A 57,671-nucleotide genomic window follows, 5' to 3' on the forward strand; every position below is an offset into this window, starting at 1 on the left:
CAACCTTTTTTATCCGCATTTGTTCATAAACTATTGATCCCATTGTGTTCTATTCGTTTTTGAGGAACGACTAATTAGTATACCGAAAAAATTAAAACAATTTGTAGTGCCATGAAAGTTGATACATGCACCAGGTAGTTATATTGTATTTAAATGCCTTAATTGGCAGATGCAAGATTGGTATTGTCCAAAACTTACTTTTTTAAGATGGTGAAAGGTTTGCTCTCAGAAATGTAAGCCAATTTCTGCAATTAGTTAACAGACTTTACCACTCCTCCGATTTTTTTAAAAAAATAGAGCTTTTGATTTTCCTGATAGTTGATAATTCCTAGGTTTTTTTGATCTCTTACTGGCTGAATTTTAAACGTATTAAACAATGTAAAGTGGTTGTCGGACAAATGATTGATGGCATCTGCACCATATTGTTGCCAAACTTTAATGAAATGAAAAACGGTTTCATAGCCCTTCAGCATCATATCACTGGGATAGCTGTTTAGTTGTTGTTTGTATTTATCGGCAATACTATTATAAAGTGCAGTAGTTCGGTTACAGTAAAATGGGGTAGTATATACAATACTGGCATTGTTAAACATGGGTTGGTCTAAGCCCGGCATGGCATCCCAGGTGGGCATTCCTACAACCAGCGATGGATAATTTTTTGCATCGCTGGCTGCTTTAATTAATTGTAATGCAAAACCATCATTTAATGAACCACAAATTAAAATATTTTGTCGTGTACTATCCATATAAGGTGTAATCTGCTTAACCGAAAATGTGTCGGGTAATTGTACCGTTAAATATTTTAATGGAATACTATACGTAATATGACTCATTTGGGTAAATATGGACTGAATAATTTCAGCGGGCCTCCCTTTTCGTGTAAATAATATAATTTTATCAAATGCATGATTGCGTTGCAGGTATTTGTAAATTTCTCTGCAATGTGTTTGTATCGTAGAGTTTAATATGATAAAGAAGGAATTGTTGATAATACCTGCGTTGTTTGGATAAGTTGCTGATATTAGCGGAATTTGATGTAATAGAGCAAAATTGGCTAATTTTTTTAAATCATCTCTGTCATTACTTGAAGTAATGATAAAATTAACATCCTGTATATCATTACTGTTCAATATACTATCTATAGGTTGGCGTTGGCTTTTGGTATCATATACAGATACAACAGCCTGTACACCTTGTTTTTGCAGAGAATCTATGGCCGCTATTGCGCCGTTATAGAATTCTAAACCCGGTAGTATTTGTTTGGGCAAATTAGCATTACCTAACTGATAGGTATTGCAATTGAAGGCAGAATCGATATATAATGGTGAGAAGATGGCAACTTTTATAGGTATTACCTGTGCATAACATGTAGTAAATACCATCAGCAGACTCACTAAAGCCAATCGGAGTTTTAATTTCATGAAAGTAATTTAATGTTCAAAACCTTGGTATTGATGAAACAAAAATCATTCCCATTCAATGGTAGCAGGTGGTTTGCTACTAATATCGTATACCACCCGGTTAATTCCTTTTACCTGATTAATGATTGCATTGGAAACATTGGCTAAAAACTCATAAGGTAAATGTGCCCAATCTGCCGTCATTCCATCTACACTGGTTACTGCTCTCAATGCAACCGTAAATTCATAAGTGCGTTCATCACCCATCACACCCACACTTTTTACGGGTAATAATATAGCACCGGCCTGCCAAATACTATGATACAAATTGGCAGTTCGAAGTGAATCAATAAAAATAGCATCGGTTTCCTGTAATAATTTTACTTTTTCTTCTGTTACTTCTCCTAAAATACGGATGGCCAAACCGGGTCCGGGAAAAGGATGCCTGCTAATCAATTCAGTTGGTATACCTAATTCAATACCTACTTTTCTTACTTCATCTTTAAATAAAAAACGTAATGGCTCTACCAATTCCAATTTCATGTAATCCGGCAATCCACCTACGTTATGATGGGATTTAATGGTTTGCGATGGGCCATGCACACTTACACTTTCTATTACGTCAGGATAAATGGTACCCTGACCAAGCATACTGATATCGTTCATATGCTTTGCTTCGCGATCAAATATTTCAATAAATGTATTGCCGATAATTTTTCTTTTTTCTTCCGGATCCGTTTTTCCTGCCAGTTTGGTATAAAAATGTTCTTTGGCATCAATGCCTTTAACGTTAAGTTGCAATAAGCGATAAGTATCGAGCACCTGTTCATATTCATTTTTTCTTAATACACCATTGTCAACAAATAAGCAATATAAATTGGCTCCAATGGCTTTGCTGATTAAAGTGGCAGCAACAGTACTGTCTACACCACCACTTAAGGCCATAATTACTTTTTTATCACCAATTTTTTCTTTCAGCGCTGCAACTGTTTCATAAATAAAATTGGCCGGTGTCCAGTTTTGGCTGCAGCCACAAATATTCACCAAAAAATTCTTGATAATAGTTTTCCCTTCTGTAGAGTGGTATACTTCCGGATGAAATTGCAGCCCATACAAACCTTTATGTGAAGTACTGTGGTGTTTAAAAGCTGCAACCGGAATACTTTCTGTTGTTGCTAAAATTTCAAAATTACCGGGTAGTTGTTGAATGGAGTCGCTATGGCTCATCCACACCTGCGATTGTGGGGGTACATTTTCGAAAAGCGCATCGTTTTTTTGTAATAATAACGTAGCCCGTCCATATTCTCTTTTATTGCTTTTATTTACAATGCCGCCATACGTTTTTGCAGTTAATTGCGCACCATAACAAATTCCTAAAACAGGTAAGGCTTCATTATAGCTTGCAATAGGTACAATAGGTGCATTTGTATCGTTCACGCTAAAAGGTGAACCACTTAAAATAACACCTTTAATACCATCGGTTAATGAAAACGGTTGGTGATAGGGTATAATTTCGCAATAAACATTGGCTTCTCTTACCGCCCTTGCTATGAGTTGGGTGTACTGGCTCCCAAAATCGAGAATGATGATCTTTTCTGTCATTCGGCGAAGGTAACCTAAAATTGAGTTTTTCAAAATGGCATACACCTGTTTTATTACTGAATGTTACTCATCTGGTTTATTTTCCTTTCTTCCTGCTGTAGCTCCGTTTTTATTTTTTTTGTTGGTTTACCCTGTTATTTAACTTTACTTTAATGCTCCGGCAGTATTGCAAACAATTATTGCGATTGGTTAGGTTTAAAAATATTGTTCAACTTTTATTACTATTACATGTATCTAAAATCATTGGCGGTTATCATTGGTAGCCTTGTATTATTTTCTTCCTGCAATTTCTGGTTCGATCAGAAAATTACGGGAAACGGAATTGTGACTACCCAACAGCGTACCATTCCATCCGTAAAAACCATTAAATCGATGGGCGATTTTAATGTAACCGTTACACAGGATTTACCCGTTGGATTAACCATTCAGGCCGATGAAAATGTGTTGCCTTATATTACTACCCGTGTAAATGGAGATGGTACTTTAGAAATATGTGTTAAAAATCATTATCGTATTGATACCAGGAAAAGAGTTCAAATAAAAGTAAAGGTTGAAAATTTGGAAGGGGTGTATATAGCGGGTTCCGGCAATATTACCGGTATTGGAAAATTTAGCGGCGGCAATGAATTGCATGCCGAAATTGCAGGTAGCGGTAATATTAATTTATCGGTAAATACACCAAAAGTAATTTCAAAAATTGCTGGGACCGGAAATATTAGCTTAAATGGCGAAACCAAAGATGAAAATATATCCATTGCAGGAAATGGAGATGTGAAATGTGCGAACCTGAAAGCAGAAAATGTAAAAATTAAAATAGCCGGTAGCGGCAATGTACACGTATTTGCAGATAACCAGCTCGATATTTCCATTGCAGGCAGTGGTACTGTTTATTATGCAGGAAAAGCTGCCCTGTCACAATACATTGCTGGAAGTGGAAACATCAAAAAACTAGAATAATATTATTTTCAACCATACTTATTAAAATTAATATAAATACAATTCTATGGAAAATAAACGTGTTAGCGGCTATGTCCAAACCAACCTCTACAATTAACCTACATGAGATATTTGTTAATCGCTGCATTTTTACCCATCAGTACAATTGTCCAAGCTCAAAAATTTGGAGAAAAAGAAGCGATTATCAATAAATGGACAAAAGCAACAGTAAATGTGCTTTGCTACACAAAAACAGAAAGAGATAATTTATTGTTGCTTGACAGCTTCTTAACGATTGGACAAATCGATTCTAATAACCATTCTTATTATGTAAATCAAATTATACTTTCTGCCAGTTGTGGTACAGCGATTTGGTTTACCTATCAAAAACATAATTTCCTACTCTCAGCTAGGCATGTATTTGAAGATACAACTATTGGACAGGGCAGTTGCTTCAACGAAATACATATTGTCGAAAATGACACTCTTCATTCAATAGACTTAAATAGTTTTGAGTTAAGACCTCACAGAACTATTATAGGCGAAATCGGTAGTCCATCAGAGATAGTATTTGTAAATAATACTAAGCTGTTTACATTTTCTTCAAAAGAGAATGATATGGCTGTTGTTAATCTTGACTCGTCATATTATTCTTATGGACTATTCAAATTTTTAAAAATAAGTGGTTACGAGCCAGTAGACATAAAAGATATTGACACGCTTTTTCATGTTAAAAATCAAGAACCAGTTATTGCGATAGGATACCCAAATGAATCAATTACCAAAGTAAAAAATCAAAAAGAGTTACCAACAAAATTTGCCTTATTTACAAGTCCAATTTTTACTATACCGATTGTAACAAATGGTACAGTATTCGATAACGGTGCTACAACAGATAGCTTTGAAGTTAACATCTTTACTTATCATGGGTTTTCTGGAGGTCCAATTATTAATAACAAAGGAAAATTAATTGGTATTACACATGGTTACACAATCCCTAAAAAAAATAATTTGAAAGGTAACTATTATGAATATCATGGAGAATTTAAGAAAACCACTTTATTAATGCCATTGCTTCACAACCTTTTAAGACAAATTCAGTCTCAGCAAATGCAATTAGAACATTTTTAAATTTAAAGAGACAAAACACAGCCGCTAACAAAAGTATCCATTGTACCTAATACAACCCTGAGGATAGATAATATGGTAGTTGATTAATTTTCTTTTGAAAGAGAAAGATTGATAAAGATTATCAACCTTTCCCCTTCGCAAGTTTTTTTCCTATTTCAAATTTAATAATTTTTTTAAGTCAACATACTTCAGCATCCATTGAGTTATCAACCGCAATTTTCCAGCCAATTTTATTTCTGTTTTGAAAGTAAAAAAGGAAAATTTTCAGGATTATACTCTAAAAATTACACAATAAGCATGATTTGTGATGTGGTGGAAAAGTTTTTTCATTACTTTGCTGTGTTAATACATCAATTCTAATGGAAAAAAACTACAGAATACTTTTAGCAGAAGATGAACCCAAGTTGGGGCAGGTTATTCAGGAAGAGTTAACAAGACTCGATTATCGGGTTGATTTGGCCTATGATGGCCTGGTAGCCGAAAAGCTTTTTGCCGAACATAACTATGCCTTGATATTGTTAGATATCAATCTGCCCTACAAAAACGGTTTTGCCCTTTGCAAACAATTTAGGGAAACCAATAACAAAGTACCCATCATTATGTTAACAGCATTAGGCGAAATTCAGGATAAGATGGATGCATTTAACTTAGGCGCCGATGATTATATTGTAAAACCATTTCATTTTGATGAATTAAATGCCCGAATTAAAGTTGCTCTGAAACATGCTGAAACTACGGAAGAAGTATTTGAAAATATTGAAGTGGGCGATTTAACCATAGATTTTTCTACTAAAATGGTTACCCGTGCCGGAACTGAAATACCATTAACTGCCAAAGAATTTTCTTTATTGGCTTTGCTGGCACGCAACAGAGGAAAAGTTATTTCCAAGCAACAAATTCTGGAAAAAGTGTGGGATCTGAGTTTTGATACCGGAACCAATACAATAGAGGTGTATATTAGTTTCCTTCGCAACAAAATTGATAAGCCCTTTAATGATAAACTGATTCATACCAAGCCGGGATTTGGTTATTACATCAAATAAAAATCCGGTTGCCTTATGAGTTTAAGACTTCGCTTTGCCCTACTTTTTACCATTTTTGTAGCGATTGTTTTACTCATTTCATCCGTTACCATTTACATACTTTACTTTAATTATCGACAAGCCGACTTTTATGAGCTGGTGAAAAGTGAAGGGTTAGAATTCTACGATTTTGTAACCAAAATAGCTACTCCAAAAAATAAAATTTCCTCTAAAAATGTGCAAATGCTGCACGAAACTATTCTTTGGGATGAAACTTTGCTGCTTATTGATTCTACCGGAAAAGTTATCGATAAAATTCCTGATACACTTTCATATTCAATTAAACCGGCCTTTTTAAACCACATCAAAAAAATAGGCGAACATCGATACTTAGATAACCAACGGCAGTATGTTGCCATGTACATACCCCAAACGCACCATTATATCATTGCATCGGGGGTTGATGTGGTAGGTATGAATAAATTAGCCGATTTACGTATTATTTTAACAATGGTATTTTTAGGCGGACTGCTGATTACCGCTTTATTTTCATTCTTTTTCGTAAATGGCACTTTAAAACCCCTGCGTTTGCTAAGTACACAAATGAAGTATACTACAGAACAAAATTTAAACAAACGCCTTCCTGAACGAAAAACACATGATGAACTTTGGCAAATTGCCCAAAATTTTAATGAAATGCTTAGCAGGCTGAACAAAGCCTTCGAAAACCAAAAAAGCTTTGTACACCATGCATCACATGAACTGCGTACACCCATGGCCAGCATGCTGTCTCAAACTGAATCGGCTCTAAATAAAAAATTAACAGAGCAGGAATATGTGCTGGTATTGCAATCATTAAAAGAGGATGAGCTGAATCTTATTGAATTGACCAATGCTTTGCTCTTGTTATCACAATACGAGAAAATGAACGAAAGTACCCAATGGCCCAAAATAAGAATAGATGAACTGATTTATGAAACCATGGCCAATGTACAAAAAATGATTCCGGATGACACAGTGCTTTTTCAATTTTCTTCATTACCGGATGATGAAGAAGACATTATGGTGCAGGGCAATGATGCACTGTTAAAAGTGGCGATGATAAATCTAATAAAAAATGGAATCAACTATTCAAATGACAGAAAAGTGCTGATAACCATTGTTCCGGAAAAATCAGTAATGAAAATTCAATTTGAAAATAGTGGTACTGTATTAACCGAGGCTGAAAGTAACAATATGATGGTTCCATTTTTCAGAGGTGCCAATGTACAAAAAGTGAAAGGTTATGGACTAGGTTTGTCTATTGTTCAGCGAATTTTACAATTACATCAGGGAAGTTTGTTGTATACTGCTGTTAACAATTCTATTAATCGGTTTACCATTGTACTGCCCAAAGCTTAAATAGTATAGCCCCCTGTTTATCAGGAGGCTATATATGTTATTTAAATATTTACATCAAATATAGAAACAAGACAAAGAGTACTATACTATGCAGTAGCCGTTGTTTTTTTCTTTGATAACTTACTTTTTAAATTAGCCGCTTTATTTTTATGGATAATTCCCCTTTTCGCTAACTTATCAATCATTGAAATTACATCGGATAATTTACCTGTATAATCAGCTTCTTCGTTGGTAGCTTTTAAAGCACGGATGGCATTACGTGTGGTTTTACCGTAATACTTATTTCTTTCTCTGCGTTTGGCGGCTTGCCTGGTATCTTTTTTTGTAGCTTTATGATTTGCCATTGTATCCTTTTTTAAGGACGGCAAAGTTAAGGGCATTCGGGGAAAATTAAAAATTTAAATCAAAAAAATAATTTTTTGCACCAAAATGCAATGGGTATTATTAAATTATCTGTAAATCTATTCATTTATTCAGCTGATTTCTTAATGCAATGTACGATATTTGCACACCATTAAATTGCAAGCACAATCTCGCACAAAATGAAGGATTTTTCATACATCACCAACTCGCATCCGGCATATATAGAAAGTTTATATCAGGAATTTGTAAAAAACCCTGACAATATAGATCCGGACCTTAGAAAATTTTTTGAAGGATTTGATTTCGCCATTAGTAACTCAACCGGGTTACCTGCAATTGCAGTAACCACCAACTTACCCAGTAATATTGACTGGATGAAGGAAGTGAATGTGTACCGCATGATTCTGGGCTATAGAAACAAAGGGCATCTCATTGCCAATACCAACCCTATCAGACCAAGAAAAGACAGAGGCGCTAATTTAGAACTGGCGCATTACCATTTATCCAATGCCGATTTAGACCAAACCTTTCAGGTGGGAAATTTAATTGGTTTAGGCGCATCTACTTTACGAAATATTTTACAACACCTGCAGTTGTGTTATGCCAACCATGTGGGTATTGAATTTAAATACATCAGCGATCAGAAAAAAGTAGACTGGTTAACCAAGGCCATTGAAAAAGAATTTTTTGAACCGCTGCCATTGGCCAAAAAACAACGCATTCTTGAAAAACTGAATCAGGGTGTAATTTTTGAAAAGTTTTTACACACCAAATATGTTGGACAAAAACGATTTTCATTAGAAGGCGGTGAAACTACCATTGCAGCTTTGGATGCCATCATCAATACAGCCGCCAATCATGATGTTCATGAAGTGGTAATTGGCATGGCCCATCGCGGCAGACTGAATGTACTGGCCAATATTATGGGTAAAACCTATGAGCAAATTTTCAGCGAATTTGAAGGAACCGCCAAAGTAGACCAAACCATGGGCAGTGGCGATGTAAAATATCACCTGGGTTTTGGCAGTGAGGTAAAAACCTTAGATGATAAAACTATTCATTTAAAATTAATGCCCAACCCATCCCATCTGGAGGCAGTAGACCCTGTTGTAGTAGGTTTTTCCAGAGCCAAAGCAGATGTGTTGTATAAAAGTAATTATGACAAAATTTTACCCATATTAATACATGGCGATGCTTCAGTAGCAGGGCAGGGTATTATTTATGAAGTATTGCAAATGTGCAACCTGAAAGGTTATTATACAGGTGGCACTCTTCATTTTGTGATCAATAACCAAATTGGGTTTACGACCGATTTTGATGATGCTCGGAGTGCCGATTATGCCACCTCCGTTGCAGCAATGGTGCAGGCGCCGGTATTGCATGTGAATGGAGATGATGCCGAAGCCGTGGTAAAATGTGTTGAAATAGCCACCCGGTATCGTCAAGAATTTAATTCCGATATTTTTATTGATATGGTATGCTATCGCCGGCATGGACACAATGAAGGCGATGACCCCAAATACACCCAGCCTCAATTGTACAAATTGATCGATCAGCATCCTAATCCGCGGGAAGTGTATGTGCAATATCTAATGCAACACGGTGAACCCGATGCGCAGCAGTTAGCCAAAGAAATGGAGAAAAAGTTCTGGGACGATTTACAGGAAAGATTGGATGAAGTAAAACAAAAGCCATTACCATACACCTACCAATTACCTGAATTGGCCTGGAAAAGTTTACGAAAGGCTACACCTGATGATTTTATACAATCGCCTGAAACAGGAATTCCCGAGGCAGAAGTACGCAGGCTTTTTAAAGGCATTATGACTTGGCCTGATGATTTTAAGCCATTGAAAAAAATAGAAAAGCTATTACAGGAAAAAATTAAATTATTAGAAACCGAAGATAAAATTGACTGGGCTACAGCCGAATTATTGGCCTATGCAAGTATTATTGTAGAAAATAAAATTGTGCGGATGAGTGGGCAGGATGTGAAGCGGGGCACCTTTTCGCACCGACATGCCGTTCTTAGGGATGAAGAAACCAACCGGGGCTATAACCGATTAAAACATTTACAAGCGCATCAGGAAAAATTCCGCATTTACAATTCTTTATTAAGTGAATATGGTGTACTGGGCTTTGAATACGGTTATGCATTGGCGAATCCGGATGCATTGGTAATATGGGAAGCACAGTTTGGAGATTTTAGCAACGGTGCACAAACCATGATTGATCAGTTTATAGCCGGTGGCGAACAAAAATGGAATAGAATGAATGGGTTGGTGATGTTACTGCCACATGGATATGAAGGGCAGGGCCCCGAACACAGCAGTGCCAGAATGGAACGGTTTTTACAAATGTGTGCCGAATTAAATATGATTATTACCAACGTTACATCGGCTGCTAATTTTTTCCATCTATTACGCAGGCAAATTGCATTCCCATTTAGAAAGCCGTTGATAAATTTTTCACCCAAAGCTTATTTGCGTTATCCCGGAACGTATTCTCATATTTCTGAATTTACAGCAGGAGGCTTTAAAGAAGTAATTGACGACACATTAGTGTCACAACCCGATAGCGTTAAGAAAGTTTTATTTTGTTCAGGTAAATTGTATTTTGAACTGGCTGAACGGCAGAAAAAAGACAATGCAACACATATTGCCATTATTCGGTTAGAGCAGATATATCCATTGCCACACCGGCAATTAGAGGCTTTGTATAAAAAATACGGCAAAGCAACATGGTTTTGGGTACAGGAAGAACCCCTCAACATGGGTGCAGCTTCATTTTTGAAAATGAATTTAACACAATTGAATTTTGGAATTATCAGCAGGCATGCCAGTGCAGCTACTGCTACGGGTTATTCAAAAATTCATACACAGGAACAGGCGGAAATTATTGATACTGCATTTGCTATTTGATGCACAGGATTACAATTGTACAAGTGTGCGACGCAACAGATGCTGCACATGGTGATAAAGCTGATAACAAAAACATATTAAGTATATTTTATGATAGATATTAAAGTACCTACCGTTGGAGAATCAATCAGTGAAGTAACTTTACTGAAATGGCTGAAAAAAGATGGCGCTTATGTTGAACGCGATGAGGTGATTGCTGAATTAGAAAGCGAAAAAGCAACCTTTGAAGTAAATGCAGAAAAAGCCGGCATTTTAAAAACTCTGGCCAATGAAGGCGATACCATTTTAATTGGTGCAGTATTGGCACAAATAGATGAAACAGCTGAAAAGCCTGCTGCCATTGCTGAAACTGAGAAAAAAGAATCAGTGAGCACAGAAACACCGAAAGCCCCTGCTGCACCGGCGCAGTTACCGGTAACAGCTATTCCGAATAACGTAAAGGCTACTCCCGTTGCCAGCGCAATCATTGCCGATAAAAATATGAATCCAACCCATATTAAACCTTCCGGTTTTGGAGGCAAAATTGTTAAAAATGATGTATTGGAAGCTTTATCCAACCCCGGCAAAAAAGCATTTGCGGGTGCAGAATTATTTTCACGTGTGGTGCGAAAAGAAAAAATGAGTAACCTGCGTAAAACCATTAGTCGCCGATTGGTTGAAGCGAAAAATACAACGGCTATGCTAACTACTTTTAATGAAGTAGATATGAGCCGTATTATGGATGTGCGTAAACAATACAAAGATAAGTTCAAAGAAAACCACGGTGTAAACCTTGGATTTATGAGCTTTTTTGCCAAAGCCTGTGCCATTGCGTTAAGTGAATGGCCTGCCGTAAATGCTTTTATTGATGGCGATGAATTGGTGTATCACGATTATGCCGATATTAGCATTGCAGTAAGTACACCACGCGGATTAACAGTACCGGTTATCAGGAATGTTGAAAGCCTGAGTATGGCTGAAATTGAGAAAAAAGTAGTTGAATTGGCAGGTAAGGCACGTGATAGCAAATTAACTGCAGAAGAATTACAGGGTGGCACATTTACCATTACCAACGGTGGTGTATTTGGCAGCTTAATGAGTACACCCATCATCAATATTCCCCAAAGTGCCATTCTGGGTATGCATAAAATTCAGGAGCGGCCCATGGCTATTGATGGAAAGGTTGAAATACGCCCCATGATGTATTTGGCCTTAAGCTACGATCATCGCGTAATTGATGGCCGGGAAAGCGTAAGTTTTTTAGTGAGGATAAAAGAATTATTGGAAAACCCTGAACTGCTGTTGTTTGGAAAAGATCCCGTAAAAACATTGTTAGAGTTATAAAAAAGAAGTTCTTTAATAAGTAAAAGGAAGTCTCAAAAGTAAAATGAAGCGTTTGAGAATGGCTTAAATGAAAACTTTCTCCACCCCCCCCACCGAATAAAAAGAGGCTGACTCGGACTTTTGAGACAGCCTCTTTTGTTTTTTTAATAGCTTTATTATGTTTGATGAATGTTACATGTTCGTTTATGCTTATAAAAAATTATGCGCTACCAATCTTATTTCAATACTGCTTTATTCATTATTCAGCAATACAAAGGTGAAATGCCTTTGGCACATTTTATCAAACAATATTTTGCCCAACATAAAAAACATGGTAGTAAAGACAGGAAAATAATTACCAATGCCTGTTATGCTTACTTTAGGTTGGGTAAGGCTTTATCTGAAGTAGCTGTAGATATAAGATTGAAAGCTGCTTTATACTTATTATTGGAAGAACCCGGTGTATGGGAGATAGTTTTTGAACCGTTATGGTTAAAGGATTGGCCTGCTGAATGGCAACAAAGGTGGTATGTATTGCAGCAAAGATTTTCTGGTTTAAAATATGAGGATATTTTTCCTTTTAAAAATGAGGTGAGTGAACAATTGGATATAGTAGCTTTTACTCAATCTTTTTTTACTCAGCCTGATGTATTTATTCGTATTCGTCCGGGTGAGAAAGAAAATATAGTGAATCGATTCAATGAGGCCGGTATTCCGTTTCAACAATTAAGCCATCAAACCATTGCTGTAAAAGCAGGCACTAAAATAGATCACCTTTTTAATATAGATGCAGCACTGGTTATACAGGATTTTAGTTCGCAACGCATCGCTGAATTTTTGCAGTTGATTCAGTGGAATAATACAATACCATTGGTATGGGATTGCTGCGCAGCCAGTGGAGGCAAATCTATTCTGGCTAAAGATATATGGGGTAACATACAATTAACTGTGAGTGATGTTAGGGAAAGTATTTTGCACAATCTATCAAAACGATTTCAGACGGCTAACATAAGCAATTACACAGCCATAGTGGCAGATTTATCACAGCCACTACCCAAATCATTATTGCAACGCTATTTTGATGTGGTTATTGCCGATGTGCCTTGCACAGGAAGCGGCACTTGGAGCCGCACACCTGAACAATTGTTCTTTTTTTCTGCTGCACAGATAAACACTTATAGTTGGTTGCAAAGGGCAATTGTGCAACAGGCAATTCCTCAAATAAAACCGGATGGTTACTTCATATATATTACCTGTTCTGTTTTTAAACAGGAAAATCAGGAAATGGTGGCATACATTATTAATGCTTATGGTTTGGTATTGATAAAGGAAGAACTTTTAATGGGGTATCACCAAAAAGCCGATACGATGTTTGCTGCATTATTTCAAAAGCCCAAACAGACTTAGCTCATAAAAAATGGTGTTATACCAAATTGCTACGCATAATGGTACCACCACCAATTACATCATTGCCTTCATAAAACACAGCACTTTGTCCTGGTGCAATACCCTTCACGTGTTCCAAAAATTGTACTTCTATTCCATTTTCATGCATTTGTAATCTGCTGAAAGCGCCTTTATCTTTGTACCTGATTTTAGTGGTTGCTTCCATGCCATTAGTTATGCCTGCATATTTAATATAATTTAAACGGGTAACTACCATGTTGTTTTGTTCCAGATCTTTTTCATCGCCCAATACCACAGTGTTCGTTTCGGGGTGAATGGCTGTTACAAAAGCAGGTTTACCCAAAGCAATATCCAATCCTTTTCTTTGGCCAATGGTATAAAAAGGGTAGCCCTTGTGTTGTCCTAATTTTTTTCCGGTTTTATCTACAAACCATCCGCCATTTACCCGCTCTTCCAGGCCGGCTACTTTATTTTTTAAAAAACCGCGGTAGTCATTATCCGGCACAAAACAAATTTCATAGCTCTCGCTTTTTTTGGCCAGTTCAGGATATCCAAAATCATGCGCCATTTGTCTGATCTCGGTTTTCTGATATCCACCTAATGGCAAAATAGTTCTGCTAAGTAAATCCTGTTGCAGCCCCCATAAAACATAGCTTTGATCTTTGGTTTCGTCTTTTCCTTTACAAATTACATAACGGTTATTGGTATGTTGATATATAGAAGCATAATGCCCTGTAGCAATAAAATCGCAATTCAATGCATCGGCACGCTTTAGCAGGGCTCTCCATTTTATATGTGTATTACACATAACACAAGGGTTAGGGGTACGGCCGGCAATATATTCTTCAACAAAGTTTTCAATTACAAAATCTCCAAATTCATCACGTATATCCAATATAAAATGAGGAAATCCATGTTGAACGGCAGCCTGTCGTGCATCATTAAATGAGTCTAAATTACAGCAACCGGTTTCTTTACTGCTGCTGCCGCTACTGGCATAATCCCAGGTTTTCATGGTAATGCCTACTACTTCATAACCTTGTTCATGTAGCATTAATGCGGTTACAGTACTATCCACTCCACCACTCATTGCCACCAATACTTTTCCGTTTCTGCTCATTATTTTTTTTGATTTTTAACGTGCAAAGATACATTTTACAGATTATTTATTGCCGTTAGGAGGGATTGTAATTTGCGATGAAAGGAATTTTTAGCTGTTTTTATGTTGTAAATACTACAAAAGCCTATGCCCTGTATAATTTTATTTGTTTTTTATTTCAACAGACATGTAATACCCTTTTTTTGTTTAAATCCGGGAATAGCCTGTTTTATTAAAAGTTGATAGCTTTTAAAATGTATTTACCCGAAGGGCCACTGTATTCAAAATGGCAAAATTGAAGCACATCTCTGCCTAAAATACCCTGGTACGGCGTTTGTTGAAAATTGCCTTCTACAATATCTAAGGGAAGCCCCTTTTGTAAAAAAATAGGCAGATAAAGCACACATCGGTATTTCTTTAATTGCACTAAGCCACCGGCTCCTTCTACCTGCGCTAATGCTGTGTATTCGGGTAGTTGCAGTAATTGATTAAATTTTTATCTAATCCCGAAATACTGGCTCCTGTATCAATCAACAATCTGGCTTTTTTGTACAATGAAGGATGTTGTTTGTTTTTATTATATAAGAATGTATGCTCATTTGTATGAATTTCTGCCAAAATAATGGGCCCGTTTTCATTTAGTTCTTCTATAATAAATTGTTGTTGCTGCATTGGGATGTTTTATAACCAAAAGCTACTAATTTATTCGAAATCACCATATGTGTTTTTTGTTTATCTTTTTTTGAAAATTCCCTACACAAATTTTTAAAAGAACTGTTTTTGGCTTTGTTTTTTTTACTAATTTTCCATTTTACGCTTTTATTTTATTCAATGCCCAAAATTTAGAGATATGATTAAACTTCAGGTGATTGGAAATCTTGGTAAAGATGCCGTAGTAAACAATGTAAATGGCCGTAATGTCATTAATTTTTCAGTGGCACATACCGAGCGTTATAAAGATGCACAAGGCGCCCAGAAAGAACGAACAACCTGGGTAGAGTGTGCTTATTGGACCGACAGGACAGCTATTGCCCCTTATTTAAAAAAAGGCACCCAGGTGTATGTGGAAGGCCAGCCCGATGTTAGAACTTATGCAACACAAGATGGCAGACAGGGTGCTTCTTTATCGCTGCGTATTGCCAGTGTTCAGTTATTGGGCAGCAGGCAGGAAGGTGGTACGGGTGGAAATAATCCTTCCGGGAATGCATCGGGTGGTGCTTATCAGTCAACTCATACATCTGTAGAGCAAGCCTCTGATGCTCCGGATACCGGTGATGATTTGCCATTCTAAAATACAATATAATTTTTGTTTCAGCCGGGTACCTCAATGCCCGGCTTTTTCATATCGCTTTTAAATGCGGTATGCATACTATTTTAAAACATATTACCGTATTGCTAACAATTATTACTGAATGGTTTTAATAAATTGCAACTTTTTCATCCTTATTTATCGCTATGTTGTACTCCTATTCTACACTTTTTAAATTTACCAAAAACACATTCTTACAAATGGGCTGCTCTGAAACAGATGCACAAACTGCTACTACTGTTTTGCTTTCAGCCGATGTAAGGGGTATTGACAGTCATGGTGTTGCCCGCCTAAGTGGTTATGTGCGTTTATGGGAAGCAGGCCGTATCAATACAAAACCCCATATTAAAATAATACATGAAACTCCTTCAACGGCAGTGGTAGATGGTGATGCCGGATTGGGCCTGATAGTTGCTCCTTTTGCCATGAATATTGCCATACAAAAGGCCCAACAATGTGGCACCGGTTGGGTAAGTGTACAAAATAGTAACCACTTCGGTATTGCCGGTTATCATGCCATGATGGCTTTACAGCAAGATATGATTGGTATTGCCATGACCAACGCCAGTGCGTTGGTAGCACCTACATTTTCTGTTGAAAAAATGATAGGTACTAACCCAATAGCAGTGGCCATACCGGCCGGGCAACAGCCACCCTTTGTGGCTGATTTTGCCACTACAACCGCATCGAATGGGAAATTGGAAATTTTGCAACGGAAAAATGAAGCTGCACCGTTAGGATGGGTGCAAAATGAAACAGGAATGCCTACTCAGGATGCCGCCATTTTAAAAAAAGGTGGTGCCATGCTGCCATTGGGCAGTGATAGGGAACATGGCAGCCACAAAGGTTATGCTTTGGGAAGTATAGTAGATATTTTTTCAGCAGTTTTAAGTGGTGCGGCTTATGGTCCATGGGTGCCCCCATTTCCTGCCTATGTACCCATGCCTGAAGATATGCCGGGAAAAGGCCTGGGGCATTTTTTAGGAGCAATGCGTATTGATGCATTTAGACCAGTCAATGAATTTAAACAGCACATGGATCATTGGATTGAACGTTTTCGCAATGCTAAAACCGTAAATGGACAGGATAAAGTTTTAATTCCCGGCGATCCGGAACGGGAAATGGAAAAAATAAGGATGGAAACAGGCATACCATTATTGGCACCTGTTGTGAACGATTTAAAAATGATTGCAGAAAAATTTGAACTGGTTTGGTAGAGGTAAAAAGTGAAATTTTCTTTCTAACACAAACATGGCAGCGAATTTGTATGGCAGTTACAACTGTGTTGAAATATTATTGTATGAAGATAAAGCTGAACAAAATTTGGATGATATTGCTAACGATAATCATGACTTTTTCATTTATGTCATGGATATCTTCCCGCAGTCAATCAAAGTTGCCCGGCCCAATTGTAACAGATAGTTTGGCCGTACAAAAAAGAGTATTATCGTATTTAAATCAACAAAAGTGGAATGAATTGTTCCCGCATCGGTATGGCATTCAGTCGGCAAATTCAAAAAATGGTTTATCTGATTTTTATTCATTTGATGCTTTTTTGAATGCCGTAAAATTTTTCCCCGAATTTTTAGATGTAAAAGATAAAGTATTACAAAAACGAGAACTGGCTGCATTTTTAGCCAATATGGCTTATGAAACAGGTGGGGGATGGCCCGATTCCCCAGATGGATATTTTAAATGGGGACTACATTTTGTGGAAGAACAGGGTTGTACAAAAGGATGCCCACAGTATACCGATACTTCTAAAAAAGACTGGATGCCGGTAGTCGACAAGTCTTACCATGGCCGGGGTCCTTTACAACTCAGCTGGAATTATAATTACGGACAATTCAGTCAATTTTTTTACGGCAATAAAGATAGTTTGTTACTACATCCTGAAATAGTGGCTGAGAATTCATTGGTTTCATTTGCTTCTGCATTATGGTTTTGGATGCATGCGCAAAAGCCCAAACCTTCCTGCCATGCAATTATGGCTGGCAGCTGGAAGCCCAATGGTTATGATAGTGTACGCAATATTTTGCCGGGTTTTGGTGCTGTTGTCAACATCATTAACGGAGGTATAGAATGCGGTACCGGCAAACCCGATGGCACTTATAGCCGTGTAGGATACTATCAGTATTTTTGTAATTATTTTAAAGTAAGTACGGGGACAGATAGCAGTTGTATAGAACAAAAGCCATTCAACAGTATAAATTAACCTATCGGGTAAAAGTATACGCCCAGTAAATCAATACAAACTGCAACAAAGTTCTAATAAATGCCAGTTGTTTGGTGATGGTAAATTTTCCCATTTTAAAAGGAGCCAGTTGTTGCATGTGAATGTGTACCGGGAAAAAACTAGTAAGCATAGCCATAATAATCCATGCAGCCCAATAACGCGTTTCATCAAAATATAATGCTATGCCCAGTGTAATTTCTGCAATACCAGCCGCGATATTCAAGAATTTTTTAGCAGGAAAATAAAATGGCATTATTTTGATATATATTCTAGGCTGGAGAAAATGATTGATGCCCGCAGCCACATATAGTACTGTCATTGACCAAAGTGAAACTGTATTGAAATTGGCTTGCATCTGCTTCAGGATTTTTGTGTATAATTATAATAAAACCTACAAACGTTTGTTCTTAAAAAAGAATAGTAGTATATCAGTTACGGCTATTACTTTTGCAAACAATTTAGTGAAAAGTGATGAAACACTTTAATGCTTTAATTCATTTAAAATAAAATATTTCATACAGTTAAAATTTGATAGGCATATATGAAAGTAATGAAATTCGGAGGCACCAGTGTAGGAAAACCGGAAAGAATGCATCAGGTAGCCCAACTGATTACAAAAGACAATGAACCGGTAATTATAGTACTGAGTGCACTCAGTGGCACTACTAATGCCTTAGTTGAAATTAGTAACCATTTGGCAGAAAGTAACAAAGATGAGGCACGTGTATGTATTCAAAAATTAGAAGCGCATTATCAATCATTCATTCTTTCACTTTTAAAACAACCCGAATTTTTAGCAAAAGCCAAGGCAATTGTAGCTGAGCATTTTGAATTTCTGAATATCATTACACGGATATCATTTAGTGAGGCATTAAATAAAGATATTTTAGCACAAGGTGAATTGATGAGTACACGGTTGTTTTCAGTGTATTTGGAAGAACAAGATATTGATCATGTATTATTACCTGCATTAGAGTTTATGCGGATAGATGCTAATGAAGAACCCAATTTACCTGTAATTAAAACCAGGATAGAGGCTTTACTGAAACAAAATTCCGATAAAAAATTATTTATTACCCAGGGGTATATTTGTAGAAATGCTCGTGGCGAGGTAGATAATTTGAAAAGAGGTGGAAGCGATTATACTGCATCACTGATTGCAGCAGCAGTGAATGCCAGTGTTTGTGAAATATGGACAGATATTGACGGTATGCACAATAATGACCCCCGTGTTGTAAATAAAACCATTGCTATTGAGCAATTAAGTTTCGATGAAGCAGCTGAGCTGGCCTACTTTGGTGCAAAAATTTTGCATCCTACCTGTATTTGGCCTGCACAACAGCAAAATGTTCCGGTTAAGTTACTGAATACCATGGAACCCACTGCAAAAGGCACTACCATTATGCATGAAGCGGGCAGTGTTGGGGTAAAAGCCATTGCAGCAAAAGATGGTATTTTTGCCATAAAAATTCGAAGCAGCCGCATGTTACTGGCTTATGGTTTTTTACGTAAAGTATTTGAGGTGTTTGAAAAGTACAAAACTTCTATTGATATGATTACCACTTCTGAAGTGGCTGTTTCTGTTACAATTGATAATCCTGTTTTTTTAAATGAAATCATCCGTGAATTAGAACCATTTGGTGTTGTTGAAACCGATACAGAACAAACCATTATTTCCATTGTAGGTAATCAGATTGCCGAAACCAAAGAAGTGCTGATGAAGTTGTTTGATGCCATACATGATATCCCTGTACGGATGGTAAGTTATGGTGGTAGTCCGCACAATATTTCGCTTCTGGTACCTTCTGCCTATAAAAAAGAAACCCTTCAATTATTGAACAAGGGTTTATTTGGCCTGGAATAATTACATATAAACATATATAAAGACTGCAATTTTTTCAAGCTGCAGTCTTTTTTAGTTTTAGATTTTGTTGTGATGCTTAAATAATCAGTAAAGCATCACCATAGCTGAAGAAACGATATTTATCTTTTATTGCTTTTTTATAAGCCTCCATGGTTAAGTCATAACCCGCAAATGCACAAGTCATAATTAACAAACTAGTTTTGGGTAAATGAAAATTGGTTACCAAACTGTCTGCCACACTAAATTCATAGGGAGGATGTATAAAATGATTGGTCCAACCTTCACTGGGCTTTAATAGTTTTTGTGCAGTAAAACTACTTTCCATAGCACGCATGGTAGTGGTACCAATTGAGCAGATGCGATGGCCGGTTTGTTTGGCCGTATTCACAATGCGGCAGGCTTCTTCTGTAATTTGATAATATTCTGCATCCATTTTGTGTTTACTTAAATCTTCTACTTCAATGGGCCTAAAAGTACCTAAGCCGGTATGCAGTGTAACCTCCGCAAAACGGATACCTTGAATTTCGCAGCGTTTAATTAACTCTTTACTAAAATGCAGACCTGCAGTGGGGGCTGCTACAGCACCTTCATATTTTGCATAAACGGTTTGGTAGCGCTCTTTATCTTCTTCATCGGGTTTGCGTTTAATGTATTTGGGTAAGGGTGTTTCACCGAGTGTTTCCAGCATTTCTTTAAAACTGGCGTCATCTCCTTCCCACAAAAAACGAATGGTACGGCCACGGCTGGTGGTGTTATCAATTACTTCTGCCACCAATTCTTCATTATCACCAAAATATAATTTATTACCTACTCTTATTTTGCGGGCCGGGTCTACAATAACATCCCATAAACGGTTGGGTTTATTGAGTTCTCTTAAAAGGAAAACTTCAATTTTGGCACCTGTTTTTTCTTTTCTACCATACATTCTTGCCGGAAAAACCTTGGTGTTATTGACAACAAATACATCTTTGTCGTCGAAATATTCCAATATATCCCTAAAATGTTTGTTTTCCATGTTGCCGGTTTTACGGTCAACCACCATCATTCGGCTGTCTTCTCTTCTTTTTGTGGGATTTTGGGCAATGAGGTTTAAAGGTAAATCGAATCGAAATTGAGATAGTTTCATGTGTCTAATCTTTTTTTTGAAATGATAGCCACATTCAGTTTGCCGCCGCCTTACGGGGCGACTCGCTTCATGTTACGGCATGAATTTTTTTGAAGGGTGCAAAGTTAAGCTTATTCGCTGTACTTACAAAGTAAATCATGCAAATATATTACAGCATGGCATTGATTAGGGTTTGGGTATAAGCGCTTGTTGGATGATGGAAAATTTGTTCTGTAGTACCTATTTCTTCTATTCTGCCTTTATTCATTACCATTATTCTGTCGCTGATATATTTTACAACACCCATGTCGTGCGAAATAAATATGCCTGTAAAATTGAATTCATTTTTTAAATCATTGATTAAATTTAAAATCTGTGCCTGCACACTTACATCTAAAGCAGCTACACTCTCATCGAAAATAATGAGGCTTGGATGTACTGCCAAAGCTCGTGCAATCACCACTCTTTGTCTTTGACCGCCACTGAGTTCTTTAGGATAACGGCTATAATAATTGGGATTGAGTTTTACTTTCTCCAGCAAAGCCAACACATGTTCTTTCTTTTCAGATGGCGTTGCAAACAACCCGTGTACTTTCATTGGTTCGACAATGGTTTCTCCAATGGTTTGGCGGCTGTTTAATGAGGTATAAGGGTCCTGAAAAACCATTTGTATTTCTTTGCGCCAGTGCTTGTTTTTAGAAGATAGGGCAGATAAATTCATTCCATTAAAATAAATGGAACCATTTTCAACAGGTATAATTTGCATGATGGCTTTTGCCAATGTGCTTTTGCCACATCCACTTTCACCTGCCACACCCAAAATTTCACCTGTATACACTTCAAAATGAATATTGTGCAATATGTTTTGGAAGGCAATTGGGGTGCCTGCCATATTTCTTTTAATAGGAAAACGAATATTCAGCTGTTGTACCCGCAAAATTGGGGTTTTACTGATAGGTGCAATTGTTGATGTATATTTTAAAGCCGGTGAATGGTATGTTTTTGCAATGATACTCCCGTCTATTAATTCTTCCATTAAATCCTGAACCAGCGGTAAATGTTGCCCATGAAGGTACATGGATGGGCGGCAGGCTAACAAGGCTTTTGTATAAGGATGCGAAGGATGACTAAAAATAATATCACTGGTATTGCTTTCAACAATTTTTCCTTTATACATCACCATTACTTTTTGTGCGTATTTTTTCACTACCCCTAAATCGTGGCTAATGAACAGGAGTGCCATTTGATGGGTTATTTGTAGTTGCTGTAATAAATCGAGCAAAATTTTTTGAACGGTAGCATCCAGAGCTGTGATAGGTTCATCGCAGATCAACAGGTCGGGCTGGCAACTCATGGCCATAGCAATCATCACTCTTTGTTTTTGGCCGCCACTTAGTTCATGTGGGTATTTATAAAATAAACGTTCCGGATCGGGTAATTGGACCTGTTGAAATAAGGCCAGCGCTTTTTGTTTAGCTGCTTTTTTTCCCATTGACAAATGAGCTTTTATAGCTTCTGTTACCTGCCTGCCACAAGTCATGATGGGATTCAGCGATGACATGGGTTCTTGAAAAATCATGGCGATTTTTTGACCTCTGATGTTGCGTATTTGTTGCATTCCGGTAGTAAGCAAATCAATCGTTTCTTCCTTGTTATTGTAAACAATACTTCCGTTTTTGTAAAAAGCAGGAGGGCTTGCAATTAAACGTAGTACTGACAGGGCGGTAACAGATTTGCCACTACCGCTTTCTCCCACAATGGCCACCCATTCGCCCCGCGATATTGTGAACTGAATGTTTTCAATAGCAGTGGTAATGTTTTTATTTTGAACAAAATCAACTGATAGTTGATTGATTTCTAACAAAGGTTTAGACATAGTGCTAATTAAACCATTTTTCTGCATAGAATCTCTAATAATTTCAAACATTGTTTAAATGTTGTTTAACAATTGCATCACTGGTTAATCTTTGCGTAAATTTTATAACATGTATGCATTTCATGGCATACAATGCCCTAATTTTGCGAAACTAAAGTTTTGGTACAGCCTATTTTTGTTATGATAAAATCAGCCTGGTGGAAGATATTGAGTTTCTTGTTATTAATGTACACCTGTTTTATGGGGTTTTTAGTAAGAGTGCCTACGCCACCCGGTGTTCCTTTACAACAAAGCATCCGTAATTTATTTTTTCATGTGCCCATGTGGTTTGGGATGAATATTTTATTCCTGGTATCCTTTATATATGCCATAAAATATTTACGTAATCCGCTTAAAAAGTATGATACCTATTCATTAGAATATGCCCGTACCGGAATAGTTTTTGGCATTCTGGGCTTAGTTACAGGTGCCATTTGGGCCAAATACCAATGGGGTGCTGCCTGGAGTGGCGATGCCAAACAAAATGGGGCCGCTATTGCTTTACTCATTTATTTGGCTTATTTTGTTTTAAGAGGTTCGTTGAATGATGATGAGAAAAAAGCCAGGGTAGGTGGTGTTTATAATATATTTGCATTTTTTATGTTATACCCCTCTATCTGGATATTACCCAGATTAGTAGAAAGTTTGCATCCGGGTGGATTGGGTAGTGACGGCAACCCGGCATTGAATGGGAATGATTTAGACGCTTCCATGCGTTTGGTGTTTTGGCCCGCTGTTATTGGCTGGTCACTTTTAGGTGTTTGGATAACCACCTTGCGTATTCGGTTACAATTTATTAAAGAAAAAGCCATAGCATAATGATAAAAAAAATAAAATTTTGGATGATGGCAGTATGCTTATTCTTATTGAATAATGTACTGGTGGCACAAACCAATACACCAGATGATGGTAGCATCATGAAAAGTAATGGAAAAATTTATGTAGTAATGGCAGTGGTAGTGGTAATTGTGCTGGGCTTATTCATTTATCTGATTGCATTAGACCGTCAAATCAGGCGCATTGAAAAAAAGTAGAACATCCTATTTCTACCACTTCATTATTAAAAATACACACAATTTTATCTTCACTAGCATAAACGATTTACTACGATACATAATATTTAAAAACGATTGATTATGTCAAATGAACAGTACAGCTTTTTTCATAACGTAGAACGCAGTTTTGATAAAGCAGCAGAATTTACCAAATGGGATAAAGGTTTGTTAGAACAAATCAAAGCCTGTAACAGCGTGTATAGAATGCGTTTTCCTGTTAAAATGGATGACGGCAGGATAGAAGTAATTGAAGCCTATCGGGTACAACACAGTCAGCACAAATCACCCTGTAAAGGGGGTATTCGCTTCAGTGAAGCAGTTGATCAGGACGAGGTAATGGCTTTGGCCAGTTTAATGACTTATAAATGCGCCATTGTAAATGTGCCTTTTGGTGGGGCCAAAGGTGGAATTAAAATTAATCCCAGAAATTACAGCACTTATGAGTTAGAAAAAATTACCCGCCGTTATACCAGTGAATTGGTAAAGAAAAATTTTATTGGTCCCGGCATAGATGTTCCGGCACCTGATTATGGAACAGGAGAAAGAGAGATGGCCTGGATTGTAGATACCTATGCTTCATTAAAACCCGGCGAAATTGATGCTGCCGGTTGTGTTACCGGAAAACCCGTATCGCAGGGTGGGGTTCGGGGCAGAAAAGAAGCCACCGGATTGGGGGTATTTTATGGTGTTCGCGAAGTATGCAATATGGCCGGCAGAATGAAAAAATTAGGTCTTACTCCCGGTGTTGAAGGAAAGCGAGTAGTAGTGCAGGGTTTGGGTAATGTGGGCTATCACTCTGCAAAATTTTTCAGAGAGCATGGTTCAATCGTTATTGCCATTGCTGAATATGAAGGTGCTATATTTAACCCCAACGGTTTGAATGAGGAAGCGGTATTTCAGCATCGAAAATCAACCGGTTCAATTTTAAATTTTCCCGGTGCAACAAATATTGTAAAAAGTACTGATGCATTGGAGTTAGAATGTGATATTTTGATACCTGCAGCATTGGAGAATGTAATTAATGGCAATAATGCAGACCGCATCAAAGCAAAAATTATTGGAGAAGCTGCCAACGGTCCATTAACACCTGAAGCCGATGCTATTTTAAACAAAAAAGGCACTTTAATTGTGCCCGATATGTACTTAAATGCCGGTGGAGTAACAGTGTCTTATTTTGAATGGCTTAAAAACCTTTCACATGTGCGTTATGGCCGTTTGGAAAAAAGGTTTACTGAAAATATGAATAGCCATATTTTAACGCAAATGGAAGGACTAACCGGGAAAAAAGTTTCTGATGCTGAAAGAAAATTCATTATGCATGGGGCTGAAGAAGTAGATTTAGTGCATAGCGGATTGGAAGAAACCATGATTACTGCTACACAGGAAATTATTGAGATTTGGGATAAAAATTCTGAAATTCCTGATATGCGTACTGCAGCATATGTTTGTGCTATTAATAAAGTAGCTATTTCATATAATGAATTGGGAATTTTCCCATAATCTGCTTCATGTACAATGCTGAATAATATTGCCGTTGCTTTTGCAACGGCTTTTTTTCGGTGTACAAAAATTGATGATACCAAATGAATTCATTAATTTAACTGTTGATTCATTGATGATATGAGAAACCTTATTGCTATATTCCTGCTCATTCCTGTTTGCATTGAAGCACAACCGCCCAAATGGATCAATAATATTTTAAGTAATGAGGTGATTAAAATTCCCGTTTATCAGATAGATGCAGTCAGTACTTCTGTTTTGTATTTACCCATGCCTTTTGCCAAATCTGATTTTGTTGATACTGCCGGTGTCTTTCATTTACAACATGCAGATATTTTATCGGTTGATTTGGTATTTACTGATTATCCTGCAGTCAAAACATTAACATCACTCAATGGTGCCCGGTTCAAATCATTGCTACAACTTATTCCCTTTATTCATGATCAATCTTTTACACAATGGAGAATGATTCGCCAAACCAATGGAAAGGATGCCATCACTTCAGAACAATTGATGCACGGATTCGTAATTCATTATCGTTCCTTTCCTACACTTGCCTCGATTCAAAAAGAATTAACCCTGGTAAAACAAACAGCAACTGCACTCCGGCAATTATCATATCATCCGGTTCTGCAAACTGCTTCCAATGCACCTGAACCGGCTAAAAAAATCAGGTATTGGGATGTAATTTATGGTTCATCAGCATCCACCGCATCTGTATTCTATATCAAAAATAGGCCGGTATTGCAAATTGCTGATACTGTTTTTACTTCAATTGTACCATCCGATTCAATTGTGCAAATGCCTTTTAAGGCTGCCATGCAAAAAAGAATGCTTACCCGGCAACAACAACAAAAGTTTCAAAAAGCAACACAATTGTATTGTTTATTAGGTGCACCACGTGAATGGCCGGATGATCAACCGCATCAATCAGTTGTAATCGCCAAGCCATTACCGTTACCAGACATAACATTATTACATAACCTGCGGCAACAAACATTCAAACAGGCATTATTGGTGGTAGATGTTACGGCCAGTATGTCGTTGTATACGGTACAACTGTTACATTGGTTGCAACAAACAGATACGCTGCATTCCATTAAACAGTTTTCCTGTTTTAATGATGGAGATGATATGCCTACAGAGCAAAAGGTAATGGGGCATACCGGCGGTATTTATATAACGCCATACACCAATATTAAAAATGCTGCTGCATTGATGGAAACTGCCATGCAAAAGGGTTCCGGGGGTGATACGCCCGAAAATGTTTGTGAGGCGCTCATTCAATCTATAGCGCGTTGTGCAGATTGTAAAGAAGTTGTTTTAATAGCTGATAACTGGGCGCCGGTAAGAGATATTGAACTGGTACAAGAAATAAAAAAGCCGGTACACATTATGATTTGCGGTGGTACAATTGGCGTGCATCCTGATTATGTAACCATTGCCTATAAAACCGGTGGAAGTTTGCATTTCACTGATAAAACAATTTCAGATTTTAGTGCGTTGCAAAATGGGGGGGAGCTGCTGATCCGTTCTTTGCCATTCCGGATAGATAAAAATGGCCGGGTTATGGTTAGTATCCACAGCCGTCATGAATGATATTCGGGTAAATCGTCAAGGGCTTTTCCATTCATGGTATCCCAACAAAAACTTTGGTTCCCATTTGTTATTACCAGATAATCGGTTTTTAATATTTGTTGGTATGATAAAATCTGGTCAATAATAGAAGTGGATAAGGATACCTTCATCTCCTTACATTCTATCAGCATCCAGGGCACCTTGTTTTTATAAATGGCAATATCAAATCTTTTCTTTTTATCGCTTATCCGTATTTCCTGTTCAACTGCAATCAACGATGCAGGATATTTTTTTTCTTTTACCAGATAATTTAAAAAATTTTGTCGTACCCATTCTTCCGGCGTTAAGGTTACCCAGCTTTTTCTGATTGTATCAAAAATAAAAGCTTTTTCGCCTTGTTCTTTAATACTAAAATCCGGTTTGGGGTACTGTATTTGAATCATGATTTGAAGTTGGTTTTTGCCATCTCAATTTTTTTGAAATAGTTTGTAAATATACGTTTTGATATTTTTTTAATGGAAGCATGCAGAATTTAAGCAAAAAATGGCTACATTTACCGGTTAAACTATTGGGAAATATTGAAATAAATCAATTACCTGTTGTTTTGAAAATTAGAATGATGTAACGATTGTGTATTTAAATAATATACATTATATATTAAGAAATTATGAAAACAAAATCTGAAATTGTAAAAAACTGGTTACCCCGTTATACCGGCGAAAAATTAGAAAACTTTGGGGAATATATATTGCTCACCAATTTCAATAATTATGTTGAAAAATTTGCAGAATGGAATAAGGTAAATGTAGTGGGAAGAGATCGTTCTTTTCAATGTGCAACAGCGAATGATATTACGATTATTAATTTTGGGATGGGGAGCCCGGGTGCAGCCACGATTATGGATTTACTTTCAGCCATTGAACCCAAAGCAGTATTGTTTTTAGGAAAATGTGGTGGCTTAAAAAAACGTAATAAAATTGGTGATTTAATTTTACCCATTGCTGCCCTTCGCGGCGAAGGTACTTCTAACGATTATTTTCCACCTGAAGTGCCTGCACTGCCGGCATTTGCTTTGCAAAAAGCTATTTCAACCACCATTCGCGATAATAAAGTTGATTATTGGACAGGAACTGTTTACACTACCAACAGACGGGTTTGGGAACATGACGATGATTTTAAGGCCTACCTTACCAAGGTTCGTGCTTATGCCATTGATATGGAAACAGCAACAATATTTACTGTTGGTTTTTATAACCATATACCTACAGGTGCATTATTACTGGTAAGCGATTCTCCTATGATTCCTGAAGGGGTAAAAACAGAAGCAAGTGATAAAAAAGTAACCAGCAAATTTGTAGACCGTCATCTTAAAATTGGTATTGATTCACTTTTACAACTTAAAAATAACGGATTAACGGTAAGGCACTTGCGTTTTTAATCTTTCCATAAAAAAGGAAACAATATAAAGGCCAGTATGGCCACCATTGCATCGAGGCCAATCATTAAACCCACCATTTGCCAGAGGCCACCCTGAACAACAGAGGAAAAGCCAATGGATGCAATTTTGATGAGTAGCAATAGCTGCGGTATAATGAGTGGAAACCCCATGATAGCCATCAATGCAGCCTGTTGTTCTGCTTTAGCAGCAATGGCAGCTAAAAATGTAAATACCAAACTAAGGCTAAGCCCGCCTAACATACTAATACCCACAAAGGCGGTCATGTTTTTAAGTGGATTACCCAATAGCAAGGTAAATACAGCCAAACTAACAAGGCTCATCAATAACATGAGTATGGCATTGAACACCAGTTTTGCGATCATAAAATCGCCGGCACCTGCAATTGAATAAAAATACAACATTCTACCCCTGCTTTCAGCTAAAAAACTTTTGGCTACAGCATTAATGCATATAAATAATTGCACTACCCAAAATAAAGCATTCCAAACCCGATCTTCCGGTTGCCCCATACTTAAATACACTACAAAAATAGTAGAAGCCACATACAGTAAAATACCGTAGAAGGTATATTGCTGTCGGGTTTCGAGCAATATATCTTTTTTAATTAGGGCAATAATGTGCTGCTTGTTCATCAGGGCTTAATTTGATGGCATTTCCTGCATCTGGGTTCATAAATATCTTTTTCGCCCAATAAAACCTGGCCAGACTGTTCTGTTTTTCTATGCGATATGTTCGCGATATTGCCACATACTACACAAATGGCATGTAGTTTGGTAATGTAATCTGCTCGTGCTAACAAATTGGGCATTTGTCCAAATGGGTTGCCTAAATAATCCATATCTAATCCTGCAATAATAACGCGTATACCCCTTAAAGCCAATTTTTCACATACATCACCAATTTCATCATCAAAAAATTGCGCTTCGTCAATACCAACTACGTCAACATCCTGTGCCAAAAGTAGTATAGTTTGTGAATTTTCTATAGGAGTGGAAGCAATGGCATTGGCATCATGACTTACCACATCATTATCATCATATCTGGTATCAATTGCAGGTTTAAAAATTTCAACTTTCAAATTAGCAATTCTGGCTCTTTTCAATCTTCTAATCAGTTCTTCTGTTTTTCCGCTAAACATACTGCCGCATATCACTTCAATCCAACCAATTTTATCGCCTTTGATGTGTGGTTCTATAAACATTTTTTTAAAAGGGTTAATTGGTAAAAGCTTATTAACTTTAGCCGTATTTTCAAACATCAAATGTATTACATCCTATGGAAAGAGTGGATACTCTTATCAACAAATTAAATGAGCAATGGGCAAAAAAAGAGTCATCGGCTGCTTTATTAGCCACTGTTCAATTGTTGCTGGCAGCCTTGCAGCAGGATCATCATCATGCGCCTGTGGGTAATCATGTATCGGTGGTGATGCCATTTCATTTTCCTGCTTCTGGTTCAGAACAGGCTATGCCCATTCCGGAAAAGAAAATTTTAGAGGATAATAAGGATACATCGAATACCTACATAGCAAATCTATTCCAAAAGCCAACATTCATTCCGCATCCTAACAAACCCGCCTCCGAATTTAAGGAAGGAATGGAAGGCGATAAAAGCCTGAACGAAAAATTAAAAACAGAAAAGAAAGAATTAGCAGCCACCTTACAGGAAGCACCCATAAAAGATTTACACAAAGCCATTGGCATTAACGATCGCTATCTTTTTGTGAATGAATTGTTTCATGGAGATGAAACCATGTTTGAAAGGAGTATTAAAACCATTAATGGTTTTGCATCTTTTCCGGAAGCTTCATTTTGGATGGAAAAAGAACTAAAACTGAAATTAGGCTGGCAGGATGAGAATGAAACAATTGCCACTTTTTATCAATTGGTTAAAAGAAGATTTTCCTGAATATATTTTATAATACCTCTGGTTGAACCAGCATGCTGTTGTACATAATTTCCGGAAATTTTACAGGCATTTGAATATAGCTCCGCTTCATTCAATAATTTTTTAAATTCTTGTTCAAGCATCAAAGCATCATCTATGCTAAAGGCTCCACCTAATTCAACCAAGGCTGTTGCTTCAAAAAATTTATCGTAAACGGGGCCAAAAACAACAGGTTTGCCATAAACGGCGGCTTCTAAAATATTATGTACCCCATCTTCCCCAAATCCACCTCCTACATAGCATATAGTGGCGTATCGGTACAATCGGCTTAACATACCAATATTATCAATGATTAAAGCGTTGCATCCTGAAAAATCGATACCTGCATGTAAACCGGAGTAGCAAATATTATTTTTATATAGTGCTTTGCATTCGGCAATTCTATCTTCATCAATTTCATGTGGGGCAATAATAAAGCATAACTCAGGATGGGAATTGGCAAAATGATCTAAGGCTTCATCGTCTTCTGTCCATGTACTGCCAGCAACAATAACCTGCCTGTTTTGAATAAATTGTTCAATCAATGCATTTTGATAAGACTCAAGGGCAATATTAATAACACGGTCAAATCTGGTATCTCCGGCAACAGTGGTTTTATTGTCCAATCCAATAGAAGCAAGTAGTTTTTTTGAATCCTGATTTTGAACAAACAGATGTTGAAAGCAATGTAGCATGTTTCGATGCAGGCCTCCATACCATTTAAAAAATGGCTGGTTGCCTCTGAAAATGCCTGATACCAAAATGGCAGGGATATTTTTATTTTTGATAGCAGTTAAATAATAATACCAAAATTCATATTTAACAAATACTACCAAAGCAGGCATTGTTATGGTCAGCCATTGCTCAGCATGGGCAGCACTATCCATTGGTAAATAAAACATCCAATCAGCAATGGCATCATTCTTTTTTGCTTCATAACCCGAAGGAGAAAAAAAAGTAACCAGAATTTTATAAGCAGGAAATTGGGTTTTTATCTGTTCCATTAATGGCCTTCCCTGTTCAAATTCGCCTAATGAGGCGCAATGAAACCAAACAGTGGGTGAAGTATTGTTTTGTAAAGCATCTGAAACCTGATCAAAAATATTTTTTCTGCCGGTTAACCACAAAGCAGCCTTTTTATTGCCACGTTGAATGAGCCTGGCAATAACCACATACAATTTTAAAAAAAGGTTATAAAAAAAAAGTTGCCACATAATTGTTGGTACAAATAAACGCTTTTAAACCATTTAATGTACAAGTTATGGCATGAAATATGTAAAACTGTTTTCAATTATAATTTTGTTTTACTTTTGCCGCACTTAAATTGAGCCCATGAAACCAATTCAAATGGTGGATACCAAAACCCAGTATCTTAAAATTAAAGATGCTATACAAGAAGGAATTCAGGAAGTGTTAGAGAGTGCTGCATATATTAATGGGCCTGCTGTTCAAAGGTTTACCCATTCTTTAAATACCTATATGGGGTCCAAACACACCATTCCTTGCGCTAATGGTACCGATGCATTACAAATTGCTTTAATGGCATTGGGTTTACAACCCGGCGATGAAATAATTACTCCCTCTTTTACCTATATTGCAACTACTGAAGTGGTGGCTTTATTGCGTTTAAAGCCGGTGTTTGTTGATGTGGATCCTGTTACATTTTGTATTGACCCCAATGTTATTGAAAAATCCATTACTCCAAAAACCAAAGCAATTGTGCCGGTGCATTTATACGGACAGGCGGCGAATATGGAAGCAATTATGGCCATTGCAGAAGCACACCATTTATTTGTTGTGGAAGATAATGCGCAGGCCATTGGTTGTAACTATACCTTCTCAAATGGTACAACTGTAAAAACAGGAACCATTGGCCATATTGGATGTACCTCTTTTTATCCCAGTAAAAATTTAGGTGCTTATGGTGATGGGGGTGCTATGTTTACCAACGATGACACATTGGCGGACAAACTGCGAATAATTGCTAATCATGGTCAAAAGGTTAGGTATTATCATGATGTGGTAGGATGTAATTCCAGATTAGATGCCATACAGGCCGCTATTTTAGATGTTAAATTAAAACACCTGGATGAATATATTGCCGCACGTAATCAGGCTGCTGCTTTTTATAACCAGGCATTTGCCAACCATGCAAATATTACTGTGCCGGGTATTGCATCGTATTCAAACCATGTTTATCATCAATATACGCTGGTATTGAATAATGCTGACAGAGATGCTTTGAATGCCTATTTGGCTGAACAAAAAATTCCTTCCATGATCTATTATCCTGTACCCGGCCATAAACAAAAAATGTTCAGCACATTTGGTTTGCCGGAAGTGCAGTTGCCTGTTACTGACTGGCTTACCGAACGGGTAATTTCACTGCCCATGCATACAGAATTAGATGCAGAACAATTAGGATATATTACCACGCATGTTTTAAATTTTTTAAATAAATAATATATGAAGATAGCAGTTGTTGGTACCGGATATGTTGGATTAGTTTCCGGAACCTGTTTTGCTGAAACCGGAAATCATGTTACTTGTATTGATATAGATGCCAAAAAGGTGCAAAAATTAGCTGCCGGCACCATTACCATTTATGAGCCGGGTTTAGAAAAAATTTTCATCAGAAACTTAAATGAAAAGCGGTTAGATTTTACTACCCATCTTGCCGAAGGCATAAAAGATGCACAAATCATTTTTCTGGCATTGCCTACCCCGCCGGGGGAAGATGGTTCTGCTGACTTAAAATATATTTTAGGGGTTGCAGACCAGTTAGGAAAATTATTAAACGGTTATAAAGTAATAGTTGATAAAAGTACCGTTCCGGTTGGAACGGCCGATAAAGTAAAAGCAGCCATTGCCGCAAATTTTAAGGGTGAATTTGATGTGGTAAGTAATCCTGAATTTTTAAGAGAAGGTGTTGCTGTAGATGATTTTATGAAACCAGACAGGGTAGTGATTGGTACTACTTCTGAAAGAGCCAGAAAAATAATGGGTGAATTGTATGCTCCGTATGTGCGGCAAGGTAATCCCGTTATATTTATGGATGAAAAAAGTGCAGAGCTCACAAAATATGCTGCCAATTCTTTTTTGGCAACCAAAATATCATTCATGAATGAAATTGCACAACTCTGCGAAAAGTTAGGAGCAGATGTGGATATGGTACGCAGGGGTATTGGTAGTGACGAACGCATTGGAAAACGATTTTTATTTCCTGGTATTGGTTATGGTGGCAGTTGCTTTCCAAAAGATGTGCAGGCCTTAATTAAATCTGCCGAACAAGTGCAATACGATTTTAAAATTTTAAAAGCAGTTGAAACAGTAAATGAAAACCAAAAATTGCACCTGCTTCCTAAAATAAAAAATTATTTTTCAGGTAAACTGACAGGTAAGCATTTTGCATTGTGGGGTTTAGCTTTTAAACCGAATACAGATGATATTCGTGAAGCACCTGCTTTGTATATCATTCAGGTATTATTAGCCGAAGGTGCTACCATTACAGCTTTTGATCCGGAAGCAATGCACAATGTGCAACAGCAAATTGGCGATCGTATTCACTATGCAAAAGATCAGTATGAAGCCCTGCAAAATGCAGATGCATTAATTATTGCTACTGAGTGGAATGAATTCAGAACACCCGATTTTGACGAAATGGTAAAAAGAATGAATCAGAAAACTATATTTGATGGCAGAAATTTATTTGAAGTAAAAATCATGCAGGATAAAGGTTTTTATTACGAAAGTATTGGCCGTCCATAAAAACAATTACATGGAAAAAAAACGCATTCTCATTACCGGAGCAGCCGGATTTTTAGGCTCGCATTTATGCGACAGATTTATAAAAGAAGGCTATGATGTTATTGGTATGGATAACCTGATTACAGGCGATCTGCGCAATATTGAGCACCTGTTTAAACTGCCCGAATTTGAATTTTATCATCACGATATATCTAAATTTATACATGTACCCGGTAAGCTGGATTATATTCTTCACTTTGCCTCTCCGGCCAGCCCCATCGATTATTTGAAAATACCCATTCAAACTTTAAAAGTTGGCTCATTGGGAACGCATAATTGTTTGGGTTTGGCAAAAGAAAAGAAAGCAAGAATGCTCATTGCTTCTACTTCAGAAGTATACGGCGACCCATTAGTGCACCCTCAAAATGAATCGTACTGGGGAAATGTGAATCCAATCGGTCCTCGTGGTGTATATGATGAAGCCAAAAGATTTCAGGAAGCCATTACCATGGCATACCATACCTATCATGGATTAGAAACCCGTATTGTTCGTATTTTCAATACGTATGGCCCTCGTATGCGTTTAAATGATGGCCGGGCATTACCCGCTTTCATTGGTCAGGCTTTGCGTGGGGAAGATTTAACCGTATTTGGTGACGGAAGCCAGACTCGCTCTTTTTGTTACGTAGATGATTTAATTGAAGGAATTTACAGATTGTTGTTAAGTGATTATCCTTATCCGGTAAACATTGGCAATCCCAATGAAATCAGTTTAAAAGATTTTGCAGAAGAAGTATTGAAATTAACCGGCGCCGCTGTAAAAATAGTGTACAAACCCTTACCTGTAGATGATCCAAAGCAAAGGCAACCCGATATTACAAAAGCAAAAGAAATTTTAGGATGGCAACCCACTATTGACAGAGCAGAGGGCTTGAAGCGCACTTATAATTATTTTAAATCTTTACCACATGAAGAATTATTTAAGCAGCCAAAAGAATTTGTTCAGCATTAAATTGTATTCAACAAAAAAATTATGCAGCAAAAAGAGAAAGTAGCTATTATTGGCTTAGGCTATGTGGGGCTTTCTCTTGCATTGGCATTTGCCAAAAAAAGAGCAGTAATAGGCTTTGATATTAATGCTGATAAAATTCAATTACTGCAAAATAAGATTGATCCAAATCAGGAATTTGATGCAGATGCTTTCAATGATATTGATATTCAATTTACAGATCAGCTAAAAGATATTGCCGGTGCTGATTATTATATTGTTGCAGTACCTACTCCTGTAAATGGAGAACGGATTCCTAATTTAACAGCATTGCTCAATGCCTGTAAAAGTGTGGGAACCGTTATTACTCCCGGTAATATTGTTATTTTCGAATCCACCGTTTATCCCGGTTGTACCGAGGAAGATTGTATTCCTTTGATTGAACAGGTAAGTGGCTTAAAAGCGGGTACTGATTTTTTTTATGGATACTCTCCCGAACGAATTAATCCAGGTGATGCGCAACATACCCTGGAGCAAGTGATAAAAGTAGTAGCAGGGTGTAATGAATACGCCACTTCAAAAGTTGCTGCATTATATGGCGAAGTAGTGCAGGCAGGTATTCACATTGTACCGAATATTCAAACCGCAGAAGCCGCCAAAATAATAGAGAATACCCAACGCGATTTGAATATTGGATTGATGAATGAATTGTCGATGATTTTTGATAAAATGCAGTTAGATACCAAAGCCGTACTGGCTGCTGCAGCCACAAAATGGAATTTTATGCCATTTTCACCGGGGTTAGTGGGCGGTCATTGTATTGGTGTTGATCCCTATTACCTTACTTATAAAGCAGCCAGATTAGGCTATAATTCCCAAATTATTACTGCTGCAAGAATGATTAATGATGGAATGGGAAAATATGTTGCCGATAAAATTATACAACACTTAATTGTAGCTGTTGATGTGGTGAAAAGTGCGAAGGTGTTGGTGATGGGTGCTACTTTTAAAGAAAATGTATCAGATATCAGAAATGCCAAAATTGCTGATGTGGTATTTGCATTACAGCAATTGAATATACAGGTGCATGTAACAGACCCCAGAGCCAGTCACAATGCCCTGATGCAGGAATATGGATTTGGATTAACAACATCGGTTGAGAAAGATTATGATGTGGTTATTGTGGCTGTGCCACATAAAGAATATCTATTATTAACTGATGATTATTTTAGTTCTATTACACAACCACATGCATTGATTGTAGATATCAAAGGAATTTATTCAAACAAAATTTATTCCAGAAAATATTGGTCACTTTAATTTACGTTCATGTATTTACCAGTTGTACTTGTTACCGGAAAAAATGGTCAGTTAGGCAGTGAACTGCAACAACTTGCTGTTCAGTATAAAGCGCTGTTTCAGTTTATTTTTACAGATAAATCTACATTGGATATCACCAATCCTGATCTCGTTTACCATTTTTTTGAGCAACACAGGCCTCAGTTTTGCATTAACTGCGCCGCCTATACAGCTGTAGATAAAGCAGAAACTGAACAACAACAGGCCTATGCCATTAATGCAGAAGCTGTGAATACATTAGCCAAAGCCTGCGCTGCAACGAATGCTGGTTTCATTAGTTTTTCAACTGATTATGTTTTCGATGGCACACAAAATAAACCCTATAAGCCGGATGATGCTACGCAACCTGTTAACTATTATGGTTATTCAAAATACATGGGTGAACAACTGGCGCTTAAAAATTGTGAAAAATCAATCATTATTCGAACATCGTGGGTTTATAGCAGGTATGGCAATAATTTTGTAAAAACTATGTTGCGTTTAATGAAAGAACGAACTGAAATTAACGTGGTAAACGATCAATATGGCTGCCCAACCTATGCTGCGGATCTTGCAAAAGCTGTATTGGATATTTTGCAACCATTAAGCAATGCATCTTTCAATTATTTCCCATCCGGAATTTATCATTATGCCAATGAAGGTGCTATTTCATGGTTTCAATTTGCACAGGCTATACAGCAATTAACCCAATTGCCCTGTACTTTACATCCCATTCCATCATCTGCGTATCCAACTGCGGCAAAGCGGCCAATGTATAGTGTATTGAACATAAAAAAAATATTGTATGTGTTTCATCTGCAACAGACTAACTGGCGGCAGAGTTTACAAAGTTGTTTAACTGCAATGAAAGCTATGCAACAATAATATGCATATTGCCATAATATTTATATGTTATGGAACAATTTCAAAATTTTCTTGTTATAACTTCAGTTCATTCTAAACATTAAAAAATATAAATTTTATGCAATTACAAAAAGGAATGCAGGCACCTGATTTTGCGCTTTATGATACTGATAGAAATCAGGTAACATTAAGTTCATTGAAAGGCAAAAAAGTAATCTTGTTATTTTTTCCAATGGCTTTTACCGGTGTTTGTACCAAAGAATTATGTGCAGTTAGAGATGGTATGGCAGTTTATAATAATTCAGATGCAGTAGTATTGGGCATTTCAGTAGATTCTCCTTTTACTTTAGCAAAATTTAAAGAAGCAGAAGGCCTGAATTTTCAATTGTTGAGCGATTTCAATAAAGAAGTTTCAACGGCTTATGGTGCAATATATGACTCATTTATTGGATGGATGAAAGGTGTTAGTAAAAGAGCAGCATTTTTAATTGATGCCAATAGCACTATTCAATATGCAGAAGTTTTAGAAAATGCCGGCGATTTGCCTAATTTTGAAGCCATTCAACACATACTGGCAGCATAAATGTAGCCATTTTAAAAAGGGATTGTTTCGTTAACAATCCCTTATTTTTTCTACAAACCTGCTTCATATAATTGTACAGTTGTTGTAGTAATTACCAAAATGGTTCTCTTGTTCACCGGTATGCAGTAACTTAGCTAAGCAATTAAGTGTTGATTGATGACAAAACTTTGCTTTACAATTTTATTGTTTTTTACATGTTTTGCGGGCAATGCACATCCTGAAAAACCTGTTTTCCCTGATAATTTTGATCAGGTAAAATTGGTAACTGTCTACCCCAATCCTGCTACTTCATTCATTAATTTTGAATTTGAAGGAAATCAGAATTATAAAAATTATACTTTATATATATTCAGCTTTATTGGCAAAAAAATGAATGATTATTTGGTGGATGGTACCAAAATTACTGTTCCGCTGGATGATTATTACCGCGGCATGTATGTGTATCAGTTACGCAATCAAAACGGCATCATTGTTCAATCCGGGCGCTTTCAGGTAGTAAAATAATATTGCGCTATTGGTCTTGAACTTCTACAATTAAAAATTTCAGGTATTCCGTATTGTCTAATCCCCGGATGATTGGATGGTCATTGGATTGTGTTTGAAACAAAACCTGTCGTATTCTTTTTCTTGCATCCTTTGCAGCCATTTCAATGGTGGTTAAGAATTGCTGTGGTGTTATTAAATTGGTACAACTGGAGGTAACCAAAAAACCGCCGTTTTCTACTAATTTTATGCCGCGTAAATTAATTTCCTTGTATCCGTTTAATGCATTTTGAATATTGCTCCTGCTTTTGGTAAATGCAGGCGGGTCTAACATTACTACATCATATTTCTGTTCTTCTTTGGCCCATTGTTTCAGCACATCAAATGCATTGGCTACTTCAAACCGGCAAATGTTTTCTAATCCGTTTAAAGCCGCATTTTTATTGGCTTGCTGCACTGCCTGTTCGCTACTATCAATTCCTTTTACTTTTTTGGCACCAAAATGTGCAGCATGAATTTCGAATGTGCCGATATAAGTAAAAGCGCCTAAAACATTTGCATTTTTTACAATGGGTTCAATTGCATTCCGGTTGTGTTGCTGGTCTAAAAAATAACCGGTTTTTTGTCCGTTTTCTATATCCACATAAAATTGTAACCCGTTTTCATTCAATAGAATATTGGTGGGAAATGCAGCCGATAAAAACCCTTTTTGCTGTGGTAAACCCTCCAGTTCCCTTACTGGCACGTCATTGCGTTCATAAATTCCTTTAGGATGAAATATTTGTTCCAACGCAGCTATAATGGCAGGTTTCCATCGGTCAATACCCAATGCCAATGTTTGAATAACAAAATAAGCATTAAACTTATCAATAATCAGAGCGGGCAAACCATCGGCCTCACCAAAAACCAACCGGCAATTTTCCCGGTAGCCTAATTTTTGCCGGTATTGCCAGGCCAACATTATTCTATTGTAAAAAAAGTCTTCATCTATTTTTTCCTTTTTTCTTGTTAACAGCCGAACCGTGATCTGCGATTTTGGATTGTAATAGCCAATTCCAATCAATTTTTTATCATTGCTGTATACTTCAACCAAATCGCCTGGTGTAATGTGTTCGGGAATAGGTTGTAATTCATTCCCAAATATCCATGGATGGCCACCGGCAATTCGGGGATTCATTTTTTTGTTTAAAAAAACCTTTGTCATTTTGCAAAAATAAGCGCAACACCTGCCAATTTTACTGATTCAGGCTTATTGGCAAAAAAATTGCCTTTCTTTAATCACTTCAAATATAAACTATGCAAGGAAAAGACAAACACCAAAAACACCTTACTGAGAGTGATTTATCATTAAATACTGACGAAAATGCAGCCGGGTCTGCCCATTTAAAAGAACCCGTGGCAGAACAGGGGGAAATAGAAAAATTAGAAGCCGAAATACAGGAACAAAAGGATAAATATTTACGTTTATTGGCTGAATTCGAAAATTTTAAGCGTAGAACAGCGAAAGAACGTTTGGAATTGCAACAAACAGCCGGAAAAGAAGTGATTGTATCTTTATTGGATGTATTGGATGATTGTGACAGGGCCGAGAAACAATTGAACAGCACAGATGATATTGCCCTGCAAAAAGAAGGTATTCAATTAGTTTTTAATAAACTAAGAAATGTGCTGCAAAACAAGGGGTTAAAAGTAATGGACAGCATGCAAACTGATTTTGATATTGAAAAACATGAGGCTATTACCGAAATTCCTGCTCCGAATGAAAGTTTAAAAGGTAAAGTATTAGATGAGGTACAAAAAGGTTATTATTTGAATGATAAACTGATACGTTTTGCGAAAGTAATTGTTGGAAAATAATATGTAGTGTCTACTAACCACAATCACAAGAAAAATTCTATATGCCAAAAAGAGATTATTACGAAATCCTAAGTGTTTCTAAAACTGCTACTGCTGAAGAAATAAAAAAGTCGTACCGCAAAGTAGCAATGCAATACCATCCGGACAGAAATCCTGGCGATAAAGCGGCGGAAGAAAAGTTTAAAGAAGCAGCAGAAGCCTATGAAGTGTTAAGTGATCCGGATAAACGTGCCCGCTACGACCGTTATGGCCATCAGGCTTTTGGCCCGGGAAGCAGTGGTTTTGGTGGTGCCCAAAATATGGAAGATATCTTTAGCCATTTTGGCGATATATTTGGAGATGATGTATTTGGCAGTTTTTTTGGCGGCGGAGGTTCCAGACGCGGTAACAGTGGCAGAAGACCAACCGGACAAAGAGGTAGTAATCTTCGGATAAAAATTAAACTAACTTTTGAAGAAATTGCCAAAGGAGTTAATAAACAGGTAAAAGTAAAAAAATACATTGTTTGTTCTACCTGTGGAGGCAATGGTGCAAAAGATAAAAACAGCATACAAACCTGTGGTACTTGTGGTGGCTCCGGACAGGTGCGGAAGGTTACCAATACTTTTTTAGGACAAATGCAAACAGTAACCACCTGCCCTACCTGTAATGGTGAGGGTAGTGCTGTCACCAATAAGTGTACTGCCTGTAAAGGTGAGGGAAGAGTATATGGCGAAGAAACCATTTCAATTGATGTACCTGCCGGCGTGCAGGAAGGTATGCAATTGAGCATGAGTGGAAAGGGCAATGCAGGAGAACGAGGAGGTATGCCTGGCGATTTACTCATTCAGATTGAAGAAGAAGCTCATTCCGATTTACAACGTGATGGGTTAAATGTAGCATTCGATTTGCATATTTCTATTCCGGAAGCCGTTTTTGGTACACAGGTAGAAGTACCTACTATTGATGGAAAAGCTAAAATTAAGATACCGCCCGGTACACAAAGCGGGAAAATATTTCGTTTAAAAGGGAAAGGCTTCCCCGAAGTACAGGGTTATGCTAAAGGTGATCAATTGATTCATGTTAATATCTGGACACCTCAAACAGTTTCGGCGGAAGAAAAGGAAATTTTGGAAAAATTAAGCCATAGCCCCAATTTTAAACCGCAGCCCGGTAAAAATGATAAATCATTTTTTGAAAGAGTAAAAGAAGCATTTCAATAAACTCAAAAGCCCCGAAAGGGGCTTTGGTTTTATAGGTATAATACTGAAAAATAGTTGGTAAAATCGTCTGTAATTCAATACAGAGTTGAGTTATAAGGAAGTTTGGTGAAAATATTTTCGACTAACCAAGTTGCCTTATTTTTTGAAGAATGCCAGTGGTAGAAAAACCTTCAATTATCGGATTAATGACTACACGACCATGATTGGCTAAAACTTCTTTTGCGCCTACAATAGTTTCAATTGTATAATCTCCACCCTTTACCAATACATCCGGTTCCAGTGATTTAATTAATTCTAACGGGGTATCTTCCTCAAAAATAACTACAGCATCCACCATTAATAAAGAGGCAAGTAATAGTGCACGGCTATGTTCATGGTTAATTGGGCGCTCTGCACCTTTTAAGCGTTTGGTACTGGCATCACTATTTACACCCACTATCAAAAAATCTGCTTCTTCAGCAGCTTTCGATAGTGAGGCAATATGCCCTTCATGTAAAATATCAAAACAGCCATTGGTAAAAGCAACCGTTTTATTGCGCATTTTCCAGCCTGTTCTAATGGCTTTAAGGGTTGCTAAAGGCATTATTTTTTGTTGAATAGCTTGTGTGTACCGCATACATTTCCTATATAAAAATTCATTCAATTTGTTATGAAGCCTGTGATGTTGGCACCATTCTTTTTTTATTATACCAGGGTAATAATCCCAAACAAACAAATCCCCAAATTAATATAATAATAAATTGTGCAAACCATTGTAATGTTCCATTGGCATAACCAATTCCAAAAGCTATTCCGTTTTTTTCTAAAACCATTGCCATTAAATAAGCATAGGCTCCAATGCCGCCGGGTGTTACAATCATACCAATACTTGCAAAAGCTAATGCAGAAAAAGCTACAGGAATGGCTAAACCGTTGGTACCAACGGTAGCATAAAAACCAACCCAGGTGCCCAACAAGTATAATAACCAAATGCCAAAAGAATAAAAAATGAATAAGCCTTTTTGCTCAATATCTTTAATACTGCTTAATCCTTCCCAAATGCCACGAATAATTTTTTTTAATTGAATTACCAGTTTTAAATGCGCAAAACGGTTAAACCAATGCCTGATGATTACAATGATAATCAGCAAAATACCCATTGCAATGGCCATTTTCCGCACCGAAATTCCTCCCGATTTTGATTGAAAGGTTTCTTTGAATAACTGGATGGCATAGTCGCCTATAATTTCATATTGGGTTAGCAGCGCCAGCAGGAAAACAATTCCAAGCGATAGTACATCAAACGCCCTTTCGGCTACAATAGTGCCAACTAATTTTTCGGCGGGTACTTTTTCATAGCGTGCCAGCAATGTACACTTTAATACTTCGCCCAGTCGGGGTACGGCCAAATTTGCCAGATAACCTATCATTACAGCAAAATAAGTATTGATGACAGATGGTTTATAGCCCATGGGTTGCATCAATATTTTCCAGCGCAGCGCTCTGAGAATATGGCTTAATGTAAGTATGAAAAATACCGGAATGAATAGTATATATTTTGCATGGGTTAAAGCGCCAGTAAACTCTCCCCACTGATTAGCAGGTATTTGATGAAGACTCCACCAAACCAAAAATATACCCAGCCCCAGGAAAAAAAGATATTTTACAAATACTTTCAGTTTTCTTTTCATGCAGGAAAATTCTACTGCAATTTACAGAAGCCTGTGTTAATTATAATTTATTTCCCGGTTTTGGAAAAACTACAATTGGTTTAAAAGTTTTGGCAGCGTCAAAATCCATGTGTGCATATGACATGATTACAATAATATCTCCAACAGCAGCTTTTCTAGCAGCCGGCCCGTTTAAACAGACCACGCCTGAACCTCGTTGCCCTTTAATTAAATAGGTTTCTAAACGTTCACCATTATTTACGTTCACCACCTGTATTTTCTCATTTTCAATCATATTGGCAGCATCCATTAAATCTTCATCTAAGGTTAAACTGCCAACATAATTCAAATTTGCCTCGGTAATTACCGCACGGTGAACTTTTGATTTTAATATTTCTATCAGCATAATGGGCGCAAATGTAAAAGATGATAGGATTATAACAAGTTTCCTTTTATTTAGTTAATCATCAAATTGTCAATTAACCGAACGTCTTGTATATATGCGGCTGCCAGTACAATGGTTCGGTTGGCAGGTTTCGTGGTTGATATTGGGGCAAGTGTAGTAGCATCTGCTATGCTAATGTAATCAACTTTTTCAAACCCAGCTTTCAACAGCATTTGGGTTGCCTGTTCCACTAATTCAGCTATTGTAAATTGTTGTATATTAGACTGAATAAATACAAGGCTTTGGTACAGAGCAGCTGCTTTTATCAAATTTTCTGCCGAAAGCCGCCTGTTTCTGGAACTCATGGCCAGTCCGCTTTGTTCACGAATAGTGGGTTGCAGGTGCAATTGTATTTTCAAAAATGCCGGGTTTAATTGTAATAAACGATTTATTACTATGCATTGTTGGTAATCTTTACTTCCCATGTACAGTTGATGCGGCTGAATAATGGTTAATAACCGGTCAACTATTTGACAAACGCCCTGAAAATGGCCTGGACGGTACTTGCCTTCTAAAATGGTTTCTAAGGTTCCTAAAGGGTATGGGGTAATCAGCTTTGGCCCATTGGGGTACATTTCTGAAACTGAAGGCAAAAACAAAACATCACACTGGTGGGTTATTAATAAAGCAATATCGGCTTCAATTGAAATGGGGTATTTTTCAAAATCTTCCGGATTATTGAATTGCGTTGGGTTTACAAAAATGCTGCAAATAGTAAAATTGTTGGCTTGTTTGGCTGCTTCAACCAGCGCAATATGGCCCTTATGCAAAGCCCCCATAGTGGGCACAAACCCAATTGAGGCATTGGCCTTTTTCTGAGATTGAATCATCTCCTGCAGTGCTATAATACTTTTACAAATGACCATATTTTGCCGATATTATTTTCTATAAATATGCTTTTATCACCTATTTGGTGTATTTTAATTAACTTTGCACCCTTATTTTTCGCCTCACTTAAATTGGCTTAGTAGATGTCAAAGAAAAGAATTTTATTTATTGCAACCGAAATGTCGCCTTATTTAGAGTTGACAGAGTTTGCAGAAATTGTAAACAAACTTGCAATAAAGAGCAATGACAGTGGTTTAGAAGTGCGTTGTATTATGCCCCGTTTTGGTGTTATTAATGAACGTCGGCATCGATTACATGAAGTAGTGCGTTTATCGGGAATTAATGTTTCGATTGATGATGATGATTATCCGCTTCAAATTAAGGTAGCTTCTTTACCGAATGCCCGCTTACAGGTTTATTTTTTAGAAAATGAAGATTTCTTTAAACGCAAACAAATTTTTCATGATGATGAAGAAAACTGGTTTGATGATAATGGCTTAAGAAGTATCTTTTTTTGTAAAGGAGCACTTGAAACGGTAAAAAAATTTGGCTGGCCTCCCGATATTATTCATTGCAGCGGCTGGATGACTGGTTTGGTGCCTGCCTATATTAAAACTGCCTACAAACGTGAGGCTGTGTTTAGTAACAGTAAGGTTGTTTTTACCGTAGGGCAAAATACATTTCAGGAAAAATTAAGTGCCGATTTTGTGAAGAAAGCAGTGATTAATGCCAATATTAAAGAGAAAGATTTAGAACTTTTTAAAGACGCTACCAACACTTCTCTTTTCAAAGGTGGTGCGCATTTTGCAGATGCCGTTACAATTGGTGATGATCAATTAGAGAAAAAACTAATGGACGATATCACAAAACTGAAAGGCAAAACCATTGTTCCTTTTAAAGGATGGGATTCTGATTTAACTGAGTATATAGAACTCTATCAGGAATTGTCTAAATAACCGTTGATCAAAAATTATACAGTTGTCTTAGCAACCCATTTATCATTATAACAATACTATTATCTTTGCTTACATTTCAATAAAAACAAATATTCATGTCTTATTTATTTACCTCCGAAAGTGTTTCTGAAGGCCATCCTGATAAAGTTGCCGACCAGATTTCTGATGCATTAATCGATAATTTTCTTGCATTTGATCCACAATCAAAAGTAGCTTGCGAAACTTTGGTAACTACAGGTCAGGTAGTATTGGCAGGTGAAGTTCGTTCGAAAGCTTATTTAGATGTTCAGGAAATTGCACGTGGTGTAATTCGCAAAATTGGATATACCAAAAGTGAATATATGTTTGAAGCACACTCTTGTGGTGTTTTATCTGCCATTCACGAACAATCACCTGATATTAATCAGGGTGTTGACCGTAAGAAAAAAGAAGAACAGGGTGCCGGCGATCAGGGCATGATGTTCGGGTATGCTACCAATGAAACGGATGATTACATGCCACTTACATTAGATTTGGCACAAAAAATATTGATTGAGCTGGCTGCCTTGCGTAGAGAAAACAAACAAATTAAATACCTGCGTCCCGATGCAAAAAGTCAGGTAACATTAGAGTATGATGACAATAATAAACCTGTTAGAATTGATACCATTGTAGTTTCTACACAACACGATGATTTTGATACAGAAGAAAAAATGCAGGCTAAAATCAGGAAAGATATTATTGAAATATTAATTCCGAGAGTAAAATCGAAATATAAGAAGTATGCCAAATTATTCAACAACCAGGTAACATACCATATTAATCCCACCGGAAAATTTGTAATTGGCGGCCCTCATGGCGATACCGGTTTAACCGGAAGAAAAATTATTGTAGATACTTATGGCGGTAAAGGCGCACATGGTGGCGGTGCATTTAGCGGAAAAGATCCTTCTAAAGTAGACCGGTCAGCCGCCTATGCTACCCGTCATATTGCAAAAAATTTAGTAGCTGCAGGTGTTGCCGATGAAATTCTGGTACAGGTTTCTTATGCCATTGGTGTTGCACAACCCACCTCCATTTATGTAAATACATACGGCACAGCTAAAGTGAACATGAGTGATGCTGAAATCAGTAAAATTGTTACTGAAATTTTTGATATGCGTCCTTATTTTATTGAACAACGTTTAAAATTGCGTAATCCAATTTATAGTGAAACGGCAGCATATGGACACATGGGCCGCAAAAATGAAGTGGTAACTAAAGAGTTTAAAACACCCGATGGTAAAGTAAAAAAAGTAAAAGTTGAATTGTTTACCTGGGAAAAATTAGATTATGTTCCAAAAGTGAAAAAAGCTTTTGACATTAAATAGCTGTAAGTTAATTTTTTATTGAACAAAAAAGGGCTGTCTGAAAAGATGGCCTTTTTTCTGTTCAATGCAGTAGTTTTAACCAAAATAATTTGTATGTCTGCAAACAGGGAAGTCAATCCGTGGATAATTTTAGATGAACAGGAAGTATATCAAAATGCCTGGATACAGCTCAATCATTACAAGGTAATCAACCCATCCGGTAAAGAGGGGATATATGGAAAAGTACATTTTAAAAATAAAGCTGTTGGCGTTATTCCAATAGATGAAACGCTGCATACATATCTGGTAGGCCAATATAGGTTCACCATTCAACAATATAGTTGGGAAATTCCGGAAGGTGGTTGCCCTGAAAATGAAACAGCTTTAAGTGCTGCTAAGCGCGAATTGATGGAAGAAACAGGGTTACAGGCAGAAAAATGGGAATATTTAGGAGCAGCATTTCTTTCCAATTCGGTAACCGATGAAGCGAGTGAATTTTTTGTAGCAACCGGATTATCAAAATATAAATCTGCTCCCGAAGAAACAGAACAGCTGGCAGTAAAAAAAGTAGCACTTCAACAGGCATTTGAAATGGTTGAAAACGGAACTATTACTGATGCATTATCGGTACTGGCTTTGCAGAAACTGCAATTATTGTGGATGCAGGGAAAATGGAAACCAATAATTTTGCAACATGGGTAAATCATCATCAACCTTAATCATTGGGCGGCAACCATTAATTGCAGCTATTGAACAGGGTAGGACAATTGATAAAATACTATTACAAAAAAATGCATCCGGCGAAACTGTGGCTGCCATTCGGCAACTATCCAAACAACATCAAATACCCATTCAACTGGTTCCGGTTGAAAAATTAAATTATTTATCCAAAGCCAATCATCAGGGCGTAATTGCTTTTGCAGCTTTGGTGCCTTATATGGATTTACAGGAAGTAATTAACTTTGTGGTGCAACAGGGAACGGTGCCTTTATTTGTAATGTTAGATGGTATTACCGATGTAAGAAATATTGGCGCCATAGCAAGAAGTGCATTGTGTTGTGGTGCGCAGGCTTTGATTCTACCCGATAAAGGAGTAGGCGCCCTCAATGAAGAAGCTTTAAAAAGCAGTGCCGGTGCATTAGAGCAGATACAGGTATGCAGAGTAAACAGTTTGCTGAAAGCTATTGATACACTGCATTTAAATGGTATTCAGGTGTTTACTTCAGAAATGCGTGCCGATAAAAATGTATTTGAATTAAATTTTACCTTACCCACCTGCGTTATAATGGGTGCAGAAGGAAAGGGGGTGCAGGCTTATCTTGCAAAAGCTGCTGATTATTTTTTTAAAATACCTATGGCCGGCAATTTTAATTCATTTAATGTTTCAGTAGCTACAGGTATTATTTTGTATGAAGCACTCAAACAGCGACAGTTTTCATAATATACAATCATTATTTTTTCACTTTAGAATGTGTTTACCATGCCATCTGCTGTTAAAACCATACAATTGATTGAATGTCCGCGAGATGCAATGCAGGGCTGGCCACATCCCATACCTACCGAAAAAAAAATTAACTATATCAACCAACTTTTGCAGGTTGGCTTTCATACCATTGATTTTGGCAGCTTTGTTTCACCCAAAGCCATCCCACAAATGGCAGATACGGTTCAGGTATTGAAGGGGCTTCATTTCAACAATAGCATTACAAAACTATTGGCCATTGTAGCCAATGTAAGAGGTGCTGAAGCAGCGGTTTTGTTTGATGAAATTACTTATCTGGGTTTTCCTTTTTCGGTTTCGCCAACATTCCAAATGCGCAATACCAACAGTACACAGGAAGAAAGTGTGCAAACCATTGAAACCATTCAGGAACTGTGTATCAAAAACAACAAACAGTTGGTGGTGTATTTAAGCATGGGTTTCGGCAATCCCTATGGTGATGTATATAACAGTGAAATATTACTGCAATGGGCCGATGCAATGATACAAAAAGACATTACCATCATCTCACTGGCCGATACGGTTGGACTGGCAGCGCCTATACAAATTAGCGAAGTATTTCAGGCATTAATTCCTGCTTATCCACACATTATTTTTGGTGCACATTTACATGCAAGCCCCGATAATCGTATCGCCAAATTAGCAGCCGCCTATCATGCAGGCTGTATGCGTTTTGATGGCGCTTTACGTGGGTATGGCGGATGCCCCATGGCGCAAAATGAACTGGTCGGGAATATGGATAGCTTATCTATCATAGATTACTTCAGTAAGGAAGGATTGTCGTTTCATTTCAATGCAAATGCGTTAGAAAATAGTGTATTATTAGCGGGTGAAATATTCAGCTAATGTGCTTTTGATGCGTTTTTATTCCATATTAAAAATCTGAACATGAAGTTCCACGCCGAATTCGATATTAAAAAAATAGATGAACCCATTCATCATCGGCATAAAATAATGCTGATAGGTTCTTGTTTTACTGAAAAAATAGGTGAAAAATTAAGTAATAGTGGCTTTTCAGTGCTGCAAAATCCAAATGGAATTCTGTTTAATCCGGTAAGTGTGGCGGAAGCCATTATAAACATTATTCAACACAAAATTTATACAACATCCGATTTGTTTTGTTTTAATGAAACATGGCATAGCTGGCAGTTTCATAGCCGATATTCCGGCATTACTCCGGAAGATGCTGTTCAAAAAATAAATACATCTATTCAAACAGGGCATACCTTTTTAAAGCATGCCGATTATCTTATAATTACATTAGGTTCTGCCTGGGTGTACACATTAACGGAACAGGCTGCCAATGGCAAACCCGGTACCGTTGCCGCCAATAATCATAAAGCACCGGCCGGTTGGTTTCAAAAAAAATTAATGGATACCACACAAATTATTACCGTGTTGGGTACTATGCTGGATAGATTGGGCATTTTTAATCCAAATATAAAAATTATTTTCACCATCAGTCCGGTGCGCCATTTACGCGAAGGTGCTGTTAATAATAATCGCAGCAAAGCAGCTTTAATCAGTGCAGTGCATTACTTAACAGAACAACTCCCCAAATTGTATTATTTTCCTGCCTATGAACTTGTAATAGATGATTTGCGTGATTATCGGTTTTATGCGGAAGATTTGGTACACCCCAACCATACAGCAACAGAATATGTATGGGCTAAATTGATGAATGCATGTATGAATGCAGATACCATTGCATTGATACACAAGATTGATGAAATTAATATTGCACGCAGGCATACACCATTCAATCCTTCATCGGTGCAGCATCAGGCGTTTTTAAAAAAATATGCCGCCCTTACACAATCGTTACTAAACGAGTTTCCATTTCTTCCTTTAGCAGAAACATTGCAATATTTTCAGCAGGGCAGTAAAAATTAAAACTGTGGGCACTCATTTTTTAATGTATTCTGTCGCCTCTTAATGCAGTGCTTTGCATAACGAGCATTTCATGTTCAAGCCATTGTTGCCAACGTTTTTCCACTTTTTCGGGTGTGGTATATTGTTTGGCTAAATCTAAAAACAGTGTATAATGACCTGCCTCACTTGCCATAAAACGACGGTAAAAATTACGCAGGCCTGCATCTTCCAAGCCTTCGCTTAATCTTTTAAAACGTTCGCAACTGCGTGCTTCAATCAATGCCATGGTTAACAGCTTGTCTAATAAACGGCTATCTTCATGGCCTCCTTTTTGTTGAAAGGCTAATAATTGATTTACATAAACGTCTTTCCGTTGGTTACCTAACGGTAAATTTCTTCGTTCTAATTCTTGTAAAACTAATCTGAAATGTCCCCATTCTTCGGTTACTATGGGCGATAAACGGTATACAATTTCTTTTTTTGAAGAATAATGCTGAATGAGTGAAATACAGGAAATGGCTGCTTTTTGCTCGCAATAAGCATGATCGGTTAAAATACCACCGATGCTGATTGCTGCCAGATTTACCCAGCGTGGATCTGTGGCTAAAGGTAAGTTTAAAATTGATTTTACATCTGCAGATAAATTCATAAAAACACTTAAGCACTGCAAAAATATCAATTGCTGCTGTTTAAGTTGCAGGCTGCACAATACAATTGTATTTATGTAGTTTTGAAACATGTACCACGATGAATTTCTTGACGATAAATTGAACGACCGAAAATTGCAAAGAAGCTATCGCTCTTTACAAACATCGGACAATAAAATAGATTTTTTTTCAAACGATTATTTGGGAATAGCCCAACAACGGCTGCTTACATCCGAAGATGTGCATATTTATGCCGCAGGTGCAACAGGTTCCAGATTATTGTCGGGCAATTATGCATTGATTGAAGCGGCAGAAAGCACCATAGCAACATTTCACCAAACACCTGCTGCGCTCATTTTCAATTCGGGTTATGACGCCAATGTAGGTTTGCTTTCTGCCATACCTCAAAAAGGCGATACCATTTTATACGATGCTTTATCACACGCCTCTATACGGGAAGGCCTTCGTTTATCTTTTGCACAAAGTTTTTCATTCCGGCATAATGATCTTATGCATTTGGAAGAAAAGTTAAAACTGGCAAAGGGTCATATTTTTATTGTAACCGAAACGGTTTTTAGTATGGATGGAGACAGGTGTCCGTTGCCTGATTTGGTTTTACTTGCCCAAAAATATGGTGCACACCTTATTGTAGATGAAGCACATGCCACAGGAATAATTGGGAAAAATGGAGCAGGACTTACCCAACACGATCAATTACAGGAAGCTATTTTTGCCCGTATCCATACTTTTGGAAAAGCGGTGGGCTGTCAGGGTGCAGCAGTATTGGGTTCTGAACGATTGAAAGCATATTTAGTTAATTTTTCCAGACCCTTTATTTACACAACAGCACTTCCGCCATTGGCCATTAAAGCAGTAATCAAGTCCTATCAAATATTTCCTGAAATGCACACTGAACGGCAGGTATTACAGCAGCATATTCAACAGTTTCAACAGGCAAAACTTCCATTTCAAAAGTTGATTTCAGATACACCTATTCAGGGTTTGATAATACCTGGCAATGAAAATGTAATTCAGATAGCTACAACCTTACAAAATAATGGGTTTGCAGTACGGCCTATTCTTTATCCAACAGTGCCCAAAAATGCAGAAAGGCTGCGCATTATTTTGCATGCTTTCAATACCAAAAACGAACTGCAAAATTTATTATACCTGCTCGCTTCCACATAAAATCAACAATTATTGAAATAAAAAAAATGAATGTATGCAAAAAATTATTATTTTCAATGCTGAATAAAACCTGAAATTGTTTTCAATGATTTTTTTGTTGTACAAGTATTGCTGAAAACAATAGGTTTGAACACTGCCAATACCCTGAACTTTTATAAAACTTGTCTATGAAATATGTTTACACGGGCTTAGCTGCACTGCTCACCATTGCTTTAATTGTAGTACTCAATATTCAGTTGCCGGTTGGTAATTCAAAAACACCAAGACTAGGTTATTTTTTATCTCCTCAACAAGGATTTTGGCAAAATGCAGAACCTGATAATACTGATTTTGGTGGAGAAATTGTTTTAAGTGGATTAAAAGGCAAAGCAGATGTTTATTTTGACAATCGTTTAGTACCTCATATTTATGCCGGCAATGATGCAGATGCATATTTTTTGCAAGGCTATTTGCATGCGAAGTTTCGTTTGTTTCAAATGGAATTTGAGACCAACGTGGCCGGAGGAAGATTAAGCGAATTAATTGGAAAAGACGGGCTGGCAATTGATAAATATTTCAGGAGATTAGGAATGGTATATGCTGCCGAAAATTCGTTAAAAGTTATGGAAGCAGACCCGGCAGTAAAATCAGCCATGGATGCTTATACAGCAGGTGTAAATGCCTATATAGCTCATTTAAAACCCAATCAAATTCCTTTAGAATTTAAATTGTTAAATGCTACACCTGAACCCTGGACCAATTTGCGTTCGGCATTGTTTTTAAAATTTATGTCGTATGATTTAACCGGGCAGGGCGACGATGATTTATTAATGACCAATACCAAAAACCTGTTAGGATACATTATGTTTCAAAAATTATTTCCCGACAGGGCCGATTCATTAGATCCTATTTTACCTATTGGTACCACTTTTGAAAAACCTTCTATTGTACCCAAAATACCTGTGAATGTAGATTCTGTATACTACGGAATTTCCGGGGGCACCTCCACAGCCATTCCACCTGTTATGCCCAATAAAAATAATGGCAGCAATAACTGGGCAGTTAGTGGCAGTAAAACAAAAAGCGGAAGGCCTATTTTGTGTAACGACCCACATTTGGGTTTAAATCTTCCTTCTCTTTGGTATGAAGTGCAAATTAGCACCCCAACACAAAATACGTATGGTGCAACATTTCCTGGTGCACCTTGTGTAATTATAGGGTTTAATGACAGTTGTGCCTGGGGGGTAACCAATGCAGGCAGAGATGTGAAAGATTTTTATGAAATGCAGTTTAAAGACAGCACCATGCAAGAGTATTGGTTCAATAACGCATGGGAAAAAGCTGAGATACGGAAAGAGGTGATTAAAGTAAAAGATGGTCCCGATGATGTGGAAACATTAGCCATGACTGTATTTGGACCGGTAATGTATGATAAAAATTATCAGAGTAAAAATAAAGATGGCCGTTACTATGCCGTACGTTGGAAAGCGCATGATGGTAGTAATGAATTGGCTACTTTTTATTATTTAAACAGAGCTAAAAACTATACCGATTACAGCAATGCCGTTAATTATTTTGAATGTCCAGGGCAAAATTTTGTATTTGCCTGTAAAAATGGAGATATTGCCATTAAGCAGCAGGGAGCTTTTGTAGCCAAGTGGAAACACCAGGGCGAGTTTGTGATGCCGGGTACAGATAGCGCTTATATGTGGCAGGGAATTATACCCAATAAAGAAAACCCGCTGATGTATAACCCGGCACGTGGTTTTGTAAGCAGCGCCAATCAAATGGTTGTAGATACAACTTATCCATATTATTTAGGCAGATCTGGAAATTTCCCTATTTACAGAGGGCTCATCATCAATCGGCTTTTAGCAGGTATGAATAATAATATTACACCCGAAGATATGATGAAAATGCAAACCAATAATTACAATGTATTTGCCGAAATGGCCAGACCCGCATTGTTTAAATATTTAGATGAAACCGCATTAAGCCCAACAGAAATGCGTTATATGGATAAATTGAAAGAATGGAATTTGGTGAGTGATTATAATGCAACAGCTCCTACTATTTTTGAATGTTTTTGGGATAGTGTTTTTGTAGATATTTATGCTGATGAATTGAACAGTACCGGCTTGCCGTACATGTGGCCGGAGCAAGCAACCTTAGTGGAGGCAATGATTAAAGACACGAATTACCTGTTTGCTGATGATATTAGAACAAAAGATGTGAAAGAAAATATGCGCACCATTGTACAAAATGCATGTAAACAGGCCTGTGCAGCATTAGAAAATTTAGAAAAAATGGGTAAGTTAAACTGGGGAAAATATAAGGACACCTACATTGGTCATTTATTAAAAATTCCTGCACTGAGCAGGTTGCATGTGCCAATAGGAGGTGGAACAAACATTATTAATGCCACCACATCCAATCATGGGCCCAGTTGGCGAATGATTGTACAATTAACGGATAAAACAGAAGCTTATGGAGTTTATCCTGGCGGGCAAAGTGGTAATCCGGGCAGTAAATATTATGATAATTTTATTGATACATGGGCAGCCGGTAAATATTATCCGCTATTGTTTTTAACGAAAAGTATGGCTGCAACAAGTTCTGATATGAAATGGCATTTGGAAGTGAAAAATGGATAAAACATCTGTTGGAGGAAAACTTTGCATTATTCAATTGCTAAAAAAAACATTTATAAAATTAAAAATATGAAGTTTGTAATATCTGTTATCATCACTGCTTTTTTAAGTTACTCATTTGGGTTATATGCAGCATTCCCCTGGTATAGTTTTGCTATCTGTGCATTGGCAGTTGCATTGGCCATACATCAAAAACCATATAAAGCATTTTTGTCGGGATTTATTGCTTTATTTTTATTGTGGGGAATCATGGCATTATTGATGGACAATGCCAATCACCATATTCTTTCGCAAAAAGTAGCCCAGATATTACCATTGGAAGGTTCTTCCATGGCAATTATATTGCTAACTGCATTCATAGGCGGATTGGTAGCTGGAATGGCTGCATTAACCGGCAGTTTAATCAGAAAAAGGTCAAATTGATTGGTTTAAAAAGAAAGGCCTTTTTTGTTACAATCATAAAATAAGTATTTTCGCACCGATATTTTGCCCACCCTGCAAGTGGGTCCATATTTAATCATGGAACTTTTGCCTTTGCGTAAAAAGTCTGAAATGTAATTTCTTTATGGCATTGTTACACAATCGTATTAATAATGAGGAGTTGAAAAAGCGCCTCATGGAAGAAAAAGAACCCCGCATTACTGTAAGTTTCTATCAGTATTTTGAAGTATCCAATCCACTGGCTTTTCGAGATTACCTGTATAAGCATTTGCATGCGCTGAAAGTGTTTGGCAGAATTTATATTGCCAAAGAAGGTATTAATGCACAAGCCAGTGTGCCCGAATCTAATTTTGAAGCATTCAAAACATTTTTATATAGTATTGAACCTTTAAATGGCTTACGAATTAATATTGCCGTGGATGATGATGGGAAAAGTTTTTGGGTATTAAAAGTTAAGGTGCGTGAAAAAATAGTAGCAGACGGTATTAATGATCCCGATTTTAATATGTATCAAAAAGGGAAGTATGTAGACGCCATTACCATGAACCGGTTACTGGCTGACCCCAATACCATTGTAATTGATATGCGTAACCATTACGAATATGAAGTGGGCCATTTTGTAAAAGCATTAGAAGTGCCTTCAGATACTTTTCGCGAACAATTGCCCATGGCAGTGGAAATGATGAAAGGTAATGAAGACAAAAACATCATCATGTATTGTACAGGTGGTATTCGTTGTGAAAAAGCCAGTGCATATATGTTGCATAAGGGCTTTAAAAATGTATATCATTTGGAAGGTGGAATTATTAATTATGCCCGCCAGACCCAACAATTGGGGTTAGAAAGTTATTTTAAAGGTAAAAACTTTGTGTTCGATAACAGGCTGGGTGAAAGAATTACACCCGATGTAATTGCGCATTGCCACCAATGCGGAAACCCCTGCGATACCCATACCAACTGTAAAAATGATGGTTGCCACCTTTTGTTTATACAGTGCGATGAATGTGCCACAAAATACAATGGTTGTTGCAGTGAGGCCTGCGCAGAAACCATTCATTTACCTGTTGAAAGGCAAAAGCAAATTAGAAAGGGAATAGATAAAGGTCAAAATATATTCCACAAATCTAAAGCCCGTTTAAGGCCCAGATTGAATGAAATAAATGGCGTTTAGTGATAAACGCCTAATATTTTTAATGCTTCCATTGTTTTTTCAAAAGTAATTTCATCAGAAAGAGATTGTGGAACAAATTTTTCTCCAATCAGTTTTTCGTATAATTCAATATATCGGTTCGATATGGTTTGAATCCATTCATCCGTCATTTCCGGAACAACTTCTCCTGCTTTTCCCATGAAATGATGGGCAATTAACCATTCTCTTACAAATTCTTTACTCAATTGTTTTTGTTTTTCGCCTTTTTGCTGGCGCTCCTCAAATCCTTCTGCATAAAAATATCTTGAACTATCTGGTGTATGAATTTCATCCATTAAATAAATTTCATCTCCAATTTTCCCAAACTCATATTTGGTATCTACTAAAATCAGCCCCCGTTGTGCAGCCAGTTGTTTTCCCCTTTCAAAAAGCGCTAATGCGCATGTTTCTAATTGTGCCCAATCTTTTTCACTGGCCAGTCCGCCTGCAATTATGGCTTCTTTTGTAATATCTTCATCATGCCCTTCTGCAGCTTTGGTAGAGGGTGTTATAATGGGTGACGGAAAAAAATCATTTTCCTGCATCCCCTCGGGTAATGCCACACCGCATAATGTTCTTTTGCCCGATTGATAGGTACGCCAGGCATGTCCGGTTAAATTACCCCTTATCACCATTTCTATTTTAAACGGTTCGCATTTTTTTCCAATACTTACATTAGGCGCAGGTACACTTAACAACCAGTTTTTGCAAATATCTTGGGTAGCCTGCAACATATAAGCAGCAATCTGATTCAGTACCTGCCCTTTAAATGGAATGGGCTTGGGTAGTATTACATCAAAAGCCGAAATTCGGTTACTGGCCACCATTACCAGTATATTTTGGCCAATACTATATACATCTCTTACTTTACCCTTGTAAAAATTGGTTTGTTGGGGAAATTGATACATTGCCATGCATCAAAAATACTCTTGCAAAATAATATACAGGCGCTTTTTTCGTTTTTTTTCTTTCGGATAATTTTTTTGAACGATTACATAAAAGTATTTTTCAAGTATTTTTTAATATTTTTTTTATTCAGCCAACTATTTTCTAAATTGCTGTTAAACAAAAACTGCCGTATGAGAAAATTAATGTTAATGGTTTCTTTTTGCATTACTGTTTCATTGTTTTATGTAACAGCCCATGCACAAGAAGCTACCACTGTTAGTGGCGTTATTAAAAATGCAAGTAACAATGAAACTGTATCATCTGTTTCAGTAACTATTAAGGGAGGTTCAACTGGTGCCTATACCGATGAAAAAGGTTATTTTAAATTTACTACCGCACAAAAACCGCCATTTACATTGGTTATCTCTTCTGTTGGTTTCTCTAATAAAGAAGTAACATTTAACGGAACACCTATTGAAGTGAGCCTTCAGCCACACTATATTTTAGGTGATGAAG

57 protein-coding genes (1 of these 57 running past the window's edge) are annotated in these 57,671 nt (G+C 37.2%); 37 read left to right on the forward strand and 20 right to left on the reverse strand.

What is annotated here, in order from left to right; translation table 11 throughout:
• Positions 1–251 precede the first annotated feature (251 nt).
• A complete protein-coding gene (locus JK139_RS09325; RefSeq protein ID WP_218331149.1) occupies positions 252–1,421 on the reverse strand; it encodes a hypothetical protein in 1,170 nt (389 codons plus the stop codon).
• A 45-nt stretch (positions 1,422–1,466) separates the two neighbouring features.
• A complete protein-coding gene (gene guaA, locus JK139_RS09330; RefSeq protein WP_074419907.1) occupies positions 1,467–3,002 on the reverse strand; it encodes a glutamine-hydrolyzing GMP synthase in 1,536 nt (511 codons plus the stop codon).
• A 228-nt stretch (positions 3,003–3,230) separates the two neighbouring features.
• On the opposite strand from guaA, the gene JK139_RS09335 reads away from it, so the two are divergent.
• The 4 genes from JK139_RS09335 (at position 3,231) to JK139_RS09350 (ending at position 7,492) form a co-directional block, all read left to right on the forward strand.
• Positions 3,231–3,959: a head GIN domain-containing protein gene (locus JK139_RS09335; protein WP_218331150.1), complete on the forward strand. Its 729-nt coding sequence runs from the start codon at positions 3,231–3,233 to the stop codon at positions 3,957–3,959.
• Between the two features lie 102 nt (positions 3,960–4,061).
• Positions 4,062–5,069 (forward strand): S1 family peptidase, encoded by a 1,008-nt coding sequence (locus JK139_RS09340; protein WP_218331151.1) that lies wholly within the window; start codon positions 4,062–4,064, stop codon positions 5,067–5,069.
• 359 nt (positions 5,070–5,428) lie between these two features.
• A complete protein-coding gene (locus JK139_RS09345) occupies positions 5,429–6,112 on the forward strand; it encodes a response regulator transcription factor (protein WP_068246664.1) in 684 nt (227 codons plus the stop codon).
• A gap of 15 nt (positions 6,113–6,127) precedes the next feature.
• Positions 6,128–7,492: a HAMP domain-containing sensor histidine kinase gene (locus JK139_RS09350; RefSeq protein WP_218331152.1), complete on the forward strand. Its 1,365-nt coding sequence runs from the start codon at positions 6,128–6,130 to the stop codon at positions 7,490–7,492.
• 86 nt (positions 7,493–7,578) lie between these two features.
• Here JK139_RS09350 and rpsT read toward each other — a convergent pair whose 3' ends face one another.
• Positions 7,579–7,836: a 30S ribosomal protein S20 gene (gene rpsT, locus JK139_RS09355; RefSeq protein WP_218331153.1), complete on the reverse strand. Its 258-nt coding sequence runs from the start codon at positions 7,834–7,836 to the stop codon at positions 7,579–7,581.
• A 198-nt stretch (positions 7,837–8,034) separates the two neighbouring features.
• On the opposite strand from rpsT, the gene JK139_RS09360 reads away from it, so the two are divergent.
• From JK139_RS09360 to JK139_RS09370, 3 genes are all read left to right on the forward strand, one after another.
• On the forward strand, positions 8,035–10,776 hold the full coding sequence (locus JK139_RS09360) for a 2-oxoglutarate dehydrogenase E1 component (RefSeq protein ID WP_218331154.1): 2,742 nt from the start codon (positions 8,035–8,037) through the stop codon (positions 10,774–10,776).
• 90 nt (positions 10,777–10,866) lie between these two features.
• Positions 10,867–12,099: a 2-oxoglutarate dehydrogenase complex dihydrolipoyllysine-residue succinyltransferase gene (gene odhB, locus JK139_RS09365; protein ID WP_218331155.1), complete on the forward strand. Its 1,233-nt coding sequence runs from the start codon at positions 10,867–10,869 to the stop codon at positions 12,097–12,099.
• Between the two features lie 201 nt (positions 12,100–12,300).
• Positions 12,301–13,485, forward strand: coding sequence for an RsmB/NOP family class I SAM-dependent RNA methyltransferase (locus JK139_RS09370; RefSeq protein WP_218331156.1), 1,185 nt, complete (start codon positions 12,301–12,303; stop codon positions 13,483–13,485).
• A gap of 16 nt (positions 13,486–13,501) precedes the next feature.
• Here JK139_RS09370 and mnmA read toward each other — a convergent pair whose 3' ends face one another.
• The 3 genes from mnmA to JK139_RS09385 all read right to left on the reverse strand — a co-directional run bounded on the left by mnmA (position 13,502) and on the right by JK139_RS09385 (position 15,256).
• Positions 13,502–14,605, reverse strand: coding sequence for a tRNA 2-thiouridine(34) synthase MnmA (gene mnmA / locus JK139_RS09375; protein WP_218331157.1), 1,104 nt, complete (start codon positions 14,603–14,605; stop codon positions 13,502–13,504).
• 211 nt (positions 14,606–14,816) lie between these two features.
• A complete protein-coding gene (locus JK139_RS09380) occupies positions 14,817–14,987 on the reverse strand; it encodes a hypothetical protein (protein WP_218331158.1) in 171 nt (56 codons plus the stop codon).
• A 50-nt stretch (positions 14,988–15,037) separates the two neighbouring features.
• The gene (locus tag JK139_RS09385; protein WP_218331159.1) at positions 15,038–15,256 is read right to left on the reverse strand and encodes a hypothetical protein; all 219 of its coding nucleotides are present in this window, start codon (positions 15,254–15,256) and stop codon (positions 15,038–15,040) included.
• A 178-nt stretch (positions 15,257–15,434) separates the two neighbouring features.
• Here JK139_RS09385 and JK139_RS09390 point away from each other — a divergent pair, with 178 nt between their 5' ends.
• From JK139_RS09390 to JK139_RS09400, 3 genes are all read left to right on the forward strand, one after another.
• A complete protein-coding gene (locus JK139_RS09390; RefSeq protein ID WP_068246641.1) occupies positions 15,435–15,875 on the forward strand; it encodes a single-stranded DNA-binding protein in 441 nt (146 codons plus the stop codon).
• Positions 15,876–16,039: 164 nt separating this feature from the next.
• A complete protein-coding gene (locus JK139_RS09395; RefSeq protein ID WP_218331160.1) occupies positions 16,040–17,110 on the forward strand; it encodes an Ldh family oxidoreductase in 1,071 nt (356 codons plus the stop codon).
• Positions 17,111–17,193: 83 nt separating this feature from the next.
• Complete coding sequence (locus JK139_RS09400) at positions 17,194–18,108, forward strand: chitinase (RefSeq protein WP_228733187.1); 915 nt, start codon at positions 17,194–17,196, stop codon at positions 18,106–18,108.
• 1 nt (position 18,109) lies between these two features.
• Here JK139_RS09400 and JK139_RS09405 read toward each other — a convergent pair whose 3' ends face one another.
• Positions 18,110–18,484 carry a DoxX family protein gene (locus JK139_RS09405; protein ID WP_074421302.1) on the reverse strand — a complete coding sequence of 125 codons (375 nt, stop codon included), beginning with the start codon at positions 18,482–18,484 and terminating at the stop codon, positions 18,110–18,112.
• Positions 18,485–18,670: 186 nt separating this feature from the next.
• Here JK139_RS09405 and JK139_RS09410 point away from each other — a divergent pair, with 186 nt between their 5' ends.
• Positions 18,671–19,993, forward strand: a complete 1,323-nt coding sequence (locus JK139_RS09410; RefSeq protein WP_218331161.1) for an aspartate kinase — start codon at positions 18,671–18,673, stop codon at positions 19,991–19,993.
• A 76-nt stretch (positions 19,994–20,069) separates the two neighbouring features.
• Here JK139_RS09410 and queA read toward each other — a convergent pair whose 3' ends face one another.
• Together queA and JK139_RS09420 are read right to left on the reverse strand one after the other, a co-directional pair.
• The gene (queA, locus tag JK139_RS09415; protein ID WP_068246625.1) at positions 20,070–21,119 is read right to left on the reverse strand and encodes a tRNA preQ1(34) S-adenosylmethionine ribosyltransferase-isomerase QueA; all 1,050 of its coding nucleotides are present in this window, start codon (positions 21,117–21,119) and stop codon (positions 20,070–20,072) included.
• A gap of 148 nt (positions 21,120–21,267) precedes the next feature.
• Positions 21,268–23,025, reverse strand: a complete 1,758-nt coding sequence (locus tag JK139_RS09420; protein WP_228733188.1) for a dipeptide ABC transporter ATP-binding protein — start codon at positions 23,023–23,025, stop codon at positions 21,268–21,270.
• A gap of 129 nt (positions 23,026–23,154) precedes the next feature.
• On the opposite strand from JK139_RS09420, the gene ccsA reads away from it, so the two are divergent.
• The 4 genes from ccsA to JK139_RS09440 all read left to right on the forward strand — a co-directional run bounded on the left by ccsA (position 23,155) and on the right by JK139_RS09440 (position 27,167).
• A complete protein-coding gene (gene ccsA / locus JK139_RS09425; RefSeq protein ID WP_081301279.1) occupies positions 23,155–23,832 on the forward strand; it encodes a cytochrome c biogenesis protein CcsA in 678 nt (225 codons plus the stop codon).
• Positions 23,832–24,047 (forward strand): CcmD family protein, encoded by a 216-nt coding sequence (locus JK139_RS09430; RefSeq protein ID WP_074419936.1) that lies wholly within the window; start codon positions 23,832–23,834, stop codon positions 24,045–24,047. Before ccsA ends, JK139_RS09430 begins: the two co-directional genes overlap by 1 nt.
• Positions 24,048–24,149: 102 nt before the next feature.
• On the forward strand, positions 24,150–25,568 hold the full coding sequence (locus JK139_RS09435) for a Glu/Leu/Phe/Val family dehydrogenase (RefSeq protein ID WP_074419937.1): 1,419 nt from the start codon (positions 24,150–24,152) through the stop codon (positions 25,566–25,568).
• Between the two features lie 120 nt (positions 25,569–25,688).
• Positions 25,689–27,167 (forward strand): hypothetical protein, encoded by a 1,479-nt coding sequence (locus tag JK139_RS09440; RefSeq protein WP_218331162.1) that lies wholly within the window; start codon positions 25,689–25,691, stop codon positions 27,165–27,167.
• Here JK139_RS09440 and JK139_RS09445 read toward each other — a convergent pair.
• Complete coding sequence (locus JK139_RS09445; protein ID WP_074419939.1) at positions 27,158–27,589, reverse strand: type I restriction enzyme HsdR N-terminal domain-containing protein; 432 nt, start codon at positions 27,587–27,589, stop codon at positions 27,158–27,160. The two genes, JK139_RS09440 and JK139_RS09445, sit on opposite strands and share 10 nt — an antisense overlap.
• A gap of 224 nt (positions 27,590–27,813) precedes the next feature.
• Between JK139_RS09445 and JK139_RS09450 the strand changes: the two genes are divergently transcribed.
• Positions 27,814–28,584, forward strand: coding sequence for an AMP nucleosidase (locus JK139_RS09450; RefSeq protein WP_074419940.1), 771 nt, complete (start codon positions 27,814–27,816; stop codon positions 28,582–28,584).
• Here JK139_RS09450 and JK139_RS09455 read toward each other — a convergent pair.
• Positions 28,581–29,237 carry a heme exporter protein CcmB gene (locus JK139_RS09455; protein WP_074419941.1) on the reverse strand — a complete coding sequence of 219 codons (657 nt, stop codon included), beginning with the start codon at positions 29,235–29,237 and terminating at the stop codon, positions 28,581–28,583. The genes JK139_RS09450 and JK139_RS09455 overlap by 4 nt on opposite strands.
• Positions 29,237–29,806, reverse strand: a complete 570-nt coding sequence (locus JK139_RS09460) for a thymidine kinase (RefSeq protein ID WP_074419963.1) — start codon at positions 29,804–29,806, stop codon at positions 29,237–29,239. The genes JK139_RS09455 and JK139_RS09460 overlap by 1 nt, the downstream gene beginning before the upstream one ends.
• A gap of 74 nt (positions 29,807–29,880) precedes the next feature.
• On the opposite strand from JK139_RS09460, the gene JK139_RS09465 reads away from it, so the two are divergent.
• Positions 29,881–30,513 (forward strand): hypothetical protein, encoded by a 633-nt coding sequence (locus tag JK139_RS09465; RefSeq protein ID WP_074419942.1) that lies wholly within the window; start codon positions 29,881–29,883, stop codon positions 30,511–30,513.
• Here the strand turns inward: JK139_RS09465 and JK139_RS09470 are convergent.
• Positions 30,486–31,745, reverse strand: a complete 1,260-nt coding sequence (locus JK139_RS09470; RefSeq protein WP_074419943.1) for a 3-deoxy-D-manno-octulosonic acid transferase — start codon at positions 31,743–31,745, stop codon at positions 30,486–30,488. The genes JK139_RS09465 and JK139_RS09470 overlap by 28 nt on opposite strands.
• 118 nt (positions 31,746–31,863) lie before the next feature.
• On the opposite strand from JK139_RS09470, the gene JK139_RS09475 reads away from it, so the two are divergent.
• The 7 genes from JK139_RS09475 to JK139_RS09505 all read left to right on the forward strand — a co-directional run bounded on the left by JK139_RS09475 (position 31,864) and on the right by JK139_RS09505 (position 38,555).
• Positions 31,864–32,994 carry a DegT/DnrJ/EryC1/StrS family aminotransferase gene (locus JK139_RS09475; protein ID WP_218331163.1) on the forward strand — a complete coding sequence of 377 codons (1,131 nt, stop codon included), beginning with the start codon at positions 31,864–31,866 and terminating at the stop codon, positions 32,992–32,994.
• Between the two features lie 3 nt (positions 32,995–32,997).
• Positions 32,998–34,299 carry a UDP-glucose dehydrogenase family protein gene (locus JK139_RS09480; protein WP_074419945.1) on the forward strand — a complete coding sequence of 434 codons (1,302 nt, stop codon included), beginning with the start codon at positions 32,998–33,000 and terminating at the stop codon, positions 34,297–34,299.
• Between the two features lie 10 nt (positions 34,300–34,309).
• Complete coding sequence (locus JK139_RS09485) at positions 34,310–35,290, forward strand: UDP-glucuronic acid decarboxylase family protein (RefSeq protein WP_074419946.1); 981 nt, start codon at positions 34,310–34,312, stop codon at positions 35,288–35,290.
• A gap of 21 nt (positions 35,291–35,311) precedes the next feature.
• Positions 35,312–36,586, forward strand: a complete 1,275-nt coding sequence (locus JK139_RS09490; protein WP_074419947.1) for a nucleotide sugar dehydrogenase — start codon at positions 35,312–35,314, stop codon at positions 36,584–36,586.
• 9 nt (positions 36,587–36,595) lie between these two features.
• Positions 36,596–37,489 carry a dTDP-4-dehydrorhamnose reductase gene (gene rfbD, locus JK139_RS09495; protein WP_218331164.1) on the forward strand — a complete coding sequence of 298 codons (894 nt, stop codon included), beginning with the start codon at positions 36,596–36,598 and terminating at the stop codon, positions 37,487–37,489.
• Between the two features lie 97 nt (positions 37,490–37,586).
• Positions 37,587–38,051 (forward strand): redoxin domain-containing protein, encoded by a 465-nt coding sequence (locus JK139_RS09500; RefSeq protein WP_074419949.1) that lies wholly within the window; start codon positions 37,587–37,589, stop codon positions 38,049–38,051.
• Positions 38,052–38,207: 156 nt separating this feature from the next.
• The gene (locus tag JK139_RS09505; protein WP_074421153.1) at positions 38,208–38,555 is read left to right on the forward strand and encodes a T9SS type A sorting domain-containing protein; all 348 of its coding nucleotides are present in this window, start codon (positions 38,208–38,210) and stop codon (positions 38,553–38,555) included.
• 7 nt (positions 38,556–38,562) lie between these two features.
• On the opposite strand, the gene JK139_RS09510 is transcribed toward JK139_RS09505, so the two are convergent.
• Entirely contained in the window at positions 38,563–39,738 is a 1,176-nt protein-coding gene (locus JK139_RS09510) for a class I SAM-dependent rRNA methyltransferase (protein WP_074419951.1), read from the reverse strand.
• Between the two features lie 92 nt (positions 39,739–39,830).
• Here JK139_RS09510 and JK139_RS09515 point away from each other — a divergent pair, with 92 nt between their 5' ends.
• Together JK139_RS09515 and dnaJ are read left to right on the forward strand one after the other, a co-directional pair.
• Positions 39,831–40,391, forward strand: a complete 561-nt coding sequence (locus JK139_RS09515) for a nucleotide exchange factor GrpE (RefSeq protein ID WP_074419952.1) — start codon at positions 39,831–39,833, stop codon at positions 40,389–40,391.
• Positions 40,392–40,432: 41 nt separating this feature from the next.
• A complete protein-coding gene (gene dnaJ, locus JK139_RS09520; RefSeq protein ID WP_218331165.1) occupies positions 40,433–41,593 on the forward strand; it encodes a molecular chaperone DnaJ in 1,161 nt (386 codons plus the stop codon).
• Positions 41,594–41,714: 121 nt separating this feature from the next.
• Here the strand turns inward: dnaJ and rfaE2 are convergent, their stop codons facing one another.
• Genes rfaE2 through panC form a run of 4 tightly spaced genes read right to left on the reverse strand, consistent with a single transcriptional unit; the run spans position 41,715 to position 44,553 of the window.
• Entirely contained in the window at positions 41,715–42,209 is a 495-nt protein-coding gene (gene rfaE2 / locus JK139_RS09525) for a D-glycero-beta-D-manno-heptose 1-phosphate adenylyltransferase (RefSeq protein ID WP_218331166.1), read from the reverse strand.
• Between the two features lie 31 nt (positions 42,210–42,240).
• Positions 42,241–43,263 (reverse strand): lysylphosphatidylglycerol synthase transmembrane domain-containing protein, encoded by a 1,023-nt coding sequence (locus JK139_RS09530; protein WP_218331167.1) that lies wholly within the window; start codon positions 43,261–43,263, stop codon positions 42,241–42,243.
• A 40-nt stretch (positions 43,264–43,303) separates the two neighbouring features.
• The gene (panD, locus tag JK139_RS09535; protein WP_068246547.1) at positions 43,304–43,648 is read right to left on the reverse strand and encodes an aspartate 1-decarboxylase; all 345 of its coding nucleotides are present in this window, start codon (positions 43,646–43,648) and stop codon (positions 43,304–43,306) included.
• Between the two features lie 50 nt (positions 43,649–43,698).
• Positions 43,699–44,553 carry a pantoate--beta-alanine ligase gene (gene panC, locus JK139_RS09540; RefSeq protein WP_218331168.1) on the reverse strand — a complete coding sequence of 285 codons (855 nt, stop codon included), beginning with the start codon at positions 44,551–44,553 and terminating at the stop codon, positions 43,699–43,701.
• 105 nt (positions 44,554–44,658) lie between these two features.
• Between panC and JK139_RS09545 the strand changes: the two genes are divergently transcribed.
• The 6 genes from JK139_RS09545 to JK139_RS09570 all read left to right on the forward strand — a co-directional run bounded on the left by JK139_RS09545 (position 44,659) and on the right by JK139_RS09570 (position 50,193).
• Complete coding sequence (locus tag JK139_RS09545; RefSeq protein WP_074419955.1) at positions 44,659–45,471, forward strand: glycogen/starch synthase; 813 nt, start codon at positions 44,659–44,661, stop codon at positions 45,469–45,471.
• A gap of 95 nt (positions 45,472–45,566) precedes the next feature.
• Positions 45,567–46,820 (forward strand): methionine adenosyltransferase, encoded by a 1,254-nt coding sequence (gene metK / locus JK139_RS09550; RefSeq protein WP_218331169.1) that lies wholly within the window; start codon positions 45,567–45,569, stop codon positions 46,818–46,820.
• 93 nt (positions 46,821–46,913) lie between these two features.
• Entirely contained in the window at positions 46,914–47,501 is a 588-nt protein-coding gene (locus JK139_RS09555; RefSeq protein ID WP_074419965.1) for an NUDIX domain-containing protein, read from the forward strand.
• On the forward strand, positions 47,494–48,240 hold the full coding sequence (gene rlmB, locus JK139_RS09560; RefSeq protein WP_218331170.1) for a 23S rRNA (guanosine(2251)-2'-O)-methyltransferase RlmB: 747 nt from the start codon (positions 47,494–47,496) through the stop codon (positions 48,238–48,240). The genes JK139_RS09555 and rlmB overlap by 8 nt, the downstream gene beginning before the upstream one ends.
• Positions 48,241–48,279: 39 nt before the next feature.
• The gene (locus JK139_RS09565; protein ID WP_074419958.1) at positions 48,280–49,146 is read left to right on the forward strand and encodes a beta/alpha barrel domain-containing protein; all 867 of its coding nucleotides are present in this window, start codon (positions 48,280–48,282) and stop codon (positions 49,144–49,146) included.
• 42 nt (positions 49,147–49,188) lie between these two features.
• Positions 49,189–50,193 carry a GSCFA domain-containing protein gene (locus JK139_RS09570; RefSeq protein ID WP_074419959.1) on the forward strand — a complete coding sequence of 335 codons (1,005 nt, stop codon included), beginning with the start codon at positions 49,189–49,191 and terminating at the stop codon, positions 50,191–50,193.
• Between the two features lie 19 nt (positions 50,194–50,212).
• Here the strand turns inward: JK139_RS09570 and miaE are convergent, their stop codons facing one another.
• A complete protein-coding gene (gene miaE, locus JK139_RS09575; RefSeq protein WP_074419966.1) occupies positions 50,213–50,821 on the reverse strand; it encodes a tRNA-(ms[2]io[6]A)-hydroxylase in 609 nt (202 codons plus the stop codon).
• A gap of 88 nt (positions 50,822–50,909) precedes the next feature.
• Here miaE and JK139_RS09580 point away from each other — a divergent pair, with 88 nt between their 5' ends.
• The 4 genes from JK139_RS09580 (at position 50,910) to trhO (ending at position 56,249) form a co-directional block, all read left to right on the forward strand.
• The gene (locus JK139_RS09580) at positions 50,910–52,007 is read left to right on the forward strand and encodes an aminotransferase class I/II-fold pyridoxal phosphate-dependent enzyme (RefSeq protein ID WP_218331171.1); all 1,098 of its coding nucleotides are present in this window, start codon (positions 50,910–50,912) and stop codon (positions 52,005–52,007) included.
• A 167-nt stretch (positions 52,008–52,174) separates the two neighbouring features.
• Entirely contained in the window at positions 52,175–54,640 is a 2,466-nt protein-coding gene (locus JK139_RS09585) for a penicillin acylase family protein (RefSeq protein WP_218331172.1), read from the forward strand.
• A gap of 66 nt (positions 54,641–54,706) precedes the next feature.
• Complete coding sequence (locus JK139_RS09590) at positions 54,707–55,060, forward strand: hypothetical protein (RefSeq protein ID WP_068247083.1); 354 nt, start codon at positions 54,707–54,709, stop codon at positions 55,058–55,060.
• 142 nt (positions 55,061–55,202) lie between these two features.
• Positions 55,203–56,249, forward strand: coding sequence for an oxygen-dependent tRNA uridine(34) hydroxylase TrhO (trhO, locus tag JK139_RS09595; protein WP_218331173.1), 1,047 nt, complete (start codon positions 55,203–55,205; stop codon positions 56,247–56,249).
• Here the strand turns inward: trhO and JK139_RS09600 are convergent.
• Positions 56,246–57,181 carry a phosphoribosylaminoimidazolesuccinocarboxamide synthase gene (locus JK139_RS09600; RefSeq protein ID WP_218331174.1) on the reverse strand — a complete coding sequence of 312 codons (936 nt, stop codon included), beginning with the start codon at positions 57,179–57,181 and terminating at the stop codon, positions 56,246–56,248. The two genes, trhO and JK139_RS09600, sit on opposite strands and share 4 nt — an antisense overlap.
• Before the next feature lie 165 nt (positions 57,182–57,346).
• Between JK139_RS09600 and JK139_RS09605 the strand changes: the two genes are divergently transcribed.
• A protein-coding gene (locus tag JK139_RS09605) for a TonB-dependent receptor (protein ID WP_218331175.1) crosses the window boundary here: on the forward strand, positions 57,347–57,671 show its start. Its footprint extends 2,546 nt past the window's final position; only the first 325 of its 2,871 coding nucleotides appear in the window; the start codon lies at positions 57,347–57,349; the stop codon falls past the right edge of the window.

The sequence above is a fragment of the Hydrotalea lipotrueae genome (genome assembly GCF_019249625.1).
Taxonomy (GTDB): domain Bacteria; phylum Bacteroidota; class Bacteroidia; order Chitinophagales; family Chitinophagaceae; genus Hydrotalea; species Hydrotalea flava.

Bases quoted from the DNA above. Each gene is read 5' to 3' on its own strand.
- JK139_RS09325 (WP_218331149.1), bottom strand. From the start codon at position 1,421: ATGAAATTAAAACTCCGATTGGCTTTAGTGAGTCTGCTGATGGTATTT.
- guaA (WP_074419907.1), bottom strand. From the start codon at position 3,002: ATGACAGAAAAGATCATCATTCTCGATTTTGGGAGCCAGTACACCCAA.
- JK139_RS09335 (WP_218331150.1), top strand. From the start codon at position 3,231: ATGTATCTAAAATCATTGGCGGTTATCATTGGTAGCCTTGTATTATTT.
- JK139_RS09340 (WP_218331151.1), top strand. From the start codon at position 4,062: ATGAGATATTTGTTAATCGCTGCATTTTTACCCATCAGTACAATTGTC.
- JK139_RS09345 (WP_068246664.1), top strand. From the start codon at position 5,429: ATGGAAAAAAACTACAGAATACTTTTAGCAGAAGATGAACCCAAGTTG.
- JK139_RS09350 (WP_218331152.1), top strand. From the start codon at position 6,128: ATGAGTTTAAGACTTCGCTTTGCCCTACTTTTTACCATTTTTGTAGCG.
- rpsT (WP_218331153.1), bottom strand. From the start codon at position 7,836: ATGGCAAATCATAAAGCTACAAAAAAAGATACCAGGCAAGCCGCCAAA.
- JK139_RS09360 (WP_218331154.1), top strand. From the start codon at position 8,035: ATGAAGGATTTTTCATACATCACCAACTCGCATCCGGCATATATAGAA.
- odhB (WP_218331155.1), top strand. From the start codon at position 10,867: ATGATAGATATTAAAGTACCTACCGTTGGAGAATCAATCAGTGAAGTA.
- JK139_RS09370 (WP_218331156.1), top strand. From the start codon at position 12,301: ATGCGCTACCAATCTTATTTCAATACTGCTTTATTCATTATTCAGCAA.
- mnmA (WP_218331157.1), bottom strand. From the start codon at position 14,605: ATGAGCAGAAACGGAAAAGTATTGGTGGCAATGAGTGGTGGAGTGGAT.
- JK139_RS09385 (WP_218331159.1), bottom strand. From the start codon at position 15,256: ATGCAGCAACAACAATTTATTATAGAAGAACTAAATGAAAACGGGCCC.
- JK139_RS09390 (WP_068246641.1), top strand. From the start codon at position 15,435: ATGATTAAACTTCAGGTGATTGGAAATCTTGGTAAAGATGCCGTAGTA.
- JK139_RS09395 (WP_218331160.1), top strand. From the start codon at position 16,040: ATGTTGTACTCCTATTCTACACTTTTTAAATTTACCAAAAACACATTC.
- JK139_RS09400 (WP_228733187.1), top strand. From the start codon at position 17,194: ATGAAGATAAAGCTGAACAAAATTTGGATGATATTGCTAACGATAATC.
- JK139_RS09405 (WP_074421302.1), bottom strand. From the start codon at position 18,484: ATGCAAGCCAATTTCAATACAGTTTCACTTTGGTCAATGACAGTACTA.
- JK139_RS09410 (WP_218331161.1), top strand. From the start codon at position 18,671: ATGAAAGTAATGAAATTCGGAGGCACCAGTGTAGGAAAACCGGAAAGA.
- queA (WP_068246625.1), bottom strand. From the start codon at position 21,119: ATGAAACTATCTCAATTTCGATTCGATTTACCTTTAAACCTCATTGCC.
- JK139_RS09420 (WP_228733188.1), bottom strand. From the start codon at position 23,025: ATGTTTGAAATTATTAGAGATTCTATGCAGAAAAATGGTTTAATTAGC.
- ccsA (WP_081301279.1), top strand. From the start codon at position 23,155: ATGATAAAATCAGCCTGGTGGAAGATATTGAGTTTCTTGTTATTAATG.
- JK139_RS09430 (WP_074419936.1), top strand. From the start codon at position 23,832: ATGATAAAAAAAATAAAATTTTGGATGATGGCAGTATGCTTATTCTTA.
- JK139_RS09435 (WP_074419937.1), top strand. From the start codon at position 24,150: ATGTCAAATGAACAGTACAGCTTTTTTCATAACGTAGAACGCAGTTTT.
- JK139_RS09440 (WP_218331162.1), top strand. From the start codon at position 25,689: ATGAGAAACCTTATTGCTATATTCCTGCTCATTCCTGTTTGCATTGAA.
- JK139_RS09445 (WP_074419939.1), bottom strand. From the start codon at position 27,589: ATGATTCAAATACAGTACCCCAAACCGGATTTTAGTATTAAAGAACAA.
- JK139_RS09450 (WP_074419940.1), top strand. From the start codon at position 27,814: ATGAAAACAAAATCTGAAATTGTAAAAAACTGGTTACCCCGTTATACC.
- JK139_RS09455 (WP_074419941.1), bottom strand. From the start codon at position 29,237: ATGAACAAGCAGCACATTATTGCCCTAATTAAAAAAGATATATTGCTC.
- JK139_RS09460 (WP_074419963.1), bottom strand. From the start codon at position 29,806: ATGTTTATAGAACCACACATCAAAGGCGATAAAATTGGTTGGATTGAA.
- JK139_RS09465 (WP_074419942.1), top strand. From the start codon at position 29,881: ATGGAAAGAGTGGATACTCTTATCAACAAATTAAATGAGCAATGGGCA.
- JK139_RS09470 (WP_074419943.1), bottom strand. From the start codon at position 31,745: ATGTGGCAACTTTTTTTTTATAACCTTTTTTTAAAATTGTATGTGGTT.
- JK139_RS09475 (WP_218331163.1), top strand. From the start codon at position 31,864: ATGAAACCAATTCAAATGGTGGATACCAAAACCCAGTATCTTAAAATT.
- JK139_RS09480 (WP_074419945.1), top strand. From the start codon at position 32,998: ATGAAGATAGCAGTTGTTGGTACCGGATATGTTGGATTAGTTTCCGGA.
- JK139_RS09485 (WP_074419946.1), top strand. From the start codon at position 34,310: ATGGAAAAAAAACGCATTCTCATTACCGGAGCAGCCGGATTTTTAGGC.
- JK139_RS09490 (WP_074419947.1), top strand. From the start codon at position 35,312: ATGCAGCAAAAAGAGAAAGTAGCTATTATTGGCTTAGGCTATGTGGGG.
- rfbD (WP_218331164.1), top strand. From the start codon at position 36,596: ATGTATTTACCAGTTGTACTTGTTACCGGAAAAAATGGTCAGTTAGGC.
- JK139_RS09500 (WP_074419949.1), top strand. From the start codon at position 37,587: ATGCAATTACAAAAAGGAATGCAGGCACCTGATTTTGCGCTTTATGAT.
- JK139_RS09505 (WP_074421153.1), top strand. From the start codon at position 38,208: ATGACAAAACTTTGCTTTACAATTTTATTGTTTTTTACATGTTTTGCG.
- JK139_RS09510 (WP_074419951.1), bottom strand. From the start codon at position 39,738: ATGACAAAGGTTTTTTTAAACAAAAAAATGAATCCCCGAATTGCCGGT.
- JK139_RS09515 (WP_074419952.1), top strand. From the start codon at position 39,831: ATGCAAGGAAAAGACAAACACCAAAAACACCTTACTGAGAGTGATTTA.
- dnaJ (WP_218331165.1), top strand. From the start codon at position 40,433: ATGCCAAAAAGAGATTATTACGAAATCCTAAGTGTTTCTAAAACTGCT.
- rfaE2 (WP_218331166.1), bottom strand. From the start codon at position 42,209: ATGCGGTACACACAAGCTATTCAACAAAAAATAATGCCTTTAGCAACC.
- JK139_RS09530 (WP_218331167.1), bottom strand. From the start codon at position 43,263: ATGAAAAGAAAACTGAAAGTATTTGTAAAATATCTTTTTTTCCTGGGG.
- panD (WP_068246547.1), bottom strand. From the start codon at position 43,648: ATGCTGATAGAAATATTAAAATCAAAAGTTCACCGTGCGGTAATTACC.
- panC (WP_218331168.1), bottom strand. From the start codon at position 44,553: ATGGTCATTTGTAAAAGTATTATAGCACTGCAGGAGATGATTCAATCT.
- JK139_RS09545 (WP_074419955.1), top strand. From the start codon at position 44,659: ATGTCAAAGAAAAGAATTTTATTTATTGCAACCGAAATGTCGCCTTAT.
- metK (WP_218331169.1), top strand. From the start codon at position 45,567: ATGTCTTATTTATTTACCTCCGAAAGTGTTTCTGAAGGCCATCCTGAT.
- JK139_RS09555 (WP_074419965.1), top strand. From the start codon at position 46,914: ATGTCTGCAAACAGGGAAGTCAATCCGTGGATAATTTTAGATGAACAG.
- rlmB (WP_218331170.1), top strand. From the start codon at position 47,494: ATGGGTAAATCATCATCAACCTTAATCATTGGGCGGCAACCATTAATT.
- JK139_RS09565 (WP_074419958.1), top strand. From the start codon at position 48,280: ATGCCATCTGCTGTTAAAACCATACAATTGATTGAATGTCCGCGAGAT.
- JK139_RS09570 (WP_074419959.1), top strand. From the start codon at position 49,189: ATGAAGTTCCACGCCGAATTCGATATTAAAAAAATAGATGAACCCATT.
- miaE (WP_074419966.1), bottom strand. From the start codon at position 50,821: ATGAATTTATCTGCAGATGTAAAATCAATTTTAAACTTACCTTTAGCC.
- JK139_RS09580 (WP_218331171.1), top strand. From the start codon at position 50,910: ATGTACCACGATGAATTTCTTGACGATAAATTGAACGACCGAAAATTG.
- JK139_RS09585 (WP_218331172.1), top strand. From the start codon at position 52,175: ATGAAATATGTTTACACGGGCTTAGCTGCACTGCTCACCATTGCTTTA.
- JK139_RS09590 (WP_068247083.1), top strand. From the start codon at position 54,707: ATGAAGTTTGTAATATCTGTTATCATCACTGCTTTTTTAAGTTACTCA.
- trhO (WP_218331173.1), top strand. From the start codon at position 55,203: ATGGCATTGTTACACAATCGTATTAATAATGAGGAGTTGAAAAAGCGC.
- JK139_RS09600 (WP_218331174.1), bottom strand. From the start codon at position 57,181: ATGGCAATGTATCAATTTCCCCAACAAACCAATTTTTACAAGGGTAAA.